The organism is Paraburkholderia sp. GW821-FHT02A12 (assembly GCF_059422005.1).
Genome location: NZ_JBWKWA010000001.1, coordinates 4,139,334 through 4,193,470 on the forward strand (window position 1 = coordinate 4,139,334; position 54,137 = coordinate 4,193,470).

Genomic DNA, 54,137 nt, shown 5'->3' on the forward strand with positions numbered 1-54,137 from the left:
CGCCGACGGCACCGATTGCAGCGAGCCATAAGTGATCCGGAGCGGGTCGATCAGCAGCGTGCTGCCGGCGGGCAGCGCGGCGAGCGCATCCGCCGCCTGCGCATACGGCTCGACGCTGATGCCGTCACGCGCGAGAGCGTCGGCCAGCGCTTGCGGCACCTTGCCGTCGGCGACGAAGAGCGACGCCTGCTCCAGACCGATCAGCGCATGCGCGACGAACACCGGGTTGTAGCTGACGTCGGCGCCACGCAGATTCAGCAGCCACGCGAGGTCGTCGAGCGTGGAGATGAAGTGCCATTGCGCGCCCTTCTCCGCCATTGCGCGGCGAATCTGCGCGAGCTTATCCGAACGGGCGAGGCCCGCGTGCGGCGCCGCGTGCTCGAACACGGCGGCGGCCGGCAACGACGGACGCTGCGGCCAGATCGCGTCGAACAGATCGACGTCGGTGCGCAGCTTCACGCCGCGCGCGGTGAGCGCCTGGGTCAAGGCGCGCGCCGCCGCCACGCCGAGCACCGCGCCGTCGACGCCGACCGTGCCGCCCGTCGCAACGTTCTGCGCAAGCCAGTCGAAATGCGGCGCGGTCTGCTGGCCGCCGGTCATCTTCATCAACTGCACGCCGGTGCCGACGAGTTGCACGTTGGCCTGTTCCCAATAGCGGCTGTCGGTCCAGACGCCCGCGAAATCGGCGGTCACGATCAACGTACCGGCCGAGCCGGTGAAACCCGACAACCACTGCCGGCCCTGCCAGCGGCCAGGCAGATATTCGGACAGATGCGGATCCGCGGACGGCACGAGGTAGGCGGCCACGCCTTCGCGCGCCATTGCGCGGCGCAATGTGGCGAGCCGTTCGGGAATGGAAGAGGTTTCGGGGAGTCGGGCATTCATCGGAGTCACCTGCAAATATTCATCGACGGGAAAGCAAGCCGACCGTCACGGCAACGGCGATCAACGCAATGGCGGTGCACACCGGCCATTCGAGCGTATCACCATCGTGAAAGAGACCCACCACGTTGCCGGCCATCCGGGCGACAGCCGCGCCCAGCACGCCCGCCAGCAACGCCAGCCACCATTGCGCGCGGCTCGAGCGGCGCAGCGGATGCAGCCACCAGCCCGTGAGGCCGATCACCGCGCCGAGCACTACGATTCCGGGCCATCCCATCAGCGATCGGCCTCACGCATTTTCAGAATCGTCTCATGGCCGCACGGCACCTGGGCAGTTAGCATTTTTGTCTCTTTCACTATATAGGTCTGCACGGCGCTTTCCGCATAGCGGTCGAGTTTAGGGGGCGGGGTGATGTTAGGCAAGCTGTAAGCCTTACGAAGAAGCCTAGCGCCGGTGCGTGGCCTGCTGACAAGGCGTCATGCGAATCGCCCTTATCGAGCCGGACTTGCGTCACGCTGAACTGGTTGGCCGGCTGATCTTTGCCGGCGGCCATGCCTGCCAGCACTTCGCCGCCAGCGCGCCGTTCCTGAGCTGCGCCGCCGACGAATTCTTCGATCTTCTCCTCACCGAAAGCTGGGCCGGCGATCGCTCCGCCGAAGACGTGATTCCACGCGTCCGTTCCATTCTGCCGAGCCTGCCGGTGATCGTCCTGATCTCGGAGCCGCGCGAAAGCCAGATCGTCGCCGCGCTGCACGCCGGCGCGGACGACTGCCTGACCAAGCCGGTTCGCGGACCGGAAATGCTGGCGCGAGTCGACGCGCTGCTGCGCCGTGCAGGCCTGCGGCGCCCGCAGAACCGGCGGCGCAATGTCATCGGCGGCTATGCGTTCGACGCCGCACAGTTCTCCGTCACGTTCCGTGGCCAGACTGTGACACTGACGCCAAAGGAATATCGCTTTGCGCTGCTGCTGTTTGCCAATCTGTCGCGGCCGGTATCGCGCGCGCATATTCTCGAAACCGTGTGGACGCGTCGCCGTGACGAAAAGTCGCGCACCGTCGACACTCATGCCTCGCGCGTGCGGACCAAATTGCAACTGCGCCTCGAGCACGGCTATTGCCTGACGCCGCTCTACGGCTACGGCTACCAGCTCGACGCAGTCCCGCCGGAAGACGTTGTGGAGGCCGGTGAGGCGAGCAGAATGAAAGAATCGTGAAAACGCTATAATATTGGGCTAAACCATAGCTCCCCATATGCAGCTTCTAACGATCGGAATCAATCACCACACTGCGCCTGTCGCCTTGCGCGAACGCGTGGCGTTTCCGCTCGAACAGATCAAGCCTGCATTGGACACCTTCAAGAGCGCCTGGCTCGGCCGCACCGCCCGTACGGCGCCGGAGGCGGCGATCCTGTCCACCTGCAACCGCACCGAACTCTACTGCGCGACCGACGACCAGGCCGCGCGCGAAGCCGCGATCCAGTGGTTCTCGAAGTACCACAACCTGCCGGTCAACGAACTCGCGCCGCACGTGTATGCGCTGCCGCAGTCGGAAGCCGTGCGCCACGCGTTCCGCGTCGCGTCGGGGCTGGATTCGATGGTGCTCGGCGAGACGCAAATCGTCGGACAAATGAAGGATGCGGTGCGCACCGCATCCGAAGCGGGCGCGCTCGGCACGTATCTGAACCAGTTGTTCCAGCGCACCTTCGCCGTCGCGAAGGAAGTGCGCAGCACGACCGAAATCGGCGCGCAGTCGGTTTCCATGGCGGCGGCCGCCGTGCGGCTCGCCCAGCGTATTTTCGACAAGGTTTCGAACCAGCGCGTGCTGTTCATCGGCGCGGGCGAAATGATCGAGCTGTGCGCAACCCACTTCGCCGCCCAGCAGCCGCGCGAACTGGTGGTCGCGAACCGCACCGCCGAGCGCGGCACGCGCCTCGCCGAACGCTTCAACGGGCGCGCCATTCCGCTGTCGGAACTGCCCACGCGGATGCACGAGTTCGACATCATCGTGTCGTGCACCGCTTCGACCTTGCCGATCATCGGTCTGGGCGCCATGGAACGGGCGGTGAAAGCACGCCGTCACCGGCCGATTTTCATGGTCGATCTGGCTGTGCCGCGCGACATCGAACCTGAAGTCGGCCAGCTCGAAGACGTGTTCCTCTACACCGTCGACGACCTCGGCGCGATCGTCCGCGAAGGCAATGCTTCGCGGCAAGCCGCGGTCGCGCAAGCCGAAGCGATCATCGATACGCGCGTGCAGAATTTCATGCAATGGCTCGACGCGCGCAGCATCGTGCCAGTGATCCGTCATATGCACACGCAGGCCGACGTGCTGCGCCGCGCCGAAGTCGAACGCGCGCAGAAAATGCTCGCGCGCGGCGACGATCCGGCCGCGGTGCTCGAGGCGCTGTCGCAATCGCTCACCAACAAGCTGATCCACGGGCCGACGCACGCGTTGAATCGCGCGAGCAGCGAAAACCGTGACACGCTCATCGAACTGATGAGCGGCTTCTACAAACACTCCGGCTCTTCGGAGCGTTAGCGGCGCAGCCACTGCCGCGCCGTCCGCGCCACGCGAAGTGGCCCGCGACGTGCTTCTGTTCAGGGCATCTGCCCACTTCCCTAGTCGTCGTCCTTTCCGGAGCCCGCTCCGAAACCCGTCCGATGAAAACGAGCATGCAACGCAAGCTCGACCAGCTCACTACCCGGCTGGCCGAACTGAATGACCTGTTGAGCCGCGCGGACATCACCGCGAATCTCGACCAATACCGCAAGCTCACGCGCGAACACGCCGAGCTCGGGCCGGTCGTCGAACACTACGCGCTGTGGCGCCAGGCAATGAACGACGCGGCGACCGCGCAGGACCTGCTGGCGGACACGTCGATGCGCGACTTCGCCGAAGATGAAATCCGCGCGGCGCGCGAGCGGATGGACAGGCTCGGCGCGGAATTGCAAAAAATGCTGCTGCCGAAAGACCCGAACGACGACCGCAACATCTTCCTCGAAATCCGCGCCGGCACCGGCGGCGACGAATCCGCGCTGTTCGCGGGCGACTTGCTGCGCATGTATCTGCGCTTTGCCGAACGCAATCGCTGGCAGGTGGAGATGATGTCGGCGAGCGAATCGGATCTCGGCGGCTATAAGGAAGTGATCGTGCGGATCGCCGGCGAAGCGGCCTATTCGAAACTCAAGTTCGAGTCCGGCGGCCATCGCGTGCAACGCGTGCCGGCGACCGAAACGCAGGGCCGCATTCATACCTCGGCGTGCACGGTCGCGGTGATGCCGGAAGCGGACGAAATCGGCGAAGTCGAGATCAATCCGGCTGATCTGCGGATCGACACATTCCGCGCGTCCGGCGCGGGCGGGCAGCACATCAACAAGACCGATTCGGCCGTGCGTGTCACGCACTTGCCGACCGGGATCGTCGTCGAATGTCAGGACGACCGTTCGCAGCACAAGAACAAGGATCGCGCGCTGAAGGTGCTGGCCGCGCGCATCAAGGACAAGCAGGCGCACGAGCAGCAGGCGAAGGAAGCGGCCACGCGCAAGAACCTGATCGGCTCGGGCGATCGCTCGGAACGGATTCGCACGTACAACTTCCCGCAAGGGCGTCTGACGGATCACCGGATCAACCTCACGCTGTATCGGCTCGACGCGATCATGGACGGCGATCTCGACGAATTGATCGCGGCGCTCGTCAGCGAACATCAGGCGGAGTTGCTGGCTTCGCTGGGCGACGCGGACTAAGCGCGGATGAGTCCGGATACGCCCGCCGCGCTGTTGCGCGCCTCGCCCCTGCCGCCGCTCGAAGCGCGCATTCTGCTGACGCACGTGCTTGGCTGGCGGCGCACCGAATTGATTACGCGCAGCGACGATGCACTGGACGCGGCTGCGGTCGCCCTCTACCAGGCGCTGGAAGCGCGGCGCGTAGCCGGCGAGCCGGTGGCGCAACTGGTCGGAGCGCGGGAGTTTTTCGGGCTCGACTTCGACGTCACGCCGGACGTGCTGATACCGCGTCCCGAAACCGAACTGCTGGTCGAAACCGCATTGGCGGCGATGGAAGGGATCTCGCGGCCGCGTGTGCTCGATCTCGGCACCGGTACCGGCGCGATCGCAGTGGCGATTGCGTCGACGCGGCCGGACGCGCGGGTCTGGGCACTGGACCGTTCCGCCGAAGCGCTAGGGGTCGCCACACGCAATGCCACGCGTCTGCTCGACGCCCGGCGTCCGGGCGGCGCTTTGGTGCTCACGCAAAGCAATTGGTACGAGGCGCTCGACGCCACGCTGCGCTTCGACGTCATCATCAGTAATCCGCCTTATATAGCGAGCGGCGACCCGCACCTGTCCGAAGGCGATCTGCGCTTCGAACCGCGCGGCGCGCTCACCGACGAAGCCGACGGTCTCAGCGCGATCCGCGCGATCGTAGCCGGCGCGCCAACACGTTTGAGCGCCGACGGCGTATTGTGGATCGAACACGGTTACGATCAGGCAGAAGCCGTCCGCGCGCTGCTTTCGGCACAAGGATTCGCAGAAGTACGCTCGGAGCAGGATCTCGCCGGCATCGAACGGATCAGCGGCGGGCGGTTGCCCGGTTGAGCTTGCCGGCCTCATGGACACGAAGACGAAGGCCGTGAAGCCAACGCAGCCCTCGGCCGGTCTTACCGAAATCCGCTATCATTTCAGCCTATCCCCTACACATACCGAAACCGCAAGGTCAGTCATGGATACGCAACAACGCATCAAGCAAATCGTCGACGAAAACAATGTCGTGCTCTTCATGAAGGGCACCGCCCAGTTCCCGATGTGCGGCTTTTCCGGCCGCGCCATCCAGATCCTGAAGGCGTGCGGCGTCGGTGAAATCAAAACCGTCAACGTTCTCGAAGACGACGAAGTCCGCCAGGGCATCAAGCAGTTCTCGAACTGGCCGACCATTCCGCAGCTCTACGTGAAGGGCGAGTTCATCGGCGGTTCGGACATCATGATGGAGATGTACGAATCGGGCGAACTGCAGCAGCTGTTTGCCGCGGCCTGAACGGCCGCCGTCCGAACGTCTGCTTCACGCACCTCCACGCGATAAGGCGCCGCAAGCCATGGAAACACACGCTGCGGCGCCACGTCGGCTGATCGTCGCGATCACCGGCGCGACCGGCGCCATCTACGGCATCCGGTTGCTCGAGACGTTGCGCAAACTGGGCGGCGTCGAGAGCCACCTGCTGATTTCGAGCGCCGGCTGGCTCAATATCCAGCACGAACTCCAGCTGAGCAAAGAAGACGTGCATCCGCTCGCGGATGTTGTCCATTCGGTCCGCGACGTCGGCGCGAGCATCGCGTCCGGTTCGTTTGCGACCGACGGCATGGTGGTCGCCCCTTGCTCGATGAAAACGCTGGCCAGCGTCGCGCACGGCCTTTCCGACAATCTGATCACCCGCGCCGCCGATGTCACGCTGAAAGAACGCCGCCGCCTCGTACTTCTGGTACGCGAAACGCCGTTCAACCTTGCGCATCTGCGCAACATGACTGCGGTCACCGAAATGGGCGGCGTGATCTTTCCGCCGTTGCCTGCCTTCTACAACCAGCCGGCTTCGATCGACGAAATGGTCGATCACACAGTGGCTCGCGTGCTGGATCTGTTCGCGCTCGGCCCGGCGCTGTCGCCGGCGTGGCGGGGATTGCGCGGCGCTCAGGAATAGTTGCCGCCTCCCATGCGCTGGCGCCATACGGTGTCGCGTCATGCCGCGTTGCGTCGATTAATAACAGTCACGACACAATCAATTCTCTTTTCACCCGTTTATCAAACGCCGGTGCGGACCTATATTGGTAGCAACCCAACCTCTGCGCCGCGCTCACGCGGCGGTGTTGCTGCCATGAACCGATTACCGTCGCTTTTCCTCTCCCACGGCGCGCCCACGCTGCCGATCGACCCGTCGCTGCCGTCCGCCGAATTCGGCGCGCTGTCGGCGCAATTGCCGCGTCCGGAGGCCGTACTCATGCTGTCGGCCCACTGGGGGACGGCGCAGCCGGTGGCGAGCACGTCCACCGCGCCTGAGACCATCCACGATTTCTACGGTTTTCCGCGTCAGCTGTACGAGATTCAGTACCCGGCTCCGGGCGCGCCCGACGTGGCGCGCCGCGCCGCTGTGCTGCTCGGCGAGCACGGCATTCTCGCCGGTGCCGAGCCGCACGGACTCGACCACGGCGCATGGGTGCCGATGCTGCTGATGTTTCCGCACGCCGACGTGCCGGTCGCGCAGTTGTCGATCCAGCCGCACATGGACGCCGCGCACCATTTCCGCGTCGGGCGAGCGCTACGCTCGCTGAAGGACGACGGCGTGATGGTGATCGGCTCGGGCCAGATCACGCACAACCTGCGCGCCGCCGACTTTTCCGCGCGGCCGGAAGACGCCGATCCGCGCGTCGCCGAATTCACCGATTGGTTCGAGGCCAGGCTCGCCGCGCACGACGTCGACGCATTGCTCGACTACCGCCGCCAGGCGCCGCACGCGGTGCTGATGCATCCGACCGACGAGCATCTGCTGCCGGTATTCGCGGCGCTCGGCGCGGCCGACGACGATTATTCGCTGGCAATCCAGTCGCTCGGGACCTACCAGCGATCGTTGGCCATGACGAACTATGTGTTCGGCACCGCCTGACTGAAATAAGGGCGCAACAACAACGCACCAACGACGCAACAACGAAAAAGCCCGCCTGAGCAACTCAGGCGGGCTTTTTTCGTCATGCCCTGCCGGACCGCGATCCGGCGGGCAGGATCAGCGCGGCAACTTAATGCACGCTCATGCTTTCGAGCACTTCGTCGTGCTGCTCACGCTCGTCCAGATACTCCGAGCGATAGCCGGTATTCACGCCCCAGTAGTAGAACACCAGCGAGAATGCGATCACCACCAGCATGTCCCAGCCGTACGGCAGGATGCCGTGGCCGCCGAACTCCTTGCTGCCGATCAGCGACAGGAGCGCCATCACCGGCAGATAGGCCACCAGCCACCAGGCTGCCTTCAGATCGCGGTTCCAGCCGCTGAAGCCGGATTTCGCCTGGAAGTAGAAGTACACCGGCAGCGCAACGACCATCAGCAGAATGATTTCGCCGGTCAGCGGCCACTTCGCCCAGTACAGGATCAGCGACGCGCAGACGAACGCGAACGGCGCGATCACCTTCATGCCCGGAATGTGCAGCGGACGCTCCAGATCCGTAGCCGAGCGGCGCAGCGCCATCAGGCTGATCGGGCCGGTCAGGTACGAAATCACGGTCGCGACCGAAATCACCGCCGCCAGCGAACTCCAGCCGCGGAAGAAGAACAGGAAAATGAACGACACCAGCAGGTTGAACCACATAGCCTGACGCGGCACGCCGTAGAACGGGTGCACGTTGCCGAACATCTTCGGCATCGTATTGTTGCGCTCCATCGCGTAGATCATGCGCGAGGTGGTCGCCATATAGGTCGTGCCGGTGCCGCTCGGACTCACGAACGCGTCGACGTACAGCAGGATCGCCAGCCAGTTCAGGTTCAGCGCGATCGCCAGTTCGGCAAACGGCGATGCGAAGTTGAAGTGGCCCCAGCCTTTCAGCACGTCGCTCGGGTTCACCGCGCCGATGTACGCAACCTGCAGCAGCACGTAGATCACCAACGCCAGCAGGATCGAACCGATCACCGCGAACGGCACGCTTTTGGCCGGATTGCGCGCTTCACCGGCGAGGTTGATCGGGCTCTGGAAACCGTTGAACGCGAACACAATGCCGCTCGTCGCCACCGCCGTCAGCACAGCCGACCAGCCGTACGGCGCGAAAGTGCTCACTTCGCCGAAGTTTTCCTTGTGGAAGCCCGTCAGCATCAGGCCGGCGATCGTCGCACCCGGAATGAGGAACTTGAAGATCGTAATCGCCGAATTGGCGCGCGCGAACAGCTTGACGCCCCAATAGTTCAGCAGGAAGTAAATGATCACCAATGCGGCGGACAGCAAGAGCCCATTGGTTGTTAGCTCTCCGTTCACGAATAGCGCGTGCGCCCAGGGATACGGCCACGTGCTCATATATTGAATGGATGCTTCTGCCTCGATCGGAATCACCGAAACAATGGCGATCCAGTTGGCCCACGCGCTGATGAAGCCAACCAGCGCGCCGTGCGAATAGCGCGCATAGCGCACCATGCCGCCGGACTCCGGGAACATCGCGCCGAGTTCGGCATAGGTCAACGCAATCGCGAGAATCACGACCGCACCGATTACCCATGCGCAAATGGCAGCCGGCCCAGCAATTTTTGCAGCCTTCCACGCGCCGAACAGCCAGCCCGAGCCGATGATCGAACCCAGGCCGGTCAGCAGCAGCGCGAACGGCCCGATGTTCCGTTGTATAGAACTTTTCACGTCTTCTCCTGTGTCGACCGGAGTTAGTGCTTTAGCGCTTACTCCGGTCCCATGCAAGTTGCAGCCAGAACCATGTCGGCACCGCGTGACATCGCTTGTGGCGCTGGATACGAGGTGACGCTCATGCATGCGCGACCGGTGCAACCGGTGCGCGGCGCGTAGTTTAACGGTTGCACCCTGCCGCTGCAGCAGAACTAAGGGTTCTCCCTAGCAAAATTTTGAGATGAATAGCAAGGTTTGTAAGCGACTTTTGCTCTCATCTGCCAAAATTTTGTAAAGATGTGGGGAGACTGTTGACCTTCTCTCGAAATCGCCGTATAACGTTCGGGCAGGATTTCAAGCGGCGAGTGAATTGGTCTTTCGTAGTTCGCCCATCAACGGTACTCCGGTTGGTCCCATTACCCCCTTCCTTGATTTTCATGCACCCATTGGGCTTCGGCCTTATTCACCATCTTTAGGAACAAGTAATATGGAAACCGGTACCGTCAAGTGGTTCAATGACGCAAAGGGCTTTGGCTTCATCACGCCGGACGGCGGCGGCGAAGATCTGTTCGCGCATTTCTCGGAAATCCGTACGGAAGGCTTCAAGACGCTGCAAGAAAACCAAAAGGTCACGTTTGAAGTGAAGACGGGCCCGAAGGGCAAGCAAGCTGCTAACATCAAGCCGGTGTAAGCAAGCACGCTTCCTTCTGGACGCAAAAAACCCCGCCTCGGCGGGGTTTTTTTATATCTGTTTCTATTAGGTAGACAGATTATCTTCGCGATATGCGACTGGTTATCCGAACACTCGCCGTGCGTGAATCCCAAGGCCTGTTGCAACGCTGGCGAGACGATCGCCGAATACCGCTTTCGCATCCGGAAAAGCCGCCGCCAATGCGCCGGACAGAAACGCCAGACCGGTCGAGCCGCCAGTGAAGTAAATCGCACTGACGTCGCGCGTGGCTACGCCGGCTGCCTGCACGGTGTCGCGCGCCGCCTGCACGATGCGCTGCGTCTCGTCCTGACCGGCCTTGATGAGCTGAGCTTCGTCGAACGCGAGGCGCAAGTCGTCTTCCACCTGATCGAGATCGATCACGGTCTCGCCGCCCGCCGCCACGCCGATCTTCGCCTCTTCCGCGTGCGCCGCCAGCGCATGCCCCAGGCGGCGCTCCACGACCCGCATCAGCCGGTCGTGATGCTTGACCTCGGTGAACAGATGCCGCATCAGCGCCAGCTCGCTGATGCGCTTCGGCGCGTAGACGGTATTGATCAGGTGCCAGGTCGCTAGATCGAAGTAGATCCGGTTCGGAATCTCGCGGCCTTCCGGATCGAGCGCCTGATAACCGAGTTCGCGCAGGATCGTCACGAGCTCGACGCGGCGGTCGAAGTCGGTGCCCGCGACATGCACGCCGTGATGGGCCAGCACGTCGTCTTTACGCTCGACGCGCTTCATCCGCTCCGGCCCGACCCGCACCAGTGAAAAGTCCGACGTACCGCCGCCGATGTCGGCCACCAGCACGAGGCCCTCTTCCGTCAGATGCGATTCGTAGTCGAACGCCGCGGCGATCGGCTCATACTGGAAGTGAATTTCGCGCAGGCCGACCGAGCGCGCCGCCGCTTCCAGCTGCTGCTGCGCCAGTTGGTCGGCGCGCGGATCGTCGTCGACGAAAAACACCGGGCGGCCCAGCACGGCGCGGTTAATCGGACCGCCCGCGCTGGCTTCAGCCGAGCGCTTCAGATGGTCGACGAAAATCGCGATCACGTCGGTGTACTTGATCGCCGAGCCGTCGCCCAGATCGGTCGAATTCTCGGCGAGCGGCGAGCCGAGAATGCTTTTCATCGAGCGCATCAGGCGGCCGTCGAAACCGTCGATGTAGGCCTCCAGCGCCGCGCGCCCGAATTCGCGGGTGTTTTCGTCGGTGTTGAAAAAGACCGCGGTCGGCAGCGTCGTGTAGGCGCCTTCGACCGGCGCAAGCCGCAGCGCAGCGCCGTCAGGCACGGCGACGGCCGAATTGGAAGTACCGAAGTCAATCGCGCAATAGTTCATGGCAGGAATCGCCGCTCACGGCTGGCGCGGACAGAAAGGAGAGCGGCTTTGTATCACGAAAGCCCAATTAGCATCAACCGACGCAGCGGGAACGGCCGCAATCATGACCAGGACCACTCTGCGGAACGAAAATTGCTCGTTCGGACAGGATACGCCGCCAATTTTCGAGAATCAGGAGACTTATAGCAATGAGCGCGCCGCCTTCCGCCTCTGTCCACGAAAAAACCTCCGCTGTCATCGAAACCGATCTCCCGTCGCGGCTCGACCGCTTGCCGTGGGGACGCTTCCATTCGCTGATCGTCGTGGCGCTGGGCGTGACCTGGCTGCTCGACGGCCTTGAAGTGACGTTGGCGGGCGCCGTGGCAAGTGCGTTGAAGTCTAGCCCGTCGTTGCACTTCACCAACGCCGAAGTGGGCCTCGCCGGCAGCGCGTACATTGCCGGCGCGGTGCTCGGCGCGCTCGGCTTCGGCTGGCTGACCGACCGCCTCGGCCGGCGCAAGCTGTTCTTCATCACGCTGACGCTTTATCTGGCCGCTACCGCGGTCACCGCGCTGTCGTGGAATCTCGCCAGCTTTCTGCTGTTTCGCTTTCTGACCGGGGCGGGCATCGGCGGCGAATACACTGCGATCAATTCGACGATCCAGGAATTCACCCCGGCGCGTGTGCGCGGCTGGACCGATCTGGGCATCAACGGCACGTTCTGGATCGGCGCGGGACTGGGCGCGGCGGGTTCGCTGGTACTGCTCGATCCGCATCTGCTGCCTGCCGACTGGGGCTGGCGCGCCTGCTTCTTTATCGGCGCGGTGCTGGCGCTGGCGATCCTGCCGATGCGCATGTGGGTGCCGGAAAGCCCGCGCTGGCTGCTCACGCACGGTGGCGAACACCACGCGCGCTCGATCGTCGAGGGCATCGAAACGCGTTTTCGCGACGGTGGCCACCAACTCGTGGACGACGGATTGACGGGGCTGCGCCTGCGCACGCGCGGGCATACGCCGCTACGCGAGGTGTTCGACACGCTGTTCAACCGGCATCGGCGCCGCGCGCTGGTCGGACTGTCGCTGATGACCGCGCAGGCGTTCTTCTACAACGCGATATTTTTCACCTACGCGCTGGTGCTCACCGATTTCTATCAGGTGCCGGGCGAGCGCATCGGCTGGTATCTGTTGCCGTTCGCGCTCGGCAACTTCCTCGGGCCGCTGGTGCTGGGCCGGCTCTTCGACGTGATCGGGCGGCGCAAGATGATCGCGGCCACCTACGCACTCTCCGCGATCCTGCTGACGCTGAGCGGCTATCTATTCGAACAGCAGTTACTGACCGTCGTCACGCAGACAATCGCGTGGATGGTGATCTTCTTTTTCGCGTCGGCCGCGGCCAGTTCTGCGTATCTGACGGTCAGCGAGTCCTTTCCGCTCGAAATCCGCGCCCTCGCGATCGCGGTGTTCTACGCGTTCGGCACGGCGCTCGGCGGCATCGCCGGCCCCGCCTTCTTTGGCCGGCTGATCGACACGCATCAGCGCAGCGAGGTGTATTTGGGCTATCTGGTCGGCTCGGGGCTGATGCTGGCGGCAGCGGTGATCGCCGCGATCTGGGGCGTCGATGCCGAGCGCAAATCGCTGGAGCATGTCGCCACGCCGCTTTCGGCCGTCACGGACGACATCGAATAAAAAAACGCGCGGTAAGCGCCGCGCGTTTCTCGGTACTGCGGTTGCGGGACGCTCAGAACGCCTTCTTCCAGCCGCCGCTATAAGCGATGTCGGCGAGCGGCAGACGCTGACGCACCGACTTCTCGCGTTCGCGCAACACCGGATCGAGTTTGTCGACGTCGCCATAATGGCCGAGCGAAATGATCGCAATCACCTCGACGTCGTCTGGCAACTTGAATGCCGCGCGAAACGCCTTCGCATCGAAGCCGCTCATCTGATGCGCGGCAAGACCGAGAGCGTGCGCCTGCAATACCAGCGACATCGCCGCCGCACCCGCATCGTACGACGCGCTACGGTTCACTTCTCCCTTGCTGGTCAGCGTGTGCGTGGTGACGGCGATCAGCACCGGCGCCGGCGCATTCCAACCCTGGTTGAACGGCACCAGCGTGGCGAACGCCTGCTTGAACGCCACTTCATCGGCACTGCGGTCGAATACGAGGAAACGCCACGGTTGCACGTTATACGACGACGGCGCCCAGCGTGCCGCTTCGAGAACCGCTTGCAGATGCTCACGGCTCACCAGCTCGCTCGAATACGCACGCGGGCTCCAGCGGCCTGCAATCAGCTCGTGAATGGCAACTGCGGTAGGGGCGGGTTTCTTGGTCATGCGCTTCTCTCAGTCGAAATTCATGATCGACGGGCGGCTTGCCCGGGCCACATAGCATAACCGGGCTTCGCCGCGCGCGCTCCATCAAGTGCGCAGTTAGATTTCACGTAGAGCGCGATGAAAAACGGCCCCGTGCGGGGCCGTTGGCGTTCCAGCGATTTGCTTTGATGCGCGGCGTCAGATCGCCTGCGGCTCCGGCACCCGCGCTGGCCGGTTGATGCGCAGCACGATCACGGCGGCGACCAGACACAAGCCGCCCGAAATCATCGACGCCACTGTATAGGTGCCGAGACTCGCGCGCAGCATGCCCGCGCCGAGCGCCGCGAACGCCGCGCCCAGCTGGTGACCGGCGACCACCCAGCCGAACACGACCGGGGCCGAATCCTTACCGTAGACGTCGGTGGCGAGACGCACGGTAGGCGGCACGGTGGCGATCCAGTCGAGCCCGTAGAACACCGCGAAGAGCGGCAGACCGAAAAAATCGATGCCGAACGCGTGCGGCAGATACATCAACGACAAGCCGCGCAGGCCGTAGTACCAGAACAGCAGCACGCGGCTATTGAAGCGGTCCGACAGCCAGCCCGACAATGTCGTGCCGAACAGGTCGAAGATGCCCATCGCGGCGAGCAGCGATGCGCCCTGCACTTCGGTCATCCCGTAGTCGCCGCACATGGCGATCAGATGCGTGCCGACGTAGCCGTTGGTGCTCGCGCCGCAAATGAAGAAGCTGAAGAACAGCAGCCAGAAATCGCGCGTCTTGCTGGCCATGGCAAGCGTGCCGAACGCAATGGCCAACGGATTCTGCTTCGTGACGGTGGCGGCAGCCGGCGCGTCATGCGGTTCGCCATACGGACGCAGCTTCATGTCGGCTGGGCGCTCCGGCAGCAGGAACACGACAAGCGGCAGCACGACAGCCGCCGCGAGGGCGACGACCCAGACGACCTGGCGCCAGCCGTAGTGCTGGGCGATGGCCGCAAGCATCGGCAGGAACACCAGTTGGCCGGTCGCCGAACTGGCCGTGAGAATGCCCATGACAAGACCACGGCGCGTGGTGAACCAGCGCGTGACGACCGTCGCCGACAGCGACAACGCCGCCACACCCGTCGAGCCGCCGACCATCACGCCCCAGATCAGCACCATCTGCCACGGATGCGTCATCAGCGACGACAGCGCGACACCCGCCGCCATCGTGCCGAGCGCGGCGAGCAGCGTCGGACGCACGCCGAAGCGCTGCATGGCCGCGGCCGCGAACGGCCCCATCAGGCCGTAAAGTGCGATGTTCACGGAAATCGCGAGCGAAATCGTCGCGCGGCTCCAGCCGAATTGATGCTCGAGCGGTACCATCATCACACTCGGCGTCGCTCGCGTGCCGGCCGCCGCGAGCAACACCAGAAACACCACCGCCACGGTCAACCAGCCGTAGTGGAAACGCCCGCCAATCAGTCTCGCTGCCCAGTTCATTGGTTCTCCAATCGACGCGTATCCCGCAGGCCGCGCCGTTTCGCATTGTTACGATTTCGGTAAAGGACTTGTGACAGACCGGTCACAATGGGTGTTGCGATATTAGTTACTGGTCGGTAACATGTCAAGGCGTCAATTCAATTCAGGTGGCACTCCATGTCCGACAGCGAAACCCCCAAGCCAGTTGGTGCACGGCGTGCGCGCGGCACGCAAACCGCCGGGCCGCAGGCACAGCAGCACTTGCTACGCGCCGCGGACGAGCTGTTCTATCGCGAGGGCGTGCGAACGGTGGGCGTCGACGCTGTGGTCGAGCGAGCGGGTGTGAACAAGATGAGTTTGTACCGCCAGTTTTCGTCGAAGGATGAACTGGTGCTGGCTTATCTGGAACGCAAGGACCAGCAGTTTTTCGGTTACGTCGAGAAGAGCTTTGCGAAGCATCCCGGCGAGCCGGCAAAGCAGCTCCAGCAGTATTTCGACGACCTGGCGGTGCGCGCGTCGCTGGACGACTACCGGGGCTGCCCGTTCGTGAATGTGTCGGTGGAGTTTCCAGACGCCTCGCATCCGGCACGCCAGTTCGTGTTTCGCAATAAGGAGCGGCTGATGGCGCGGCTCACGGAATTGACGACGGCTGCGGGCGCGGATGATCCGGTGGCCTTGGCGAACGCGCTCGGTTTGATAATCGAAGGCGTGTACGCCGCCAGCCAGACTTACGGGCCGGGCTGCGGGCCGATTCTCGCCGCGCCGAAGGTGGCGGCGCAGTTGATCGCCGCTTCATGCGGTTCGGCGCCTGCGGCTTGAACTTTTGAGCCACGGTGGGCCCGCTTTGGCCCGGCATTGGCCCGGCATTAGCTAGGTAATGACCACGTAATGACCCGGTAAGATAACGTTTTCTCTTCCGTTTCCGCCCTGCCATGCCGCTGTCTACCGAATCTCGTGATGCTGTTGTTGCTGCCACTCGTCATTGGCTGACACGGGCGGTGATTGGGCTCAATTTGTGCCCTTTTGCCAAGGCCGTGCATGTGAAGGGGCAGATTCGCTATGCCGTTAGTGAAGCTGTAGATATGGAAGAGGTTTTGATCGACCTCGAAAGCGAGCTTCAGGCGCTGGTGGCGGCCGATCCCGAGGCAGTGGACACCACTTTATTGATTTTTCCGCAGGCGCTCGGGGATTTTCTCGAATATAACGATTGCCTGTTTTTTGCTGACAGGATGCTCAAGCAGCTTCGACTTGAAGGGGTTTTGCAGATCGCAAGTTTTCACCCTCATTATCAGTTTGAAGGCAGCGAGCCGAATGATATTGAAAATTATACCAATCGGGCGCCGTATCCTATTTTGCATCTGCTTCGGGAAGATAGCATTGAACGGGCTGTTCGGGCTTTTCCTGATGCCGAAGATATTTATGAGCGGAATCAGGAGACCCTCAGAAAACTTGGCCTTGCAGGCTGGAATGAATTGATGGAACGCGGTGGGGAGTGATTGGTTTTCCCCCACATCAACTCAAGGAAAGGCGAACGCCGAAGGGGCACAAGAAATAGCTCCTGCCGGGAAATAATCCTTATACAAAAAACCTTTCCTTCAACGCCCCAATCCCAAGCGTCTCCATCACTTCATTAAGCCGTTCAGCAGGCCGCCGCCTCGGTAAATCCTTATACTGAGCAATAATGAGTTCATTCTTCATGGAATGCTCCCACCCGACGAGCTCGGTAACACTCACCTGATACCCATGAGCTTCCAGCTGTAAGCACCGCAAAACATTAGTAATCTGGCTCCCAAACTCCCGGGTATGCAAGGGATGCCGCCAGATCTCCGTCAAGGCATTCCCAAGCGATTTACTCTTGTTCTGCCGTAAAACGCCAGCCACTTCAGCCTGGCAACAAGGCACCACAACAATAAATTTGGCGCGCTTTTCCAAAGCAAACCGAATCGCGTCGTCAGTAGCTGTATTACACGCATGCAGCGCCGTCACGATATCGATCTCAGCGGGCAACCGCTCCGAAGTAATCGAATCAGCTACCGACAGGTTCAGGAACGACATCCCCGTGAAGCCAAGCCGGGCGGCCAGCTCCTCGGATCTCGTCACCAGATCCTCGCGCGTCTCAATGCCGTATATGTGCGAAGCCCCACCAGCGGCGCCCTGAAACTCCTTGAAGAAAAGGTCATACAGGATAAAACCTAGATAGGACTTGCCTGCGCCGTGGTCGACGAGCGTCACGGCGCCCTGCTTGTCTTTGATCTCTTTGAGCAGCGGCTCGATGAACTGGAACAGGTGGTAGACCTGCTTCAGCTTGCGGCGGCTGTCCTGATTCATCTTGCCGTCGCGCGTCAGGATATGAAGCTCCTTCAACAGTTCGACGGATTGGTTCGGACGGATTTCGTGGGTTTTGCTGGACATCGTGGGAACCGCCATCGATTGCAACGCGAACGTGCGACAGATGACGGAAAAAGTGAAAAATTGCTGCCAGTTTACCCAAAGCGCAGCCCGCTCACCTATGTCGCCGCGTAGACCGTACGAAAAACACCGCAACCTGGAACACTTCCTGCTCAACAGATCGTATGCGGAACGTCTCCAAAGCGGCGCAACACACCATGCGTGCCGGCTCGCCTGGCGGCCCAGGCCGGAACACGCATAACAACAGGCTGCCGGGCGTGGCGTCGATCACGCGAACCGAATGCATGGGGAGGACAGACCCGGAACACGGGCCGAACGTTACGTAACCGGCAGCGCGCCGCGATCTCAAACGGAAGCGCGCTCGGATAATAGAAGAGGCGGCAATGGATACGATACCCAACGGAAACGCCGAGCAGAAGTTTCAGGAAATGCTGGCCAAGCTCACTGCCACGCCCGCGTGGTCGGAGAAACAGCAACTCGAACTGGAGATGGCGCGCGATATCTCCACCGAAATGCTGCGTCTCGCCGAAGTCATGCGCGACGGCAGCGTCGACATGGAAACCTGCCTGACGATGCTCAAATACGCGAAAGTGCTCGACTTCGTCATGACGACGCTCGCTTCGCGCCGCGACATCAAACCGCAAACGCTGCGGGTCATTTTCAAGCTGGCCGGCCTCAAAGTGGACGAGGCTTACCCCGGCTGAATCCGCCACGCCGCGACGAAAGCGGGCGCTGCGCTGCCCGCTTTCGCCAGCCTGCATCCGGGTCCAGTTCTATCTGTGCTCGCAGAAAAACAGATCACCTGTGCGGCGCGTCGACCGGTGGCGTGCCTTCATGAAACAACGTCTTGAGCTGGGCGCGCAGTTCCGGCGAATCCGTATGTTTGTGAACCGTGACGGCGTGTTGCACAGCTGCGTCGAGCAATTCGTTGTCGGTGTCGGCGGACATGGCAACCGTACAATTCGTTTCGCTCGGGAATTCACGGCAGTCGATGTATTTGCGGGTCATGACAGTCTCCTTCATCTAAACAATAGCCCGCACGCAAACCATGTCGCGAGGCCACGATGCGGCGGCGGCAGCGTGGAGCGGCATGCAGGCATTGGGCAGATCTGGCGTGGGAAAGACGCGAACGGCGTCCGATAGAAGGTGTTTGAAAAGTATAGTTCGTGCATGCGAATTGGATAGAAACGCGCGCGAGTCCGGCGAATGCCGAAACGCCCGAATTCAGACATTTTCAGCCAGCCTGGCAGGCCGCCCGTTTGCCCGGACGTGCCAGCGGTGTGAAAATAGCGCCCTTCGCGCCGCCGGATCACCGCATCCGGCAAACGCGCCGCCTCTCCGCTCATCTGCAGGACCGCATGTCACCCTCCTTCGATTCCGCTCGCGTCGCCGTGATTGGCGGCGGCCCCGCCGGTCTGATGGCCGCCGAGGCACTGGCACAGCATGGCGTGCAGGTTGACGTCTACGACGCGATGCCGTCGGTTGGCCGCAAGTTCCTGATGGCGGGCAAAGGCGGCATGAACATCACGCACTCCGAGGCGCTCGAGCCGTTTCTCGACCGTTACGGCGCGCGCCGCCCGCAGATCGCGCCGCTACTCGAGGCCTTCGGGCCCGACGCGTTGCGTGCCTGGTTGCACAGGCTCGGCGTCGAGACCTTTGTCGGCAGTTCAGGCCGGGTTTTTCCGACCGATATGAAAGCAGCGCCGATGCTGCGTGCATGGCTGCATCGGTTGAGAGAAACCGGGGTGCGCTTTCATATGCGCCACAAGTGGCTCGGCTGGAGCGAACAGAGCAATCAGGCAGGCAGCCACGCCGCCCGCCACATCCTGCGCTTCGCGACGCCCGAAGGCGAACAAACTCTGGCTTGCGATGCCGTTGTCTTCGCGCTCGGCGGCGCAAGCTGGCCACGGCTCGGATCGGACGCCGCCTGGGTGCCGCTGATGAGTGCGCGCGAGGTGCCGGTGGCGCCCTTGCGCCCCGCGAACTGCGGCTTCGATGCCGGCTGGAGCCCCTATCTGCGCGAGCGCTTCGCGGGCCAGCCGCTGAAGCCGGTGGCCATCACGGTCACGGATATAGACAAAAAAGTCCACAATCGACAAGGTGAAATACTTTTGACCGAAACAGGCCTCGAAGGGAGCCTGATTTACGCATTGTCGGCAGCAATCCGGGAGCGGATTCTGGCCGACGGCGATGTCACGATCGCGCTGGATCTGGCGCCAGGCTTGACTTTGGAGCGTGTCATCGCGGAAGTCACGCGACCGCGCGGCTCGCGCTCGATGTCGAGTCATCTGCACGGCAGAATCGGCATTGGAGGCGTAAAACTCGCCTTGCTGCACGAGATTCTGTCGAAGGAAGCCTTCGCTGATACGAACCAGCTGGCTCATGCAATCAAGGCGCTGCCGGTGCGGCTCACGCGCGCGCGGCCGATCGAAGAAGCGATCAGCAGCGCCGGCGGGATTCCGTTCGAAGCGCTCGACGCGCATCTGATGATCGAGCGTCTGCCCGGCGCGTTCTGCGCGGGCGAGATGCTCGACTGGGAGGCGCCGACCGGCGGCTACCTGCTGACGGCCTGCTTCGCTAGCGGCCTGGTGGCGGGGCGCGGCGCACTGGCGTATCTCGAAGCACGCGGGGGGTCCGTGTAACACGCCGCGTTGTTTGCGGTTTGCGGTTTGCGGTTTGCGGTTTGCGGTTTGCGGTTTGCGGTTTGCGGTTTGCGGTTTGCGGTTTGCGGTTTGCGGTTTGCGGTTGGGGCGGCGCGGACGCCGCTCCGCGCCCCTCGTCTAGCGTGCCTTCAGCCGCCACAACGATGTCACTTCAGCCGCACGCGCGGTATGCAGCGCATCGGTTTCATCGGTCGATTTCGGATGCCGCGGACAAATATCCTCGCGGCCGGCCACCGTCAGCCCCGCCTTGTCGATCGCGGCGAGCAGCCATTCGCGTGTGCGCAGACCCAGATGCTCCGCGAAATCCGACATGATCAGCCAGCCTTCGCCGCCAGGCGACAGATGCTCCGCCAGACCGTTCAGGAAACCCAGCAACATGCGGCTGTCCGGATCGTAGACTGCATATTCGATCGGCGACGCGGGCCGCGCCGGCACCCACGGCGGATTGCAGATCACGAGCGGCGCGCGGCCTTCCGGAAACAGATTTGCCTGCACGACATCGACCTGCTGGTCGTAACCGAGACGCGTCAGGTTTTCGCGCGCACAAGCGAGCGCTCGCGGATCCTGATCCGTCGCGATGATTTTCTTCATGCCGCGTTTGGCGAGCAACGCGGCCAGCACGCCGGTGCCGGTGCCGATATCGAACGCCTTGTTCAGCGACGGCAACGGCGTGCCTGCGACCAGATCAACATATTCACCGCGCACCGGTGAAAACACGCCGTAGTGCGGATGAATGCGCTCGCCCAGCGCGGGAATGTCGACCCCCTTCTTGCGCCACTCGTGCGCGCCAATCAACCCGAGCAATTCGCGCAGCGACACGACCGACGGTTCATCGGCCGGTGGCCCATAGGTTTCGATGCAGGCCTGCTGCACGTCCGGCGCGCGGCGCAGCGGAATCGTGTACGCGGCGTCGAGCGGGATCAGGATCATGCCGAGCGTGCGGGCGCGTTGCGACTGCGCCTGACGATGCAGGTTGAACGCGTCGATCGGCGTTTCGCCCTGCTTGCGCGGCTTGCGTTCCAGCCGGCGCGTCACCGCTTGCAGCAGTTGGCGGGCGTTCTGAAAGTCGCCGTTCCAGAGCAGCGCGGTGCCTTCGCACGCGAGGCGGTAGGCGGAGTCGGCGGTGGTGCGGTCATCGGCAAGGACGACGCGCTTGGGCGGCGGCACCGCGGCCTCGGAGCGCCAACGCGCGGTGCGGGGGCCGTCGGCTTCGGGCCAGGTGATGGTTGCGGGGCTGGTCATGATGAGGTGGGAAGTGTTTTGCGGGAGTGACGCAGTGAAACCTCGCGTCGTCGGGGGCGTTGCCCGCCGGAGTGATCTTCTTGCGATGCCGACTGACGCCCGAATAGTACCTCTGTCGCCAAGGTTCGCGCTGCGGTATTCGTTCGTGGATGCCGCTGGAGACGCCGATGCTATTGGCCTTTCCGGCGTTCAAAGGGCGCTTCGTAGACTAAAAAGTCCAATATCGACAAGGTGAAAGAGATCTGAGCAAAACCGGCGTTTTTTGCCTCTGCGGAGTCTGGCCGGCTGCCCTGTCCCGAACTACGCTGCGGCCGCGGAGTGCATGGCCAGCAAGTCGCGCGCGGCGTTCCAGGCATCCGTTGCGGCGGTTTCCCGGCCGGAGATTTGCACCGCGAGCGTGGCGCCGTCGAGCAGCATCACGATCACCGGCGCCAATACTTTTGCCTGCTCGGCAGACACGATGTCGGCGGCCAGTTCCTCGATGAACTGCGTCAGCTCAGCCTTTTGTTCGACGGTAATGCCGTGGATGCAGCTGCCTTTGTCGGCGAATTCTGAAGCGGCGTGCACGAACATGCAGCCGGTGAACATCGCGCTTCTGAACCAGTCTTGATGCCATTCGAAGACACGTTCGAGACGGCCCAGCGGCGTATCCGCCTCGGCGACGAATGCCTTGAGCGACACCGCGCATTGCTCCTGACGCTGCCGCAGCACTGCAATGACGAGATCGGTTTTGGACGGGAAATGCCGGTACATGGTCATTTTCGCGACGCCCGATTCGGCAATGATCCAGTCCACGCCGACGGCATGGTAACCATGCTTGCTGAACAGAATCGTTGCGGTATCGAGAATCTGCTGACGCTTGTCGGACACGGCGGCCTTGTTTGTTGAATATCTGGGAAACGATTATACAAGCGCGCCCATTCGCTATTTGCAACAAGCGGTTTCAGTGGTAAGCGCTGTACAGGCAGGATGTTCTATATGGGTGTGGTGACGTGTGACTGGACTCGCAGCGTCGACGGAGGGCGCGGCTGGGCTCTTGATTGCGAACGAGTTCACCTCCTGTCTCTCGTCTACTACCTCGCGCACGCGGCCGAATAGCACGCCAAATCTATTCGACTGAGTCTCGGACATGAATCTCGTTCAATGCAAACAATTGCGCCGCAGTATAGGACTTCGTGTCGTTATTAGTAATCGATGCCGCTTGCCAGAACAAAAGCACGTTCGTTCACGCAAATCGCACAGTTACTTTCCAGCAAGACAATAGACAGACCCGTATAGCTCCGGTATAGTCGCTTCAGCTACGGGGATACACCGTTGCATGAAAGAACCTGAGAGAGTGGCACCGGCGCAATCACAGCTTCTAAAGCGTCAATTAAAAAAACCAACATTTCAGTTGCGGACGTATATCGCGTCCGCAACTCGTATTTTCCAGAATCGGCTCGTAGTTAGCTTAGTCAGCCGCATCCCAATCAAAACCATTAACGCCGCATTGCGCCGCATTATTGCTCGTGCGCTGAACGCGTCTAAACGCCGCTCAAAATAAAAAACGGGTTTCTGAAAATCTTCAGAAACCCGTTTCGTACTACTGGTGCCGGCTGCAGGACTCGAACCCGCCACCTCATGATTACAAGTCAAGCGCTCTACCTGATGAGCTAAGCCGGCATGAGGCCGTGATTTTACTTCATTTCACTATCTTAAGGCGAGCCCTTCCGCCACCTTTTGAACCATCGTCGTCAGGTTGCGGTCCGTCGGCGGCGCCATCCGCTTTAGCGGACGCCGTATCCGCCGCCGGCGACACAACGACCGCGCGCGGCACAGCCCCGCTCGGCGCGGCCGGCGACTCGATTTCGTCCGCCAGTTCCGCATCGGCGCCCGAATCCTGCGCCTCGCCGCCTGCCGACTCGACAGGGAACGCCATACCTTGCCCGTTTTCGCGCGCGTAGATCGCAAGAATATTGGCGACCGGCACTTCGATCTTGTGCGACTTTCCGGAGAAACGCGCGCTGAACTCGATCCATTCGTTGCCCATCTGCAACTGGCTGGTCGCCTCGAAGCTGATGTTCAACACGATTTCGTTGTCGCGCACGAACTGGCGCGGCACTCGCGTCTGATTGTCGACCCGCACCGCGATGTGCGGCGTGTAGCCGTTATCCGTACACCACTCGTAGAGCGCGCGCAACAGATAAGGCTTGGTGGAAGTCTCTTGCATCAACAGTCCTCTTACTGGGTGCGGGCGCGCGCAAAATCATACGCGCGCCGCCTCACCCCAAAGCCAAACTCAACGACGCATCACCTTTTCCGAAGGCGTCAGCGCTTCGATATAAGCCGGGCGGCTGAAAATGCGCTCGGCGTACTTCATCAGCGGTGCAGCGTTCTTCGACAGCTCGATACCGTAGTGATCCAGACGCCACAGCAGCGGCGCGATCGCCACGTCGAGCATCGAGAACTCTTCGCCGAGCATGTACTTGTTCTTCAGGAAGATCGGCGCGAGCTGCGTCAGGCGATCGCGGATCGCAAGGCGTGCCTTTTCGTGATTCTTCTCGGCGGCCTTGCCCTTTTCGTTTTCAAGCGTGCCGACGTGGACGAACAGTTCCTTTTCGAAGTTGAGCAGGAACAGTCGGGCGCGGGCGCGCTGAACCGGATCGGCCGGCATCAGTTGCGGGTGCGGGAAGCGCTCGTCGATGTACTCGTTGATGATGTTCGATTCGTACAGAATCAGGTCCCGTTCGACGAGAATCGGCACTTGACCATACGGATTCATCACCGCGATGTCTTCCGGCTTGTTAAACAGGTCGACGTCGCGGATCTCGAAGTCCATGCCCTTTTCGAACAACACCAGCCGGCAACGCTGGGAGAACGGGCAAGTTGTGCCGGAATACAGAACCATCATGTTTACGTTTCCTCAAAAAGCTGAAGGGCCAGCGCGCGGAAAAACCGTTCAGCAGGTTTTTCCTGACGCCGGCCCCACGCCGATGACGGCGTGATTATTTGATATGTTTCCAGTACGCGGCGTTCAATCGCCAGGCGAAAAAGCTCAGAATGCCGAGGAACAGCAGCACCCACACGCCAAGCTGTTTGCGGGTTTTCTGCGTCGGTTCGGACATCCATGACAGGTACGACACAAGGTCGGCCACAGCAGAATCATAATCTACCGGCGACATCGTCCCCGGCGTGACCTGTTGGTAGCCCACAAATTTGTGCACCGTTTCGCCTGTTTTTTCGTCGGTTGCGTCACCGAACTTCGCGGTACGTTGCCCCTGAAGCTGCCACAGCACGTGAGGCATGCTCACGTTTTCGTACACCAGATTGTTCCAGCCGGTCGGCCGCGTATCGTCGCGATAAAAGCTGCGCAGATACGTGTACAGCCAGTCTTTGCCGCGCGCTCGCGCTTCCACCGACAAATCCGGCGGACTCGCGCCGAACCACGCTTTCGCGTCTTCCGGGCGCATCGCCACGGTCATGGTATTGCCGACCTTGTCGGTGGTGAACAGCAGGTTCGACTGGATTGCGCCCGGCGTAATGCCGAGATCGGTCAGCCGGTTGTAGCGCATCAGGTTCGCGCTGTGGCAATTCAGGCAGTAGTTTACAAACAATTGCGCGCCGTGCTGCAAAGAAGCGAAATTCTCTGCGTTATCGGGCGCGCGGTCGAGAGGGAAATTCTCGTCCGCGCGCGCCGGGCCTGCGGCCAGCGCGAGCAGTGTCGCGCCGATCAGCGCACACGTCGAAAGCAGTTTTTTCATTTCGTGTTCTCCTGGCACGCGATTAGTGAGGCTTGAACCGCACCCGTTCGGGTGGCTGCTTGAACGTGCCAAGCCGCGTCCAGAACGGCATACCGAGGAAAAACGCGAAGTAGATCAACGCGCACACCTGCGCAATCAACGTCGAAGCCGGCGACGGCGGTTTAGTGCCGAGGAAGCCCAACGTCAGGAAAGCGAGCACGAAGATTCCGTAGAACACCTTGTGAAAAAACGGCCGGTAGCGAATCGACTTCACCGGCGAGCGATCGAGCCACGGCAGGAAGAACAGCGAGATCACCGCGCCGCCCATCACCACCACGCCCCAGAACTTCGATTCGGTGAACGCCATCGCCAGAAGGACCAGCACCGCGAGCACCGGCAAGCCGAGCTTCCACTTGCCCCGGGCGCGCACCAGCGCGACCAGGCCGAGCAGCGCGATGATGATCATCAGGACGATCTTGAACGGATCGGTGGTGGCGCGCAACATCGCATAAAATGCCGTGAAGTACCACACTGGCGCAATTTCCTGCGGCGTTTGCAGCGGATTGGCGGGAATGAAGTTGTTCGCTTCGAGGAAATACCCGCCCATCTCCGGCGCGAAAAAGATGATTACGGCGAAGACCAGCAAGAACACGCTGACGCCCATGAAATCGTGCACGGAGTAGTACGGATGAAACGGAATGCCGTCGATCGGAATGCCGTTCGCGTCCTTCTTCGCCTTGATCTCGATGCCGTCCGGATTGTTCGACCCCACCTCATGCAGCGCCACCACGTGAGCGATCACCAGCCCGATCAGCACCAGCGGAATCGCGATCACGTGAAACGCGAAGAAGCGGTTCAGCGTGACGTCCGAAACGACGTAATCGCCGCGAATCCACAGCGACAGATCCGGGCCGATGAACGGAATTGCCGAGAACAGGTTCACGATCACCTGCGCGCCCCAGAACGACATCTGGCCCCACGGCAGCAGGTAGCCGAAGAACGCCTCGGCCATCAGGCACAAAAAGATCGCGCAGCCGAAAATCCACACCAGTTCGCGCGGCTTGCGATACGAGCCGTACATCAGCCCGCGGAACATGTGCAGATACACGACCACGAAAAACATCGACGCGCCCGTGGAATGCATATAGCGAATCAGCCAGCCCCACGGCACCTCGCGCATGATGTACTCGACCGACGAGAACGCGAGCGTCGCGTCGGGCTTGTAGTCCATCGTGAGGAAGATGCCGGTGACGATCTGGTTGACCAGCACCAGCAGCGCCAGCGAGCCGAAGAAGTACCAGAAGTTGAAGTTCTTCGGCGCGTAGTACTCGGAGACGTGCTTCTTCCACGTCGACGTCATCGGAAAGCGCCGATCGATCCAGCCGGCCAGTCCGGTCGTCTCCACTTCGTGTTCGATCGCCATTTACGCTTCTCCTTTCTCGTCCTTGCCGATCACGAGGGTATTCGCCGAGGTGAACATGTAAGGCGGGACGTCCAGATTCTGCGGCGCAGGTTTGTTCTTGAAGACGCGGCCTGCCATGTCGTAGGTCGAGCCGTGGCACGGGCACAGAAAGCCGCCAGGCCAGTCGTCGGGAAGATTGGGCTGCGCGCCCTCCTGGAAGCGCGGCGTTGGCGTACAGCCCAGATGGGTGCACACGGCGACGGCGACGAAAAGGTTCTTGTGATCGGTCCGCGAACGGAATTCGTTGTCGCAGTACTCCGGCAACGGCATCGAAAAAGCATTCTTGGTGTGGGGATCCGCTACTTCGTTATCGGCTTTCTGGACATCGGCGAGCATCTTGTCGGTGCGGTTGATGATCCATACCGGCTTGCCGCGCCAGGCGACGGTCATCATGTCGCCGGGCTTGAGGTTACTGATGTCGACTTCGACCGGGGCGCCTGCCGCCTTGGCCTTTTCAGATGGTGCAAACGAACTAACAAAGGGTACGACAGTGGCAACGCCTCCAATGCCACCTGCTACGGTCGTCGCTATCAGCCAGGTACGGCGGCTGCCGTCGACGCGTTCATCTTCCTTGTCTCGCATCACACGCCCCACTTCTGAGTTGGATTTTTCCTTCACGTCGCTTCTACCGCCGCTAGTTTGCGCGAATGGAGTCGCCATTTACAAGGGCCGATTGCCAAAAACCGTGCGAAGCCATTGATATCTCAGGGTTTCTCCGTACGGATCGCAAACTTTTTTGCACCTCCTTTTAAGTGCTCCCTTCGTTATTCGTACCTTTTTCTTCTCTAATGCGGATTTCCAATTCAAACGGGATTAGGGATATCGATAAACAGGTGTTCGATATCGAACGACTCGGACAGATGCTTGCCGACCGCCTGCACGCCGAAACGCTCGGTGGCGTGATGGCCGGCCGCGAGGAACGCGACGCCGCTTTCCGCCGACGTGTGCATGACCGACTCCGACACTTCGCCGGTCAGATAGACGTCGGCGCCCGCGTCGATGGCGGCGTCGAACATGCCTTGCGCGGCGCCGGTGCACCAGCCGACGCGGCGCAGTTCGCGATCGGCGTCGCCGAACACGAGCGGCGTGCGGCCGAGCGTGTGCTCCACTTGCGCGGTGAAGTGCGCGAGCGTGATCGGCATCGGAAACGTGGCGAGCCAGCCGAGGTCGTTCTCGCCGAAGCGCGCGTCGCTGATCCAGCCCATCTTCGCGCCGATCTGCGCGTTATTGCCGAACTCGGGATGGTCGTCGAGCGGCAGGTGGTAGGCGAACAGGTTCAGGTCGTTGGCGAGCAGCAGCTTCAGGCGCGTGTATTTGCGGCCGGTGATCTGCGGCGCCTCGTTGCGCCAGAAGTAGCCGTGATGGACCAGCACGGCGTCCGCGCCCCAGTCCAGCGCGGCCTCCAGGAAGGCCACCGAAGCGGTCACGCCGGTCGCGAGCTTGTTGATCTTGCGCCGCCCTTCGACCTGCAGTCCATTGGGGCAATAGTCCTTGAAGCGCGCGGTTTCAAGGAGATTGTTCAAGTACAATTCAAGTTCGATCCGATCCATATAAACCTCTAGTCTTCAGATGCTTAGACGCTTTTGGCTGTTCTTTGCCCAAGCGGTGACCGTGCTGTTGGCGCTGATGTTCATCATCGCGACCCTCAAACCGCAGTGGCTCCAGCGTCAAGGGCAATTCGGCAAGCAACTTGCCGAACCGATCGTCGCGCTGCGGGAAGTGGCGCCGGGCATCGGCAGCGGCCCTGCACAGGCGTCTTATGCAGACGCCGCGCAAAAGGCCATGCCCGCCGTCGTCAACGTGTTCTCGAGCAAGGATGGCTCCCTGCCGCCGGATCCGCGCGCGAAAGATCCGCTGTTCCGCTACTTCTTCGGCGACAAGAACAAAGGCAAGCAGCAGGAGCAACCCGCAGCGAATCTCGGCTCGGGTGTGATAGTGAGTTCGGAAGGTTACATTCTAACGAACCAGCACGTAGTGGACGGCGCGGATCAGATCGAAATCGCCCTGGCCGATGGTCGCACCACCAATGCGAAGGTGATCGGCGTCGATCCGGAAACGGATCTGGCCGTGCTCAAGGTCAACATGACCAATCTGCCCACCATCACGCTCGGCCGCATGGACCAGACGCGCGTGGGCGACGTGGTGCTGGCGATCGGCAATCCGTTCGGCGTCGGCCAGACGGTGACGATGGGCATCGTCAGCGCGCTCGGGCGCAATCACCTCGGCATCAACACCTTCGAAAACTTCATTCAGACCGATGCGGCCATCAACCCGGGCAACTCGGGCGGCGCATTGGTCGACGTGAACGGCAATCTGCTCGGCATCAATACGGCGATCTATTCGCGCTCGGGCGGCTCGCTCGGCATCGGCTTCGCGATCCCCGTGTCGACGGCGCGCAGCGTGCTGGAGAGCATCATCACCACCGGTTCGGTGACGCGCGGCTGGATCGGCGTCGAGCCGCAGGACGTGACGCCGGAGATCGCCGAATCGTTCGGGCTGGAGCAGAAATCGGGGGCGATCGTCGCGGGCGTATTGAAGAACGGCCCCGCCGACCGCGCCGGCATCAGGCCCGGCGACATCCTGATGAGCGTGAATGGCCAGGACATCACCGACACTACACGTCTGTTGAATGTCATCGCGCAGATCAAGCCGGGCACGGCCGCGAAGGTTCATCTGGTGCGCAAGAGCCGTGAAATGGATCTGGACGTGACGATCGGCAAGCGCCCGCCGCCGCCGAAGCAACCGGCGGACAACAGCGGCGGCGATCAGCAGGACGACGACGGCGGTTAACACACGAGCGGGCAGCGCGAGCCGCAAGCGCACAGGCCGCACCGGCAAACCCCCAGACGGACATGGCAGCACTGCGGCCGTAAGACAAAAAAGGGCGGTCCATTGCGGACTGCCCTTTTGTTTGCAAAAACTGCGGTTTGCCGTGCTTCCGGCCAGCGCGTGAAACGCTACGTCAATTCGGCGGACTCGCGTCTTCGGCCGCCACCGGCTGCTTGCCGACAATCAACCGCGCCGCGATGATGCCCGCCTCGTACAGCACAATCAGCGGAATCGCCAGAATCAGCTGCGAGAACACATCTGGCGGCGTCACCACAGCCGACACCACAAACGCGCCGACGATCACGTACGGACGAATTTCCTTGAGCTTCTTGATGGTCAGCAAGTTCATGCGAACCAGCAGCACGACCACGATCGGCACCTCGAAGGTCACGCCAAACGCAATGAACATGGTCAGCACGAAACTCAGGTAATTGTTGATATCGGTGGTCATCTCCGCGCCGAGCGGCGCATTGTAGTGCGCCATCACGCGAAAGATGGTCGGAAACACCACGAAGTACGCGAACGCCATGCCGCACAGGAACAGCGTGTAGCTGCTGCCCACCAGCGGACCGACCAGCTTCTTCTCATGCTGATAAAGACCCGGCGCGACGAACGCCCAGATCTGGTACAGCACGATCGGCAGCGCGATCACGAAGGCGACCAGCATGGTCACCTTCATCGGCACGAAGAACGAACCGGTGACATCGGTGACGATCATCTTGCCGTCCTTCGGCAGGTTCATCATCAACGGTCGCGCGAGTAGCCGGAAGATGTCCGGCGCCCAGTACACGAGTCCGACAAACACCACGATGACGGCGAGGCCCGCTCGGATGATGCGGTCGCGTAGTTCAACGAGGTGGGAAATGAAGGTCTCTTCAGTGCCTTCGTCCTGGGTATGCTGGGGGTCGCTCACACCGGCCCTCGGTTAGAGATTGTCGTTCTGATCATCAGAAGAACCGCGTCGGACGACGCAACGTGGCCGGCGTATGACGGGCCACGCGCGCCGCGCCCGATTGCACGCGCGTGCGGCGCGTCGTGGCGCGCTTGTACCAGGTGGGCATGGCGGTCTGCTTGACGCGCCAGTTCTTGCGTTTGGGCGCTGCGGCCGGCGTGCTGGTTTGCCACGACGACGTGCCCACGTCACCTTCGAGCGCGCCACCGGCAATGCTCGGTGTCACCGACGTGCCTGAATTCCAGGCATCGTTCAACTCGGTTTCGTGCTTGCGCAGATTGTCGTGAACGGCGGTTTCGACATTGCTCGCCGCCGATTCGAACTCGCTCTTCATCCGGCGCAGTTCGTCGAGTTCGATTTCGCGCGTGACTTCGGCCTTGACGTCGTTGATATACCGCTGCGCGCGGCCAAACAGCGCGCCGGCAGTGCGAGCGACGCGTGGCAGGCGCTCAGGCCCGAGGACGACTAGCGCGACGACGCCGATCAGCGCCATCTTGGTTAGACCGAGGTCCAGCATGAAGTGGAATGTCCGTCAGTAACGCGGTGGGCCGCGGCTTAGCGGTAATCGCCGGAACGCGGCGTCTTTTCCTTCGCGTCCACATCCACGGCGCCGTTGCGTGGCAGTTCGCGCTGCTGTTGCGCGTCAGCCGGCGTTTCGGCTTCCTTCATGCCTTCCTTGAAGCCCTTCACTGCGCCACCCAGATCGGTACCGATATTGCGCAGCTTCTTCGTGCCGAACACCAGAGCGACGATCAACAACACGATCAGCCAATGCCAAATACTCAACGAACCCATGACTACTCTCCTTAACCCCGACGCCGCCTATGGATGCGGCACAACTCTTATGCCTTGCGGCGTGAATCGAAGCGCGCACGCTTCATCTATACGTTACCGCAGACCCTTCCGATTCAACCAGCGGCACAGTGAATGTAATTGTGACCAGACGATCGCGTCGGCGTCGTTACAGTGCGGCAAAAACAACGCTGCGCTATTGTCCATGGCCAAAACTCGCCGTGCAGCCGGCAGCCATGTGTTATTCGTCAGCCCATCCGATGCCACGGACGCGGTCCCGCCAGAATGTGCGCGTGCAGGTGATACACCTCTTGCCCGCCGCCGGGACCGGTATTGATCACCGTGCGAAAACCGGTGTCGCCACCGGTATAAGCCACGCCCAACTGGTCGGCCAAACGCGCCACTAAGACAAGCATTCTACCAAGCAGCGATGCGTCGCTTTCGGCGCAGTTCGACAGCGTCGCGATGTGCTTGCGCGGAATCACCAGCACATGCGTTTCGGCCGCCGGACGGATGTCGCGGAAGGCAACAAACTCTTCGTCTTCGTGGACTTTGGTCGACGGAATCTCGCCGGCGGCGATCTTGCAGAAAAGGCAATTAGGGTCGTGACTCATCGTGTTCCTGACGCGGTATGGCCGCGGTATGACTAAAGCGCGAAGCGTTCGGCGCGGTTCCGCGGTTTTCTTTTCCGGCCCAGTAGCCAGCAGACGACACTCAGAACCAGCCGCGCGGATCCGCGAGCGGCTTGTTATCGTACAGATACAGCCAGCCCTTGATAATACGGTACAACATCCAGATGCTGACGGCCCACAGAACCGGGAAGCCGATCAGGACGAAAACCAGCGCGCCGCCGATCAGATAGCCGACCAGGCCCATCCAGAACGAGCGGATCTGCCACTCGAAGTGTGCTTCGTACGGTGTGCCGGCCACATCTTGCCGCTTCACGTAGTTGATGATGACCGCGATCAGAATCGAAATCCCGCCCGTCAGCCAATGGACCGCATACAGCGCGTACAGCACATGGGTGAGCGTGCGCAGACTGCGCTCGCGGTCGGAGTCGATCGCGTTGCGATACGCCGGCGGCTGGTAACTGTTGTGCGACTGTTCCATGCTTGCGTCCTCCTGAGGATGCGGTCGGATGTGTTCAGTGCAATGTGGGCGCCGGCGTTCGCTACTTCAAGACATTATGTGGCAATCAGTCGCCGTTCTGCTCGCGTTCGCGGCTCTTGCGCAGCGCCTTTTCCTCGATGCCCGAGGTGCCTTCGCGACGCTCGAGTTCGGCGAGCACGTCCGCCGGGCTCAGATCGAAATGCGACAGCATCACGAGGCAGTGAAACCACAAGTCGGCCACTTCGCCGACCAGCGCGTTCGGCGCGCCGCCGTGGCGCGCGTCCTTGGCCGCCAGCACGACTTCGGTGGCTTCCTCGCCGATCTTCTTCAGCACCGCGTCATCGCCCTTGTGGAACAGGCGCGACACGTACGAGATATCAGGATCGCCGCCCTTGCGGCTGTCGATGATCGAGGCGAGCCGCAGCAGCGTGTCGCTAGTAGGTTGCGTGGATTGCGTCATTTGTAGATGTGTTCGGGGTCTTTCAACACGGGCTCGACGGCGACCCAGTCGCCATCGTCGGCCGTGCCTTCGAATTTCTGGAAAAAGCACGAGTGGCGGCCGGTGTGGCACGCGATGCCCGACACCTGCTCGACCTTCAGCAGCACGACGTCTTCATCGCAATCGAGCCGCACTTCGTGCACATGCTGCACGTGGCCGGACTCCTCGCCCTTGAACCACAGACGCTGGCGCGAGCGCGAGAAATACACCGCGCGGCCGGTTTCGACGGTTTTCGCCAATGCCTCGCGGTTCATCCACGCGAACATCAGCACGTCGTTCGTCGACGCTTCCTGCGCGATCACCGGCACGAGGCCGTTCGCGTCCCATTTGACCTTGTCGAGCCAGTCCACTTCCGAGGGATTCAGCACGTCACAACCTCACCGAAATGCCTTGATCGGCCATGAAGCGCTTGGCCTCGCCCACGGTGTGTTCGCCGTAGTGGAAGATGCTGGCGGCCAGCACCGCGTCCGCGTGGCCGTTCTTGATGCCGTCGGCCAGATGCTGCAATGAACCGACGCCGCCCGAGGCGATCACCGGAATCGGCACCGCGTCCGACACCGCGCGCGTGAGCGCCAGATCGAAACCGCTCTTGGTGCCGTCACGGTCCATGCTGGTCAGCAGGATTTCGCCGGCGCCGAGTTCGGCCATCTTGCGCGCCCATTCGACGGCGTCCAGCCCGGTCGCCTTGCGCCCGCCATGCGTGAAAACTTCCCAGCGCGGCGGCTCGCCGTCCGCGGACACGCGCTTCGCGTCGATCGCAACAACGATGCATTGCGAGCCGTATTTGTCGGTGGCGTCTTTCACGAGCTGCGGATTCGCGACCGCCGACGAGTTCATGCTGATCTTGTCCGCGCCCGCATTCAGCAGGCGCCGCACGTCTTCGACGGCGCGCACGCCGCCGCCGACCGTCAGCGGAATGAACACCTGCGAGGCGACCGCCTCGATGATCGGCAGGATCAGATCGCGCTGGTCGGAAGTGGCAGTGATGTCGAGGAAGGTGAGCTCGTCGGCGCCCTGATCGTCGTAGCGGCGCGCGATTTCGACGGGGTCGCCCGCATCGCGCAGCTCGACGAAGTTGACGCCCTTGACCACGCGTCCAGCCGTGACGTCGAGACAGGGGATGATGCGTTTAGCTAGAGCCATGATCTTGCAATTCTGCCAATACCGCTGATGAGGCCGCTCGTTCGGGAGCGGCACAGTGCCGGCGCGGCTCGCCGCGTCGGGCCGCCAGTGTGTCGAACACGCACGGCATGACGCGCTTTCAGGACGCGCCGCTATGTCCGATCGAGTCCGCTTGAGCGGATTGCGCCGTTCAGGCGTCGTCCGATTCGCGCAGCCGGTCCGCGAGGGTCTGCGCAGCCGCGAAGTCCAGATCGCCCGAGTAAATTGCCCGGCCGCAGATCACGCCTTCGATGCCTTCGTCCTCGACTTCGCACAACGATTCGATGTCCGCGAGGTTCGACAGGCCGCCGCTCGCGATCACCGGAATCTTCACCGCGCGCGCGAGACGCACCGTTGCTTCGATGTTGATGCCCTGCAGCATGCCGTCGCGGCCGATATCGGTGTAGATGATCGATTCGCAGCCGTAATCCTCGAATTTGCGCGCCAGATCGGCCACTTCATGGCCGGTCAGCTTGCTCCAGCCGTCGGTGGCGACTTTGCCGTCTTTCGCATCCAGCCCGACGATGATATGGCCGCCGAACGCGGTGCATGCGTCCTGCAGGAAACCCGGATTCTTCACCGCCGCCGTGCCGATGATCACGTACGACAAACCGTCGTCGAGATAGCGCTCGATCGTGTTCAGGTCGCGGATACCGCCGCCCAGCTGGACGGGAATCTCGCCCCCCACTTCCTCGATGATCGCGCGGATCGCGTCTTCGTTCTTCGGCTTGCCGGCGAATGCGCCATTCAGGTCGACGAGGTGCAGACGCCGGGCGCCGCGGTCGACCCAATGCCGGGCCATCGCCGCCGGTTCCTCGGAGAATATCGTCGCCTGGTCCATATCGCCTTGTTTGAGGCGTACACACTGACCATCTTTCAGGTCGATGGCGGGAATCAGCAGCATAGCAATCGGGTGTTGTCAGGGAGGTGGTTGAAGGTTGGCGGCAGCGGCTGGTGAGCCAGTTCGCCGCAACGCCGTTCCGCTAGTTTAGTACAACTCTTTCGGCATCCTTGCTGGGCGCGATGGAGCTGAGAAATCGTCTTGCCGAGGCTGTGGCGCGCGGCAGCCGCCCCGCTCGTAGCGGAACGGCGCACGGCAACAGGATGAGGAAAGGCGCTCACGGGTTCCAGTGCACGAAGTTGCGATACACGCGCAGGCCCGCTTCGGCGCTCTTTTCCGGGTGAAATTGGGTCGCGAAGATGTTATCCCGCGCCACCGCCGAGGTAAAGGGCACACCGTACACAGTTTCGCCCGCAGTATGGGCGGCGTTGTCCGGCACCACGTAATAGCTGTGCACGAAATAGAAGAACGCGTTGTCCGCGATGCCGTCCCACAGCGGATGCGGCTGCGTCTGACGCACGCGGTTCCAGCCCATCTGCGGAACCTTGAAGCGCGAGCCGTCGTCCTGCAGCTGGCCTTCGAGGTCGAAGCGCAGCACCTTGCCGGGCAGAAGGCCCAAGCCAGGCGTGCCGCCCTCGGCGCTCCAGTCGAACAGCATCTGCTCGCCCACGCACACACCCATCAGCGGCTTGCTGCGCGACGCCTCGAGCACCGCGTCCTGCAGGCCGGATTCGGCGAGGCAGCGCATGCAGTCGGGCATCGCGCCCTGACCGGGCAGCACCACGCGGTCGGCCGCGCGGATCGCCTCAGGCTGATCGACGATCGCCACGTCCGCTTCCGGCGCAGCCTTGCGCAGCGCCTGAGCCACCGAACGCAGGTTGCCCATTCCGTAATCCACAATCGCTATCGAAGTTTTCATTTCAAGTTAGGCAGCAATGCCTTCAATCCATCGACGATGAATTCCACCGCCAGCGCCGATAACATCAAACCCATGAGCCGCGTGCCGATGTTGATACCCGTGCGACCCACCCAGCGGGCAATCGGCTCGGCAAGACGCAGCGAAAAAAAGCAGATCGCCGCCAGCACCGCGCCGATCGCGATCAGGCTGAGCCGGTTATACCAATGCGCCGAGCCGGCCGCATAGATGATCGTCGTGCTGATCGCGCCCGGGCCGGTCAGGAGCGGAATCGCCAGCGGCACGACCGCGACGTTGTCCTTCTGCTCGGCTTCGTGGCGCTCTTCCGGCGTCGAACGGCTGTTGCCGATCTGCGCGTTCAGCATGTTGATCGCCATCAGCAGCATGATGATCCCGCCGCCCACTTCGAGCGAGCCGACCGAAATGCCGAAGAAGCTGATGATCTGCTGCCCGAGCAGCGTGGTCACCGCGATCACGCAGAACACCGAAATCGCCGCGATGCGGATGGTCCTGCGCCGCTCGAGCTCGCCCTGCTGCGCCGTCAGGCTCATGAAGAACGGGATGGCGCCGATCGGATTGATCAGCGCCAGCAGCGAAATAAACGACTTCAGAATGTCCATCGCATACCGGGCGCGCGCGAGCGCAGCCGGTCCAGGTTCCGAGGCAGGTAAATGAGCGCTTAAAGGCTGCCCTTGGTCGACGGAATCTGCCCCGCCGCGCGTTCGTCCAGTTCGACGGCCATACGCAACGCACGTCCGAACGCCTTGAACACCGTTTCCATCTGGTGATGGGCGTTCAGGCCGCGCAGATTGTCGATATGCAGCGTCACGCCGGCGTGATTCACGAAACCGCGGAAAAATTCGATGGAGAGATCGACGTCGAACGTGCCGATGCGCGCGCGCGTGAACGGCACATGGAATTCGAGGCCCGGACGGCCGGAGAAGTCGATCACGACGCGCGACAGCGCTTCGTCGAGCGGCACGTAGGAATGACCGTAGCGGCGAATCCCCTTGCGGTCGCCGATGGCTTTCGCGACTGCCTGCCCGAGCGTGATGCCGGTGTCTTCGACCGTGTGGTGGTCGTCGATATGCAGGTCGCCATGCGCTTCGATGTCGAGATCGATCAAGCCATGCCGCGCGATCTGGTCGAGCATGTGGTCGAGGAACGGCACGCCGGTGGCCAGCTTCTGCTGACCGGTGCCGTCCAGATTGATCTTCACACGGATCTGCGTTTCGCTGGTGTTGCGAACGACTTCCGCAAGGCGCATGGTAATTCCTCGAATCTAGCTAGAAAGCGATAGTAGTGTGGGATGGAAAAACGGCGGGCCGCGCGCGCCATGCCGAAGCACTCACGCAGCCCTTTAAGGCCGTTCAATGCAGCACGAGTTTTAGTGCGGCGACCAACTGGGCGTTTTCGTCAGGGGAGCCAACGGTCAAACGCACGCAATTGGCCAGCAATGGATGCATTTTACTCACGTTTTTGATCAGAACCCGCGCTGCCAGCAGCGTTTCGAACATAACGGACGCATCGGGCACCCGCACCAGCAGGAAGTTGCCGGCGCTCGGGAACACTTCGGCGCCCGGCAATTGGGCCACGGCCTGCGCGAGTTTCGTGCGTTCTTCGCGCAGTTGCGCGGCCTGGGTGTCGAGCACGTCGACGTGGTCGAGCAGGAAATCGGCGGCGGCCTGCGTCAGCACGTTGGTGTTGTACGGCGGGCGCACCTTGTCGAATTCGGTCAGCCACGCGGGCTTGCCGACCAGGTAACCGAGGCGGATTCCGGCCAGACCGAGCTTGGATACCGTGCGCATCACGACGACGTTGTCGAACGCGTCGGCGCGCGGCAGCCAGCTTTGCTGCGCGAACGGCTGATAAGCCTCGTCAATCACCACGAGGCTCTTGCTCGCCGCGGCGATGATGCGCTCCATGTCGGCGTCGTCATAGAGCGTGCCGGTCGGATTGTTCGGGTAGGCCAGGTAGACGATGGCCGGCTCGTGCTCGGCGATCGCGGCCAACATGGCTTCCGTGTCGAGCGTGAAGTCGGCCTTCAGCGGCACGCCGATGAACTCCAGATTCGCCAGCTTCGCCGACATCTGGTACATCACGAAACCCGGCATCGGCGCGAGCACCTTGGCGCCCGGCTTGGCGCACGCGATCGACACCATGCTGATGATCTCGTCCGAGCCGTTGCCGAGCAGCACGTCACAGCCGGCCGGCACGCCCATCACGCGCTTGATCTTCTCGATCAGCGCTTCCGGACGCGGCGCCGGATAACGGTTCAGCGCGACGCCGGCCAGATGCTCGCCCAGGTGCGCGGCCAGCACCGGCGGCAGCGGAAACGGATTTTCCATCGCGTCGAGCTTGATATAGCCCGTCGCGTCCGGAACCGGGTAGCTCGTCATCGCGAGCACGTCGCGGCGGATGATGTCTTGAGGTGTCGTCATAAGTCAGCGGACCGGGCCGCAAGGGAGAAGCCGGCCTGGCATCGGCGGCGCGCCGGCCGCTCCAGGTTGGTCTGTATTGTCGTTATTCAACGGAAAACCGCGCGAAATCCGTCGGCGAAGTTCGCGGGCATCGGCCCGATGCCCGCCTGCTCCATCATCGAATTGTCCGCATTCGGCCGCTTTCAGGCCCGCCTTCAGCCGTTTTGCCGCATCCGGTATTCGGCGCTGCGGGCATGCGCCTGCAGGCCTTCGCCGTAGGCGAGTTCGGCGGCGATCTCGCCGAGCGTCTGCGCGCCGTCCGCGCTGACTTCGATCACGCTGGAGCGCTTGAAGAAATCATAGACGCCCAGCGGCGACGAAAACCGTGCGGTACGCGACGTAGGCAGCACGTGATTCGGCCCCGCGCAATAGTCGCCGAGGCTTTCGCTGGTGTAGCGGCCGAGGAAGATCGCGCCGGCGTGGCGGATCAGCTTGCCCCATTGATGCGGCTCCAGCGCGGAGATTTCGAGGTGCTCCGGCGCGATGTCGTTGGCGATCGCGCAGGCTTCGGCCATGTCGCGCACCTTGATCAGCGCGCCGCGGCCTTCGAGCGACGCGCGGATCACGTCCCGGCGCGGCATGGTGGGCAGCAGCTCGTCGATCGCATCTTGCACGCGGCCGATAAACGCGTCGTCCGGGCACAGCAGGATGGATTGCGCGAGTTCGTCGTGCTCGGCTTGCGAGAACAGGTCCATCGCGACCCAGCGCGGATCCGTGGTGCCGTCGCACAACACGAGAATTTCCGACGGCCCGGCGATCATGTCGATGCCGACCGTGCCGAACACGCGGCGCTTGGCGGACGCGACGTACGCGTTGCCGGGGCCGCAGATCTTGTCGACGGGCGGGATGGTTTCGGTGCCGTACGCGAGAGCGCCCACCGCCTGCGCGCCGCCGATCGTGAACACGCGATCCACGCCGCCCAGCAAGGCAGCCGCCAGCACCAGCGGATTCTTCACGCCGTCCGGCGTGGGCACGACCATGATGATTTCGCGCACGCCGGCCACCCGCGCCGGAATCGCGTTCATCAGCACCGACGACGGATACGCCGCCTTGCCGCCCGGCACGTAAATACCCGCGCGATCCAGCGGCGTAACCTTCTGGCCGAGCACGGTGCCGTCGGCTTCCGTGTACTGCCAGCTATGGCTGCCGCACTCGATCTTCTGCTTCTCGTGATAACCGCGCACGCGCGCCGCCGCCGCTTCGAGCGCCGCGCGACGCTTCGGCTCCAGGCCTTCGAGCGCCGCTTCGAGTTCCGACATCGGCAGCTCGAGCGCCGCGACGCTCGTCGCGCCGACGCGGTCGAAGCGGTTCGTGTACTCGAGCACCGCGGCATCGCCGCGCGCCTTCACGTCGTTCAGAATCTGCGCGACCGAGCGCTCGATTGCTTCGTCCTCGCTCGCCTCGAACGCGAGCACCGCATGCAGCGACTTCTGGAAGCCGGAAGCAGTGGAATCGAGTTTGCGAATCTTGATAGACATACGGGTATCCGTTTCGGTAAGGCGCGCTTGACAGCGTGGTCAAACTGCTCAGGCCGCTGCAGCGCCGGGCTTCGACGCGCGTTCGAACGCGTCGAGGATCGGCCGCAGCGCGGCGCGCTTGAGCTTCAGCGCCGCCTGGTTCACAACGAGGCGCGACGAAATCTGCATGATCTCCTCCACCTCGACAAGATTGTTGGCGCGCAAGGTATTGCCCGAACTCACCAGGTCGACGATCGCATCGGCGAGGCCGACCAGCGGCGCCAGCTCCATCGAGCCGTACAGCTTGATCAGGTCGACGTGAACGCCCTTGGCGGCGAAATGCTCGCGTGCGGTTTCGACGTATTTGGTGGCCACCCGCAGCCGGGCGCCCTGACGCACGGCGCTCGCATAGTCAAACCCCGCCGCCACCGCGACCGACATCCGGCAACGCGCGATATCCAGATCGACCGGCTGATACAACCCGCTGCCGCCGTGTTCGAGCAGCACGTCCTTGCCGGCCACGCCGAAATCGGCTGCGCCGTACTCGACGTAAGTCGGGACGTCAGTGGCGCGCACGATGATCACGCGCAGGTTCGCGTCCGTGGTGGGCAGAATCAGCTTGCGCGAGGTTTCCGGGTCTTCAGCCACTTCGATGCCGGCTGCGGCGAGCAGCGGCAGCGTCTCTTCGAAGATACGCCCTTTCGACAAAGCCAACGTGAGCGGCACGCACACCGCGGGCGACGACGTTTGCGGCATCGAGCTCATGCCTCGCTCCCGGAAATGCGGCGCACTTTCGCGCCGATTGCGGTGAGCTTGGTTTCCATCCGGTCATAACCACGATCCAGGTGATAGATGCGGTCGATCAGCGTTTCGCCTTCGGCACGCAGCGCGGCAATCACGAGACTCGCCGACGCACGCAGATCGGTGGCCATCACCTTCGCGCCCGAGAGTTTGTCGACGCCGGTTACGAGCGCGGTGTTGCCGTCGACCGTGATGTTGGCACCGAGGCGGTTCAACTCCTGCACGTGCATGAAGCGGTTTTCGAAAATCGTTTCCACCACCTGCGACGTACCTTCGGCGAGCGTGTTCAGCGCCATGAACTGCGCCTGCATGTCGGTCGGGAACGCCGGGTACTCGGAGGTGCGGAACGTGACCGCGCTCGGACGCTTGTCCATGCGCACGCGCATCCAGTCCTCGCCTTCCTCGATCGTCACGCCCGCTTCGCGCAGCTTGTCCGTCACGGCTTCGAGAATCAGCGGACGCACTTTGCGCAACGTCACGTCGCCACCGGCGGCGGCCACCGCGCACAGGAACGTGCCGGCTTCGATACGATCCGGAATCACCGTGTGCTTTGCACCATGCAGCTTGTCGACGCCCTGGATCACCAGACGGTCCGTGCCGATGCCTTCGATCTTTGCCCCCATCTCGACCAGCAGATGCGCGAGGTCGCCGACTTCCGGTTCGCGCGCGGCGTTCTCGATCACCGTTTCGCCTTCGGCCAGCACGGCGGCCATCAGCAGGTTTTCGGTGCCGGTCACCGTGATCATGTCGGTCACGATGCGCGCGCCCTTCAGACGCTTCGCGCGCGCTTCGATGAAGCCGTGTTCGATCGTGATTTCGGCACCCATCGCCTGCAGACCCTTGATGTGCTGATCGACCGGACGCGCGCCGATTGCGCAGCCGCCCGGCAGCGACACCCTGGCGTGGCCGAAGCGCGCGACCAGCGGGCCGAGCACCAGGATCGACGCACGCATCGTCTTCACCAGTTCGTACGGCGCGACGAGGTTATCGACCTTCGACGCGTCCAGCGCCACGCGCCCCGCGCCGCTCTCGATACGCACGCCCATCTGGCCGAGCAGCTTGAGCATCGTGCGCACGTCCTGCAAGTCGGGCACGTTTTCCAGATGCACCGGTTCCGCGCTGAGCAGACCCGCGCAAAGGATCGGCAACGCCGCGTTCTTCGCACCTGAGACGACGACTTCACCCGAAAGCGGGTAGCCACCTTCAATGACGAGTTTATCCATGCCTGTCAGTTCCTGATGGACCCGGCCTTCAGCCGGGCCTGCTTTGCTTGTGTTCGGCGCGCCGCTACCGGCCTCGCGCCCTTCTTGAGTAATTCGCACTAAATTTCCAGATTACGCGTTCTGCCATTCGGCGGGCGTCAGCGTCTTCATGCTGAGCGCGTGGATTTCTTCGCGCATGCGGTCGCCGAGCGCCGCATACACGAGTTGATGGCGCGCGATCAGACGCTTGCCTTCGAAGCTCGGCGAAACGATGGTCGCAAAGAAATGCTGGCCGTCGCCTTCGACTTCGAGATGCTGGCAAGCGAGCCCAGCCGCGATGTATTGCTTGACCTGTTCGGGAGTCGGCAACATGAGAGAAGCTCCTGATCAGTGGCGCAGTTTGTAGCCGGACGCGAGCATGCGCATCGCGATCACAGCCAGCACCACGAAGAAACCGGCAACGATCGCGAGGCTCGAGAGCGGATCGACATCCGACATCCCGAAGAAACCGTAGCGAAAGCCGTCGATCATGTAGAAAAAGGGATTGAGCCGCGACACTTCGCGCCACACCGGCGGCAGCGTATGCGTGGAGTAGAACACGCCCGAAAGGAACGTGAGCGGCATGATCAGAAAGTTTTGAAACGCGGCGAGCTGGTCGAACTTTTCGGCCCAGATGCCGGCGATCAACCCGAGTGTGCCGAGGATCGCCGCGCCGAAAATCGCGAACAGAATGATGTAGAGCGGCGCGCTGAAGCTGACCGGCACGAACCAGATCGTCACGATGAACACGCCGAAGCCCACCGCCAAACCGCGCGCGACGGCCGCCAGCACATACGCGCCGAACATCTCGTAGTGCGACAGCGGCGGCAGCAGCACGAACACGAGATTGCCGGTGATCTTCGACTGGATCAGCGACGACGAGCTATTCGCAAACGCATTCTGCAACACGCTCATCATCACGAGGCCCGGAATCAGGAAGCTCGTGTATTCGACGCCCGGATAGACATGCACATGATCGCGCAGCGCGTGGCCGAAAATCGTCAGATACAGCAGCGCCGTGATGATCGGCGCCAGTACGGTCTGGAACGACACCTTCCAGAAACGCAGGATTTCCTTGTAAAACAGCGTGCCGAATCCACTATAGCCGCTCATGCAAGCCCCTCGATCACTTCCGGACCGTTCATCACCTGAACGAACACATCTTCGAGGTCGGCCTTGCGGACCTCGATTTCCTCGAATGTACAGCCCGCCGCGCGGCACTGCGCGAGAATCCGCTCGACGTCGTCGTAGCTCGCCAGACGCAGCAGATGCTGGCGGCCATTGCCGTTGCCCGCGCCGCTCTCCACTTCGAGCGGGCGCAGCTCGGCGGGCAGCACGCCTTGCGCGAAGCGCACGAACAGCTGCATGCCGGCAAAGCGTTGCAGCAGCGCGCTGGTGCGCTCGAGCGCGACCACTTCGCCGCGCCGCAGCATCGCGATACGGTCGCACAGCGATTCAGCCTCTTCCAGATAGTGCGTGGTCAGCACGATCGTGTGACCTTCGCGATTCAGGCGCGAGATGAATTTCCACAGCGTTTGACGCAATTCGACGTCGACGCCCGCGGTCGGCTCGTCGAGCACGATCACCGGCGGCCGGTGCACCAGCGCCTGCGCGACCAGCACGCGGCGCTTCATGCCGCCCGACAGCGCGCGCATGTTGGCGTCGGCTTTTTCGGTGAGGTCGAGATTGGCCATGATCTCGTCGATCCACGCGTCGTTGTTGCGCAGCCCGTAATAGCCGGACTGAATGCGCAAGGTTTCCCGCACGGTGAAGAACGGATCGAACACGAGCTCCTGCGGCACCACGCCGAGCGCGCGGCGCGCCAGGCGAAAATCGTCGACGACGTCGTGGCCGCGCACCGCGATGCTGCCTTCGTCGGCGCGCGCAAGACCGGCGAGGATGCTGATGAGCGTCGTTTTGCCCGCGCCGTTCGGACCGAGCAGTCCGAAAAACTCGCCTTCTTCCACCGTGAGGCTGACGCCCTTGAGCGCCTGCAAGTCCTTGTAGCGCTTCTTGACGTTACGAATTTCTATGGCTGACATGACTGTGGGCCGCGTGCATCGCGGCGCCTAAAGGAGCCCTGACGGGGGCGCAAAGGGCTGGAAGGAACGAAATTGGGGCCGGTTATATGCCCCGAAAAACGTTTGATTATAGGGCAAAAATCGACAGCCCCGGCTCAGCCCGGGGCATTGGGAGTGACGCTATTGACGTGCCAATGAGGAGTCAACGCGGCGTTAATGCAGCGTCAACGTCGCGCCGGCAGCAACCATCTTGCATGGGACCAGAGTAAGCGCTAAAGCGCTAACTCCGGTCGACAGCGTTGCATGGGACCGGAGTAAGCGCTAAAGCGCTAACTCCGGTCGACACAGCAGGGTATCGACGCCGTAGGCTTGCGCGAGGCTGGCGAGACCAGCCGGCAGATTGACGATCTCGAACCTGGCGCCACGTGCCTGAGCGGCACGCTGCCATGCGAGCAGGACAGCCAGCGCGGACGAATCGAACTGCGCGAGCGGCGCGCAATCGACACCGTTCGCGCCAGCCGCGATCCGCTGCAAACCCGCCGCGAGCGCAGCGGGCGCGCTCGCGTGGGTCAGCGTCGCGCCGCTGTCGAAACAGTTGGCGACGGGGCTCAGCACCTCGCTCACGACTGCTTGCCCGCGGCCAGTTGCTGATTGCGCTGCGTGAGGAACTGGATCAGTCCGTCCACGCCCTTCTGCTGGATCTGCTCGTTGAACTGTTGCTGATACGCCTGGATCAGCCACGCGCCGAGCACGTTGATGTCATACACGCGCCAGCCGTTCGGCGTCTTGTACAGACGGTAGTCGAGTTCGATCGGCGAGCCGTTGTTCATCACCACCGAGCGCACCACCGTATCGGTGTCGTCCGGGTTCATGCGGAACGGCTTGTACTGGATCTGCTGGTCGCGCACTTGTGCCAGCGCGCCCGAGTACGTACGGATCAGCAGCATCTTGAACTGCTCGACCACGGCGTTCTGCTGCTCCGGCGTAGCGGTGCGCCAGTTGCGGCCCATCGCCAGTTGTGTGGTGCGGCGGAAGTCGGTGTACGGCAGGATCTTTTCGTTGACGAGGTGCGTGATGTGCGTAATGTCGCCTTGCTGGATCGATTTGTCGGCGTGTATCGCATCGATCACCTGCTGGGTGACGGTCTTGACCAGCGTATCGGGCGAATTCGAGTCGACGGTTTGTGCCGATGCACCGGCACTTCCGAACGAGAACAACGCAACGAAGAACGGAATCAGGAAGAATTTTTTCATTTCGAGCCTTGCCTTAAAAATAGTGCAACCGTTTGAACCGACATTAACACGCGAGTTCAGCAACAATCCATGCGCAAACTGCGAGAGTCGTATCGAGGTGTTACGGCTGCCAATTAACGCAATTTGAATGACGGAAAGGTGAAACGCGTCGGCGGGACCAGTTGGCCGGCCGGAATCTGCGTTGTTTCCGGGCCGCCGTTCAAATCGAGCGGCGGCGTTTCCGCAGTGCCGGACGCGGCTTCCGGCGCGGCCGCATTACCGGTTGCGCCCGTGGCCGCACCGGCTGCCGAAGCCGCTTGCGGCGCCGTGGCCGCGGCCGGGCCGGACGCCGCCTTCGCTGCGCCGGCCGGGGCCGCAGCCGCGCCGCCGTCGACGTCTTCATACTTCGGCAGCGCCGCTTCATCGCCGTAGTTCGGCAGCGCCTGCGATTGCTTGCCGTCCAACAGCAAATACTGACGGCGTTGCAGATACGCGTTACGCACGAACGAGTACTTGTCGAGCGCGGCGCCTTCCAGCACCTCGCCCGCGTTGAGCAGGTTCGCGCGCGTATTGATCACGTTCAGGCCATACAGCGCCCAGCTCAAACCCGGCGGATCGATGTAGCTGAGCGGGTTCACATAATAATTGCCGATCGAGCCGACCGCGTCGCGCACCGTGCTCGGCCCGAACAGCGGCAGCACGAGGTATGGCCCCGCCGGCACGCCGTAGTGGCCGAGCGTCAGACCGAGGTCGTTGTCGTGCTTGGGCAGCTTGGCGAGCGTCGCCACGTCGAACAGGCCGCCGACACCGAACACCGTGTTGATCACGATCCGCATGATGTCTTCGACGCCATCGGTGATCTTCAATTGCAGCAGGTTGTTGGCCGCGATGTAGACGTCGCCGATGTTCGAGAAGAAGTTGGTGACGCTGTCGCGCACCGGCTGCGGCGTGATAAACACGTAGCCCTTCGCGACCGGCTTCAGCGCGTACTGGTCGAGCTTGTCGTTGACGGTGAAGATCGTGCGGTTCAAGCCTTCCAGCGGGTCGCCCTTGGTCGGCGTCTGCACGGTCGTGCAGCCGGCGAGCGTGGCGGCCGCCACCGCCAGCGTCGCGACCTGGAAGGCGCGCACGCCTTTGCTGCGTAGGGTCTGCATTCTTCTTGTTCTCCTTATTGACCGGCCGCACCGGAGGCGGCGGGCAGGGTCGGTGCCGGAGCCGCCGGCGCTGCGGCAGGTGCAGCAGTGGATGCGCCGGATTTGGACGCGCCCGAATCTGCCGCCTTGCTGTACAAAAACTGTCCGATCAGGTTTTCCAGCACGATCGCCGATTGCGTCATGGAGATCGTGTCGCCCGCTTTGAGCATCTCGCTGTCGCCGCCGGGTTCGAGCCCGATGTATTGCTCGCCGAGCAGTCCCGACGTCAGGATCTTCGCCGACGTATCTTTCGGAAACTGATATTGCTTGTCGACATCGATCGTGACGAGGGCCTGATACGCATTGCTGTCAAAGCCGATCGACGCCACCCGGCCAACCGTCACGCCCGCGCTTTTCACCGGCGCGCGCGCCTTCAGCCCGCCGATATTGTCGAACTTGAGCTTGACCGGGTACGTTGCCTGAAACGACAACGAGCTCATGTTGCCGGCCTTCAGCGCGAGAAACAGCAACGCCACGAAACCCAACACCACAAACAGGCCGACCCAGAAGTCGAGAACAGTCTTTTTCATCGTCATCCCAAAGTGAATCCGCTACGCCACCCGCACTCCCGCCGCGCGCAACCAGTGACGCGCCCGCCGACGGCGAACGTACGACGCAGTCTTAACTGAACATCAATGCAGTTAGCAGAAAATCGAGGCCGAGTACCGCAAGCGACGCGTACACGACAGTCTTGGTCGTGGCACGCGACACGCCTTCCGGCGTCGGCTTGGCTTCGTAGCCTTGAAACAGCGCCACGAACGTCACCGCGAGGCCGAACACCACGCTCTTGACGACCCCGGCGCCGACGTCGCGCCAGACATCGACGCCGCCTTGCATCTGCGACCAGAACGCGCCGGCATCGACGCCGATCAGCAGCACGCCCACCACATAACCGCCCAGCACGCCGACCGCGCTGAAAATCGCGGCCAGAACCGGCATTGAAATAATGCCCGCCCACATGCGCGGTGCGACCACGACCTTGACCGGGTCCACCGCCATCATTTCCATCGCGGTGAGCTGCTCGCCCGCCTTCATCAAGCCGATCTCGGCGGTGAGCGACGTGCCGGCGCGTCCCGCGAACAGCAGCGCGGTCACCACCGGCCCGAGTTCGCGCACCAGCGACAGCGCGACCAGCAGCCCGAGCGCCTGTTCGGAGCCGTAGCGGTTCAGCGTGTAATAGCCCTGCAAGCCGAGCACGAAGCCGACGAACAGGCCCGACACCGCGATGATCACCAGCGAATAATTGCCGACGAAGTGGATCTGCTTTGTGACAAGGCGCGGACGCCGCAGCAAGGGGAAAAACTCGAGCACCAGCCGGAAGAAAAAGCGCGTGGCGTAGCCGGCCGTTCCCAGCCCGTCGAGCACCGAGCGGCCGAGTGAGCTGATCATGACTGGCCTCCGCCGATGCCGAAATCCGCCGCGAGCGGCGTCTGGCTGGGATAGTGGAATTTGAACGGGCCGTCCGGCGCGCCGTCGATGAACTGGCGCACCGTAGGATCGGTCGACGCACGCAGTTCAGCCGGCGAGCCTTCGGCGAGAACGCCGCCGTTGGCGAGGAAATACACGTAATCGGCGATCGCAAACGACTCGGGCACGTCGTGCGTGACCAGGATCGACGTTGCGCCAAGTGCCTGATTCAGCGTGCGAATCAGATTCGCGGTGATGCCGAGCGAGATCGGATCGAGGCCGGCGAACGGCTCGTCGTACATCATCAGTTCGGGATCGAGGGCAATCGCGCGAGCCAACGCCACGCGCCGCGCCATACCGCCGGAAATCTCCGACGGCAGCAGATCGCGCGCGCCGCGCAAGCCTACTGCGTTGAGCTTCATCAACACGAGGTCGCGGATCAGTTCTTCGGGGATCTCGGTATGCTCACGCAGCGCGAAAGCAACGTTGCCGAACACCGACATGTCGGTAAACAGCGCGCCGAACTGGAACAGCATGCCCATCTTGCGGCGCAGCGCGTAGAGACCTTCCCGCGTTTGCTGGCCGACGTCCTGGCCGTGAAACAGCACCTGGCCGCGCTGGGCGCGCACCAGACCGCCGATCAGGCGCAGCACCGTGGTCTTGCCGCAACCCGAGCCGCCCATGACCGCGACCACCTGGCCGCGCTTGAAGCGCAGATTCAGGTTCGACAGGACGAGCCGGTCGCCATAGCCGAAGTCGACGTCGCGCAGCTCGAGTAAGGTCTCGGGAGAGGAAGACACGAAACTGACAGTCCTTTTACACGGAAGGCCGAATTATAGGGCCATCATGCAAAAGCTGCCGTGAGGTGCCCTGTCCCTTTACTCAAGTTGACGATTATTGCGTAAACGCGTGTTGCAGCGCAGAAACGGCGGCAGCGGGATCCGCCGCTTCCGTCACCGCCCGCACCACCGCTGCGCAGCCCACGCCGGTTGCCAGCACGTCCGGCAGCACTTGCAGATCGATTCCGCCGATTGCCACCAGTGGCACGACGCCGTCGAGCAGCCGCACGTAACGCGCGAGGCGCCGCAGGCCCTGCGGCGCGGTGGGCATGACCTTGGTGGTGGTGGGGAACACCGCGCCCAGTGCAATATAGCTTGGCCGGAAATGCAGCGCGGTCAGAATCTCGTAGAAACCGTGAGTGGACAAACCGAGCCGGACGCCTGCGGAGGCCAGCGCCTCGAGATCAGCCGTATGCACGTCTTCCTGGCCAAGGTGGACGCCATAGGCGCCCGCTTCCAGCGCGGCTTGCCAGTGATCGTTGATGAAAACCTGGGCGCCGTGCTCGCGGCCGACGGCGACGCAACGGGCGATTTCGCGCTTCAGCTCATCGGCGGGTTCGGCCGATTTGCGGCGCAGCTGAACGGTTTTCACGCCGAAGCCCATTACCCGTTCGACCCATTCCGCGGTCGGCAGCACCGGATACAGACCCAGCCGGTCCGGGCAGCGCGCGAAGGCTTGCGCCGGCGCGTCCGGCAAACCGGCGATACGCGGAAAGCGCGCGAGGTCGGCCGGAAAGGCGTCGTCGGCGCGGGTTTCGTCGCCGTCGCGCCAGGCCAGAGCCAGCACCAGCGCGTCGTGCGGATCGAAACCGCAGTCCAGGAACGTGGCCAGCGCGGCGATCCAGTCTTCCGCCAGATGGCCCTCCAGCCGGTATTTCTCGCCGCCCAGATGCAGCGTCGCGCGGTTCTCGGCGGCTTCGATCACGCCCGCCCCCTGCACCAGCCAGCGCGCCACCTGTTCGCCATGCTGCTGCGCGTCAGCGACGATGATCAGATCGCCGCCGTTCGGCTCGTCCGGCGCGGTCAGGCAGATGCGCCACGGCGCATGCGTCGGCGGCCAGTCGCCCAGACGGGCGCGGATGCGCTCGGCGGCTTCGGTGAGTTCGTCGGCGGGCGGCCAGAAGAGGTCGCGGTCTTGCAAAGCCAAAGTCTGCGTCATGCGGCGCTCCCGTCTTGATGCCAGAACGGCATGCCGACCACCGGCGTGCTCGCGTGCGCGCTTTCGCGCTCGGCCATCGGCCCTGCCAGAAAGGCCTGGCGGCCCGCTTCGACGCCCAGTGCGAAGGCGCGCGCCATCGCGTCAGGATGCGTTGCCTGCGATACCGCCGTATTCAGCAGCACACCGTCGAAACCCCACTCCATCACCTGCGCGGCATGCGACGGCACGCCGAGCCCCGCGTCGACGATCAGCGGCACATCCGGCAGCCGCTCGCGCAGCACGCGCAGGCCGTACGGGTTGATCACGCCCTTGCCGGTGCCGATCGGCGCGCCCCACGGCATCAGCGCTTCGCAGCCCGCATCCAGCAGACGGCGGCCGATCACCAGATCCTCGGTGCAATACGGCAAGACCTTGAAGCCGTCCTTGACGAGCTGCGCGGCCGCTTCGATCAGGCCGACCGGATCGGGCTGCAACGTGTAGTCGTCGCCGATCAGTTCGAGCTTGATCCACTCGGTTTCGAAAATTTCGCGCGCCATGTGCGCAGTCGTCACCGCCTCGCCGACGGTCAGGCAGCCGGCCGTATTCGGCAGCAGCGGCACGCCGTGGCGCTTGAGCAGATCGAAGAAGCCGGCTTCGGCGCCGCCCTCGTTCATCTGCCGGCGCAGCGCGACGGTCACCATGCCGGGGTGCGCGGCGTCGATCGAATCGGACAGCGATTGCAGCGACGGATAGCGCGAGGTGCCGAGCAGCACGCGGCTCGCGAAGGTTTCGCCGTACAGCGTGAGCGCGTCGGCGGACTGGGGGGAGGTCATTTGCATAATCCTTGTCTCCGGCCATGCGCGGCGGCGCTCAGCCGCCTGCCACGGGTTGCACGACATCGAGCTTGTCGCCGGGCTGCAGCGCGCGCGCCACATGCTGGGTGCGCGCGACGAAATCGCCGTTCAGCGCGACCGCGAACGGCGGACGCGCGCCGTACGCGGCGAGCGCATCGGCGACGGTCGCGCCTTCGGGCAGCGACAACGGCTTCTGGTTGATATGAATGTCCATGGTGTGCGATTACGGTTCAATCGATGGCGGCAGCGGTCTCGCGTGCGCGTGCAAGAAAACGCGCAACGCTCATGCTGGCTCCCGCGTGGAATCCAGTTGAAACAGCTCGCTCCAGCGCGCCGCGCGTTGCCAGTCGGCGAAGGCGTCGGCATCGCCGATGCGGCCGTCGAGCAGCGCCGCGGCGAAGCGCACCGCTTCGTCGGCGACTTCGGGCACGATCATGTAGCCGTGCCGGTACAGGCCGTTCACGCGCAAGGTCTGCGCGCCGTCCCACAGCAAGGCCGGACGGTGGTCCGGCAAAGTCGGGCGGCACTGCGAATTCAGTTCGAGGATGCGTGCCTCGCCGAAGCCGGGATGCACGGAAAATGCCGCGCTCAGCAGTTCGAGCGCCGAGCGCACGCTGACCGGCGACATGTCCTCGCCTTCCACCTCGGTCGCGCCGATCACGTAGAGATCGTCCTGCTTCGGCGCGATATAGAGCGGATAGCGCGGATGCAGCAGGCGCACCGGGCGCGTCAGGTTGATACCGGGCGCATGCACGCGCGCGACTTCACCGCGAATGCCGCGCAATGTGGGCAGAACCGCCTTCGCGCCAAGACCGCGGCAATCGATCGTGACGCGCGCGGGCGGCAGCGCATGATCGTCGACGGGCGTGTTCCAGTGCGTTTCGACGCCGCGCCCGGCGAGGCCCGCTGCCAACGCGGATAACACCTGACGGTTATCCAGCTGCCCCTCGCGCGGCAGCAGCCAGCCCTGATTGAAGCGGCCCGCCAACGCCGGTTCAGCGGCGCCGACCTGTGCGCCGGCGAGCGTCACGAAGCCGCCGTCGAGCAGCTCGGCGGGCGCATTCGCGCGCACCCGGCGTTCGAACAACGGCGCTTCGGTGCGGTCGGCGTGATGCCATACGACCAGCGTGCCGTTGCGCTGGAAAAAAACTGGTTCGGGCAACTCGGCCAGCACGCGCGGCCAGGTTTCGAGCGAACTCGCGCCCAGCCGCGTAATCAGCGACTCGGCGCTGGCGGCCTCGGCAAGCGGCGCGAGCATCGCAGCGGCGACCCACGCGGCGGCCTGCGAACCGGTGGCGTCGCCACGCTCATAGAGCGCCACGCGATGCCCCTCACCGGCCAGGCGCCACGCAACGAGGCGCCCGCACAGGCCGCCGCCGAGTACCGCGAAGTCGGGTTGTGCAGGACGGCTCATCGTGCGCGCTCCCGATTACAGCGACGGCAAGCAAGGCTAAAGCAGAACGGCACGCAAACGCTCGCGTGGCGAAGAGCAAAACTCATGTCTGAAGAATAGGCGGTCATCGAGTCCTTTCCGTACGGCAACAAGCGCACGTACCCAGGACGAAACCGGCGGGTAAGGCCGGCCGGACAACACGCGCGTCTCAATGACGGACGCCGCCCGGCGGGGAATGGAAGACTGGCTGCTTCCGGAAACTTCCCGCGCCGGTATTACCCGGATCGGGTGCAAAGGGTCTCTCTCAGCCTCGCCGCCGCTGCATGGACATCCATGCAACTCGTGCGCGAAGCACCCCTGTTTCGTCGAAGGTCATTAGACCATAAAAGGCTCAGCGCCCGCAAACCAGCGGGACGTGCGATCGCCCGCGGTTGATTCGGCACCATCTATCGATTCATCAATACGACCGCACACGCCGCTCTGGCACAATGCCGGGATCGGATGCCGCAGGAGCCTGGCGTCGGCGGCACGCCCTGGCAGACCGCTCAGTCAGGCGGTCAGCCAGCCGCTGTCGGCCGCTCAGATGGCAGCTCAATCAGTTGCCTGGTCGGCCGCGCGAAGGCGGCATCGAGGCGGCTCCCCAAGGCGGAAATTAATTTCCGCTTAAGGGGGTCGAGCCAGAATCGAACGCTCACCCGGGCGTGCGTTCGTCGAGCACGACGCCCGGGCATGCACCGCAAACCCGCCGTGGGTCAGCCCGATACGGGTCCGCTCCACATGGGCCGGCCTGAGATGGGCCAGCCCGCAATGGGCCAGCACTACCATCAGGATGCTCATGACAATGAATACCTCTGCCAGCCCCGCGCTGCCGCCGGACGAAAAAGTCTCCGCCTGGAGCCTGATCAAGCCTTACTGGGTCTCCGAAGAACGAAAAACGGCGTGGGGGCTGCTCGTCGCGATCATCGTGATGAATCTGCTCGTCGTGTGGATCAACGTGCGCCTGAATCGCTGGAGCGCCGACTTCTACAACGCGCTGCAAACCAAGAACGTGCACGATTTCCCGCACCTGCTGATGGTGTTCTCGGGGCTCGCGTTCGGCTTCATCATCCTCGCGGTGTACGGCCGCTATCTGCGCCAGATGCTCGGCTTCCGCTGGCGCCAGTGGCTGACCACGCGCTATCTGAACGAATGGCTGCATGACAGCGCCTTCTACCGGATCGAACGCGACCGTCTTGCCGACAACCCCGACCAGCGGATCAGCGACGACCTGCAATCGTTCGCCACCAGCACGCTGACGCTGACGCTCGATCTGCTGTCCACCGTCGTCACGCTGGTGTCGTTCATCACGATCCTGTGGTCGCTGGCCGGCGCGCTGACCGTCTCGCTCGGCGGCATGCCGATTCAGATTCCGGGCTACATGGTGTGGGCCGCGGCGCTCTACGCGGTGGCCGGTTCGCTGATTATCCAGAAGGTCGGCCATCCGCTCGTGTCGATCAATTACCAGGCGCAGAAGGTCGAGGCGGATTTCCGCTTCGGCCTGATCCGTCTGCGTGAAAACGCCGAGCAGATCGCTTTCTACAACGGCATGGAAACCGAGAAGACGAACGCGAACACGCTGTTCGGCCGCATCCGCGGCAACTGGTGGCAGGTGATGAAGTACACCAAGCGGCTCACCTTCGTGCTGAGCTTCTATGGCCAGATCGCGATCATCTTTCCGTTGGTGGTCGCCGCGCCGCGCTACTTCGCGGGAGCCTTCACGTTCGGCGTGCTGATGCAGATTTCGAGCGCATTTGGCACCGTCAGCGATTCGTTTTCGTGGTTCATCAACAGTTACGGCACCCTGGTCGAATGGCGCGCTACCGTGAACCGGTTGCGTGAATTCAAGCGCGTCGTGCACGCGCCGCGCCTGAAGGAATCAGTGTCGCCGGCTACCGCGCATGGCGGCATCAACCTGCATTTCGTCGACGACGACAAGCTCTCCACCGACGGCCTCAAACTCGCGCTGCCGAACGGCAACCCGCTGTCGCGCATTCGCGATATCGCGATTCAGCCGGGCTCGCGCTGGCTGGTGCGCGGTCCGTCCGGCTCGGGCAAGAGCACGCTGATGCGCGCGCTCGCGGGCCTCTGGCCGTTCGGCGACGGCTCGATCGACGCGCCGGTCAACGCGCGCATGATGTTCATCCCGCAAGTCAGCTACATGCCGATCGGCACGCTGAAAGCGGCGCTCACCTACCCGTCCCCTGCCGATACCTATACCGACGACGAATGCCGTGAAGCGCTGCGCGTCTGTCATCTGTCGGAGTACGCAGACCGCTTGCAGGAATCGGGACACTGGACGCGGATTCTGTCGCCGGGCGAGCAACAACGTTTGGCCGCTGCGCGCGTGCTGCTGCACAAGCCCGACTACCTGTTCCTCGACGAAGCGACCAGTGCGCTCGACGCAGAAAACGAAGCGC

The 54,137-nt window shown here is 62.9% G+C and carries 61 protein-coding genes, 1 tRNA gene and 1 riboswitch (2 of these 63 cut by a window edge); of the genes, 15 read left to right on the forward strand and 47 right to left on the reverse strand.

The features are described from left to right. The 3 genes in view from AC07WT_RS19020 to AC07WT_RS19030 are tightly spaced (at most 19 nt apart) and all read right to left on the reverse strand, a layout consistent with a single transcriptional unit that may run on beyond the window. On the reverse strand, nt 1–885 hold the 5' portion of the coding sequence (locus AC07WT_RS19020) for an aminopeptidase P family protein (RefSeq protein ID WP_494948109.1). Its footprint begins 930 nt before the window's first position; only the first 885 of its 1,815 coding nucleotides appear in the window; the start codon lies at nt 883–885; its stop codon lies beyond the left edge, outside the window. Between the two features lie 19 nt (nt 886–904). Further along, the gene (locus AC07WT_RS19025; protein WP_494948110.1) at nt 905–1,159 is read right to left on the reverse strand and encodes a hypothetical protein; all 255 of its coding nucleotides are present in this window, start codon (nt 1,157–1,159) and stop codon (nt 905–907) included. Next, on the reverse strand, nt 1,159–1,305 hold the full coding sequence (locus tag AC07WT_RS19030) for a hypothetical protein (protein ID WP_494948111.1): 147 nt from the start codon (nt 1,303–1,305) through the stop codon (nt 1,159–1,161). Before AC07WT_RS19030 ends, AC07WT_RS19025 begins: the two co-directional genes overlap by 1 nt. A gap of 56 nt (nt 1,306–1,361) precedes the next feature. Here AC07WT_RS19030 and AC07WT_RS19035 point away from each other — a divergent pair, with 56 nt between their 5' ends. The 7 genes from AC07WT_RS19035 (at nt 1,362) to AC07WT_RS19065 (ending at nt 7,528) form a co-directional block, all read left to right on the forward strand. Continuing rightward, the gene (locus AC07WT_RS19035; RefSeq protein ID WP_494948112.1) at nt 1,362–2,096 is read left to right on the forward strand and encodes a response regulator transcription factor; all 735 of its coding nucleotides are present in this window, start codon (nt 1,362–1,364) and stop codon (nt 2,094–2,096) included. A gap of 37 nt (nt 2,097–2,133) precedes the next feature. Next, on the forward strand, nt 2,134–3,420 hold the full coding sequence (hemA, locus tag AC07WT_RS19040) for a glutamyl-tRNA reductase (RefSeq protein ID WP_494948113.1): 1,287 nt from the start codon (nt 2,134–2,136) through the stop codon (nt 3,418–3,420). Nucleotides 3,421–3,542: 122 nt separating this feature from the next. Then, nucleotides 3,543–4,625: a peptide chain release factor 1 gene (gene prfA / locus AC07WT_RS19045; RefSeq protein ID WP_494948114.1), complete on the forward strand. Its 1,083-nt coding sequence runs from the start codon at nt 3,543–3,545 to the stop codon at nt 4,623–4,625. A gap of 6 nt (nt 4,626–4,631) precedes the next feature. Beyond that, nucleotides 4,632–5,474 carry a peptide chain release factor N(5)-glutamine methyltransferase gene (prmC, locus tag AC07WT_RS19050; protein WP_494948115.1) on the forward strand — a complete coding sequence of 281 codons (843 nt, stop codon included), beginning with the start codon at nt 4,632–4,634 and terminating at the stop codon, nt 5,472–5,474. A gap of 124 nt (nt 5,475–5,598) precedes the next feature. Further along, entirely contained in the window at nt 5,599–5,910 is a 312-nt protein-coding gene (gene grxD / locus AC07WT_RS19055) for a Grx4 family monothiol glutaredoxin (protein WP_175151192.1), read from the forward strand. 58 nt (nt 5,911–5,968) lie between these two features. Beyond that, entirely contained in the window at nt 5,969–6,568 is a 600-nt protein-coding gene (locus tag AC07WT_RS19060; RefSeq protein ID WP_492592227.1) for a UbiX family flavin prenyltransferase, read from the forward strand. A gap of 174 nt (nt 6,569–6,742) precedes the next feature. Next, complete coding sequence (locus AC07WT_RS19065) at nt 6,743–7,528, forward strand: DODA-type extradiol aromatic ring-opening family dioxygenase (RefSeq protein WP_494948116.1); 786 nt, start codon at nt 6,743–6,745, stop codon at nt 7,526–7,528. 130 nt (nt 7,529–7,658) lie between these two features. Here AC07WT_RS19065 and AC07WT_RS19070 read toward each other — a convergent pair whose 3' ends face one another. Beyond that, a complete protein-coding gene (locus AC07WT_RS19070) occupies nt 7,659–9,254 on the reverse strand; it encodes an APC family permease (RefSeq protein WP_494948117.1) in 1,596 nt (531 codons plus the stop codon). 469 nt (nt 9,255–9,723) lie between these two features. Between AC07WT_RS19070 and AC07WT_RS19075 the strand changes: the two genes are divergently transcribed. Beyond that, nucleotides 9,724–9,927: a cold-shock protein gene (locus AC07WT_RS19075; protein WP_007180251.1), complete on the forward strand. Its 204-nt coding sequence runs from the start codon at nt 9,724–9,726 to the stop codon at nt 9,925–9,927. A gap of 102 nt (nt 9,928–10,029) precedes the next feature. Here the strand turns inward: AC07WT_RS19075 and AC07WT_RS19080 are convergent, their stop codons facing one another. Next, on the reverse strand, nt 10,030–11,280 hold the full coding sequence (locus AC07WT_RS19080) for an Hsp70 family protein (protein ID WP_494948118.1): 1,251 nt from the start codon (nt 11,278–11,280) through the stop codon (nt 10,030–10,032). A gap of 188 nt (nt 11,281–11,468) precedes the next feature. On the opposite strand from AC07WT_RS19080, the gene AC07WT_RS19085 reads away from it, so the two are divergent. Next, nucleotides 11,469–12,944: an MFS transporter gene (locus tag AC07WT_RS19085; protein ID WP_494948119.1), complete on the forward strand. Its 1,476-nt coding sequence runs from the start codon at nt 11,469–11,471 to the stop codon at nt 12,942–12,944. 52 nt (nt 12,945–12,996) lie between these two features. Here AC07WT_RS19085 and AC07WT_RS19090 read toward each other — a convergent pair whose 3' ends face one another. Then, nucleotides 12,997–13,590, reverse strand: coding sequence for a nitroreductase family protein (locus tag AC07WT_RS19090; protein ID WP_492592222.1), 594 nt, complete (start codon nt 13,588–13,590; stop codon nt 12,997–12,999). A 177-nt stretch (nt 13,591–13,767) separates the two neighbouring features. Further along, on the reverse strand, nt 13,768–15,051 hold the full coding sequence (locus AC07WT_RS19095; RefSeq protein ID WP_494948120.1) for an MFS transporter: 1,284 nt from the start codon (nt 15,049–15,051) through the stop codon (nt 13,768–13,770). Nucleotides 15,052–15,207: 156 nt separating this feature from the next. Between AC07WT_RS19095 and AC07WT_RS19100 the strand changes: the two genes are divergently transcribed. Both AC07WT_RS19100 and AC07WT_RS19105 read left to right on the forward strand, forming a co-directional pair. Next, on the forward strand, nt 15,208–15,849 hold the full coding sequence (locus AC07WT_RS19100) for a TetR/AcrR family transcriptional regulator (protein ID WP_494948121.1): 642 nt from the start codon (nt 15,208–15,210) through the stop codon (nt 15,847–15,849). 113 nt (nt 15,850–15,962) lie between these two features. Beyond that, a complete protein-coding gene (locus tag AC07WT_RS19105) occupies nt 15,963–16,526 on the forward strand; it encodes a DUF1415 domain-containing protein (RefSeq protein WP_492592219.1) in 564 nt (187 codons plus the stop codon). Nucleotides 16,527–16,605: 79 nt separating this feature from the next. On the opposite strand, the gene AC07WT_RS19110 is transcribed toward AC07WT_RS19105, so the two are convergent. Continuing rightward, nucleotides 16,606–17,442, reverse strand: a complete 837-nt coding sequence (locus AC07WT_RS19110) for a class I SAM-dependent methyltransferase (RefSeq protein WP_494948122.1) — start codon at nt 17,440–17,442, stop codon at nt 16,606–16,608. 380 nt (nt 17,443–17,822) lie between these two features. On the opposite strand from AC07WT_RS19110, the gene AC07WT_RS19115 reads away from it, so the two are divergent. Beyond that, nucleotides 17,823–18,143 carry a DNA-binding protein gene (locus AC07WT_RS19115; protein ID WP_492592218.1) on the forward strand — a complete coding sequence of 107 codons (321 nt, stop codon included), beginning with the start codon at nt 17,823–17,825 and terminating at the stop codon, nt 18,141–18,143. Nucleotides 18,144–18,237: 94 nt separating this feature from the next. On the opposite strand, the gene AC07WT_RS19120 is transcribed toward AC07WT_RS19115, so the two are convergent. Then, nucleotides 18,238–18,447: a DUF1059 domain-containing protein gene (locus AC07WT_RS19120; RefSeq protein ID WP_494948123.1), complete on the reverse strand. Its 210-nt coding sequence runs from the start codon at nt 18,445–18,447 to the stop codon at nt 18,238–18,240. 350 nt (nt 18,448–18,797) lie between these two features. Between AC07WT_RS19120 and AC07WT_RS19125 the strand changes: the two genes are divergently transcribed. Next, entirely contained in the window at nt 18,798–20,081 is a 1,284-nt protein-coding gene (locus AC07WT_RS19125; protein WP_492592216.1) for a TIGR03862 family flavoprotein, read from the forward strand. 138 nt (nt 20,082–20,219) lie between these two features. Here AC07WT_RS19125 and AC07WT_RS19130 read toward each other — a convergent pair whose 3' ends face one another. From AC07WT_RS19130 to AC07WT_RS19170, 9 genes are all read right to left on the reverse strand, one after another. Beyond that, nucleotides 20,220–21,344 carry a methyltransferase gene (locus AC07WT_RS19130; RefSeq protein WP_494948124.1) on the reverse strand — a complete coding sequence of 375 codons (1,125 nt, stop codon included), beginning with the start codon at nt 21,342–21,344 and terminating at the stop codon, nt 20,220–20,222. Nucleotides 21,345–21,644: 300 nt separating this feature from the next. After that, nucleotides 21,645–22,214 (reverse strand): TetR/AcrR family transcriptional regulator, encoded by a 570-nt coding sequence (locus tag AC07WT_RS19135; RefSeq protein ID WP_494948125.1) that lies wholly within the window; start codon nt 22,212–22,214, stop codon nt 21,645–21,647. A 716-nt stretch (nt 22,215–22,930) separates the two neighbouring features. Beyond that, nucleotides 22,931–23,006: transfer RNA gene (locus tag AC07WT_RS19140), tRNA-Thr, on the reverse strand. Between the two features lie 19 nt (nt 23,007–23,025). Continuing rightward, nucleotides 23,026–23,553: a ClpXP protease specificity-enhancing factor gene (locus AC07WT_RS19145; RefSeq protein ID WP_494948126.1), complete on the reverse strand. Its 528-nt coding sequence runs from the start codon at nt 23,551–23,553 to the stop codon at nt 23,026–23,028. A 69-nt stretch (nt 23,554–23,622) separates the two neighbouring features. Next, nucleotides 23,623–24,234 carry a glutathione S-transferase N-terminal domain-containing protein gene (locus AC07WT_RS19150; RefSeq protein ID WP_006052302.1) on the reverse strand — a complete coding sequence of 204 codons (612 nt, stop codon included), beginning with the start codon at nt 24,232–24,234 and terminating at the stop codon, nt 23,623–23,625. A gap of 94 nt (nt 24,235–24,328) precedes the next feature. Further along, complete coding sequence (locus AC07WT_RS19155) at nt 24,329–25,084, reverse strand: cytochrome c1 (RefSeq protein ID WP_492592212.1); 756 nt, start codon at nt 25,082–25,084, stop codon at nt 24,329–24,331. Nucleotides 25,085–25,106: 22 nt separating this feature from the next. After that, on the reverse strand, nt 25,107–26,486 hold the full coding sequence (locus AC07WT_RS19160) for a cytochrome b (protein ID WP_494948127.1): 1,380 nt from the start codon (nt 26,484–26,486) through the stop codon (nt 25,107–25,109). Then, a complete protein-coding gene (petA, locus tag AC07WT_RS19165; protein ID WP_492592267.1) occupies nt 26,487–27,107 on the reverse strand; it encodes a ubiquinol-cytochrome c reductase iron-sulfur subunit in 621 nt (206 codons plus the stop codon). A gap of 221 nt (nt 27,108–27,328) precedes the next feature. Beyond that, on the reverse strand, nt 27,329–28,075 hold the full coding sequence (locus tag AC07WT_RS19170; RefSeq protein WP_492592210.1) for a Nif3-like dinuclear metal center hexameric protein: 747 nt from the start codon (nt 28,073–28,075) through the stop codon (nt 27,329–27,331). A gap of 19 nt (nt 28,076–28,094) precedes the next feature. Here AC07WT_RS19170 and AC07WT_RS19175 point away from each other — a divergent pair, with 19 nt between their 5' ends. Next, nucleotides 28,095–29,315: a Do family serine endopeptidase gene (locus AC07WT_RS19175; protein ID WP_492592209.1), complete on the forward strand. Its 1,221-nt coding sequence runs from the start codon at nt 28,095–28,097 to the stop codon at nt 29,313–29,315. Nucleotides 29,316–29,487: 172 nt separating this feature from the next. On the opposite strand, the gene tatC is transcribed toward AC07WT_RS19175, so the two are convergent. The 29 genes from tatC to AC07WT_RS19320 form a co-directional block, all read right to left on the reverse strand. Next, nucleotides 29,488–30,267 (reverse strand): twin-arginine translocase subunit TatC, encoded by a 780-nt coding sequence (gene tatC / locus AC07WT_RS19180; RefSeq protein ID WP_492592208.1) that lies wholly within the window; start codon nt 30,265–30,267, stop codon nt 29,488–29,490. Nucleotides 30,268–30,301: 34 nt separating this feature from the next. After that, on the reverse strand, nt 30,302–30,823 hold the full coding sequence (tatB, locus tag AC07WT_RS19185; RefSeq protein WP_492592207.1) for a Sec-independent protein translocase protein TatB: 522 nt from the start codon (nt 30,821–30,823) through the stop codon (nt 30,302–30,304). Between the two features lie 38 nt (nt 30,824–30,861). After that, on the reverse strand, nt 30,862–31,101 hold the full coding sequence (gene tatA / locus AC07WT_RS19190; RefSeq protein ID WP_341314152.1) for a Sec-independent protein translocase subunit TatA: 240 nt from the start codon (nt 31,099–31,101) through the stop codon (nt 30,862–30,864). 245 nt (nt 31,102–31,346) lie between these two features. Then, the gene (locus AC07WT_RS19195; protein ID WP_115106621.1) at nt 31,347–31,712 is read right to left on the reverse strand and encodes a histidine triad nucleotide-binding protein; all 366 of its coding nucleotides are present in this window, start codon (nt 31,710–31,712) and stop codon (nt 31,347–31,349) included. Between the two features lie 100 nt (nt 31,713–31,812). Then, on the reverse strand, nt 31,813–32,208 hold the full coding sequence (locus tag AC07WT_RS19200) for a DUF4870 family protein (protein ID WP_494948128.1): 396 nt from the start codon (nt 32,206–32,208) through the stop codon (nt 31,813–31,815). Nucleotides 32,209–32,293: 85 nt separating this feature from the next. Continuing rightward, nucleotides 32,294–32,668, reverse strand: coding sequence for a phosphoribosyl-ATP diphosphatase (locus tag AC07WT_RS19205; RefSeq protein ID WP_492592205.1), 375 nt, complete (start codon nt 32,666–32,668; stop codon nt 32,294–32,296). Further along, nucleotides 32,665–33,075 (reverse strand): phosphoribosyl-AMP cyclohydrolase, encoded by a 411-nt coding sequence (hisI, locus tag AC07WT_RS19210; protein ID WP_492592204.1) that lies wholly within the window; start codon nt 33,073–33,075, stop codon nt 32,665–32,667. The genes AC07WT_RS19205 and hisI overlap by 4 nt, the downstream gene beginning before the upstream one ends. 1 nt (nt 33,076) lies before the next feature. Next, entirely contained in the window at nt 33,077–33,850 is a 774-nt protein-coding gene (gene hisF, locus AC07WT_RS19215) for an imidazole glycerol phosphate synthase subunit HisF (protein WP_494948129.1), read from the reverse strand. Between the two features lie 169 nt (nt 33,851–34,019). Further along, nucleotides 34,020–34,772 (reverse strand): 1-(5-phosphoribosyl)-5-[(5-phosphoribosylamino)methylideneamino]imidazole-4-carboxamide isomerase, encoded by a 753-nt coding sequence (hisA, locus tag AC07WT_RS19220; RefSeq protein ID WP_042329166.1) that lies wholly within the window; start codon nt 34,770–34,772, stop codon nt 34,020–34,022. Nucleotides 34,773–34,986: 214 nt separating this feature from the next. Next, complete coding sequence (hisH, locus tag AC07WT_RS19225; protein ID WP_494948130.1) at nt 34,987–35,628, reverse strand: imidazole glycerol phosphate synthase subunit HisH; 642 nt, start codon at nt 35,626–35,628, stop codon at nt 34,987–34,989. Beyond that, nucleotides 35,625–36,245 (reverse strand): MarC family protein, encoded by a 621-nt coding sequence (locus AC07WT_RS19230; protein WP_494948131.1) that lies wholly within the window; start codon nt 36,243–36,245, stop codon nt 35,625–35,627. The genes hisH and AC07WT_RS19230 overlap by 4 nt, the downstream gene beginning before the upstream one ends. A 59-nt stretch (nt 36,246–36,304) precedes the next feature. Next, nucleotides 36,305–36,892 (reverse strand): imidazoleglycerol-phosphate dehydratase HisB, encoded by a 588-nt coding sequence (gene hisB, locus AC07WT_RS19235; protein ID WP_115106637.1) that lies wholly within the window; start codon nt 36,890–36,892, stop codon nt 36,305–36,307. Nucleotides 36,893–36,995: 103 nt separating this feature from the next. After that, nucleotides 36,996–38,066, reverse strand: a complete 1,071-nt coding sequence (gene hisC / locus AC07WT_RS19240) for a histidinol-phosphate transaminase (protein ID WP_494948132.1) — start codon at nt 38,064–38,066, stop codon at nt 36,996–36,998. A 194-nt stretch (nt 38,067–38,260) separates the two neighbouring features. After that, on the reverse strand, nt 38,261–39,583 hold the full coding sequence (hisD, locus tag AC07WT_RS19245; RefSeq protein ID WP_494948133.1) for a histidinol dehydrogenase: 1,323 nt from the start codon (nt 39,581–39,583) through the stop codon (nt 38,261–38,263). Between the two features lie 48 nt (nt 39,584–39,631). Next, a complete protein-coding gene (gene hisG, locus AC07WT_RS19250) occupies nt 39,632–40,327 on the reverse strand; it encodes an ATP phosphoribosyltransferase (protein ID WP_494948134.1) in 696 nt (231 codons plus the stop codon). Continuing rightward, nucleotides 40,324–41,586 carry a UDP-N-acetylglucosamine 1-carboxyvinyltransferase gene (gene murA, locus AC07WT_RS19255; RefSeq protein WP_492592197.1) on the reverse strand — a complete coding sequence of 421 codons (1,263 nt, stop codon included), beginning with the start codon at nt 41,584–41,586 and terminating at the stop codon, nt 40,324–40,326. The genes hisG and murA overlap by 4 nt, the downstream gene beginning before the upstream one ends. Before the next feature lie 111 nt (nt 41,587–41,697). Next, nucleotides 41,698–41,937 (reverse strand): BolA family protein, encoded by a 240-nt coding sequence (locus tag AC07WT_RS19260; RefSeq protein WP_028199637.1) that lies wholly within the window; start codon nt 41,935–41,937, stop codon nt 41,698–41,700. A 15-nt stretch (nt 41,938–41,952) separates the two neighbouring features. Then, entirely contained in the window at nt 41,953–42,717 is a 765-nt protein-coding gene (locus tag AC07WT_RS19265) for an ABC transporter permease (protein ID WP_494948135.1), read from the reverse strand. Then, the gene (locus AC07WT_RS19270) at nt 42,714–43,646 is read right to left on the reverse strand and encodes an ABC transporter ATP-binding protein (protein WP_492592195.1); all 933 of its coding nucleotides are present in this window, start codon (nt 43,644–43,646) and stop codon (nt 42,714–42,716) included. The genes AC07WT_RS19265 and AC07WT_RS19270 overlap by 4 nt, the downstream gene beginning before the upstream one ends. Before the next feature lie 300 nt (nt 43,647–43,946). Next, nucleotides 43,947–44,249, reverse strand: a complete 303-nt coding sequence (locus tag AC07WT_RS19275) for an STAS domain-containing protein (protein WP_492592194.1) — start codon at nt 44,247–44,249, stop codon at nt 43,947–43,949. Further along, entirely contained in the window at nt 44,246–44,878 is a 633-nt protein-coding gene (locus AC07WT_RS19280; RefSeq protein ID WP_492592193.1) for an MlaC/ttg2D family ABC transporter substrate-binding protein, read from the reverse strand. The genes AC07WT_RS19275 and AC07WT_RS19280 overlap by 4 nt, the downstream gene beginning before the upstream one ends. Nucleotides 44,879–44,991: 113 nt before the next feature. Further along, the gene (locus AC07WT_RS19285; RefSeq protein ID WP_494948136.1) at nt 44,992–46,011 is read right to left on the reverse strand and encodes an MlaA family lipoprotein; all 1,020 of its coding nucleotides are present in this window, start codon (nt 46,009–46,011) and stop codon (nt 44,992–44,994) included. Nucleotides 46,012–46,025: 14 nt separating this feature from the next. Further along, nucleotides 46,026–46,580, reverse strand: a complete 555-nt coding sequence (gene mlaD, locus AC07WT_RS19290) for an outer membrane lipid asymmetry maintenance protein MlaD (RefSeq protein ID WP_494948137.1) — start codon at nt 46,578–46,580, stop codon at nt 46,026–46,028. A 91-nt stretch (nt 46,581–46,671) separates the two neighbouring features. Then, nucleotides 46,672–47,439 carry a lipid asymmetry maintenance ABC transporter permease subunit MlaE gene (mlaE, locus tag AC07WT_RS19295; RefSeq protein ID WP_492592190.1) on the reverse strand — a complete coding sequence of 256 codons (768 nt, stop codon included), beginning with the start codon at nt 47,437–47,439 and terminating at the stop codon, nt 46,672–46,674. Next, nucleotides 47,436–48,257 (reverse strand): ABC transporter ATP-binding protein, encoded by an 822-nt coding sequence (locus AC07WT_RS19300; protein WP_494948138.1) that lies wholly within the window; start codon nt 48,255–48,257, stop codon nt 47,436–47,438. Before AC07WT_RS19300 ends, mlaE begins: the two co-directional genes overlap by 4 nt. 94 nt (nt 48,258–48,351) lie before the next feature. After that, on the reverse strand, nt 48,352–49,455 hold the full coding sequence (thiE, locus tag AC07WT_RS19305; RefSeq protein WP_494948139.1) for a thiamine phosphate synthase: 1,104 nt from the start codon (nt 49,453–49,455) through the stop codon (nt 48,352–48,354). Beyond that, nucleotides 49,452–50,267, reverse strand: a complete 816-nt coding sequence (locus tag AC07WT_RS19310) for a thiazole synthase (protein WP_492592187.1) — start codon at nt 50,265–50,267, stop codon at nt 49,452–49,454. The genes thiE and AC07WT_RS19310 overlap by 4 nt, the downstream gene beginning before the upstream one ends. A gap of 37 nt (nt 50,268–50,304) precedes the next feature. Beyond that, entirely contained in the window at nt 50,305–50,502 is a 198-nt protein-coding gene (thiS, locus tag AC07WT_RS19315; RefSeq protein ID WP_492592186.1) for a sulfur carrier protein ThiS, read from the reverse strand. A gap of 69 nt (nt 50,503–50,571) precedes the next feature. After that, complete coding sequence (locus tag AC07WT_RS19320; RefSeq protein ID WP_494948140.1) at nt 50,572–51,702, reverse strand: FAD-dependent oxidoreductase; 1,131 nt, start codon at nt 51,700–51,702, stop codon at nt 50,572–50,574. 223 nt (nt 51,703–51,925) lie between these two features. Beyond that, nucleotides 51,926–52,050, reverse strand: a riboswitch (TPP riboswitch). Nucleotides 52,051–52,516: 466 nt separating this feature from the next. Between AC07WT_RS19320 and AC07WT_RS19325 the strand changes: the two genes are divergently transcribed. Further along, a protein-coding gene (locus AC07WT_RS19325; protein ID WP_492592184.1) for an ABC transporter ATP-binding protein/permease crosses the window boundary here: on the forward strand, nt 52,517–54,137 show its 5' portion. It continues 131 nt past the right edge of the window; only the first 1,621 of its 1,752 coding nucleotides appear in the window; its start codon is at nt 52,517–52,519; its stop codon lies beyond the right edge, outside the window.

What these genes read in the sequence shown, in the direction of transcription:
- AC07WT_RS19025 (WP_494948110.1), bottom strand. Translation starts at nt 1,159, where the DNA reads ATGGGATGGCCCGGAATCGTAGTGCTCGGCGCGGTGATCGGCCTCACG.
- AC07WT_RS19035 (WP_494948112.1), top strand. Translation starts at nt 1,362, where the DNA reads ATGCGAATCGCCCTTATCGAGCCGGACTTGCGTCACGCTGAACTGGTT.
- hemA (WP_494948113.1), top strand. Translation starts at nt 2,134, where the DNA reads ATGCAGCTTCTAACGATCGGAATCAATCACCACACTGCGCCTGTCGCC.
- prfA (WP_494948114.1), top strand. Translation starts at nt 3,543, where the DNA reads ATGAAAACGAGCATGCAACGCAAGCTCGACCAGCTCACTACCCGGCTG.
- prmC (WP_494948115.1), top strand. Translation starts at nt 4,632, where the DNA reads ATGAGTCCGGATACGCCCGCCGCGCTGTTGCGCGCCTCGCCCCTGCCG.
- grxD (WP_175151192.1), top strand. Translation starts at nt 5,599, where the DNA reads ATGGATACGCAACAACGCATCAAGCAAATCGTCGACGAAAACAATGTC.
- AC07WT_RS19060 (WP_492592227.1), top strand. Translation starts at nt 5,969, where the DNA reads ATGGAAACACACGCTGCGGCGCCACGTCGGCTGATCGTCGCGATCACC.
- AC07WT_RS19065 (WP_494948116.1), top strand. Translation starts at nt 6,743, where the DNA reads ATGAACCGATTACCGTCGCTTTTCCTCTCCCACGGCGCGCCCACGCTG.
- AC07WT_RS19075 (WP_007180251.1), top strand. Translation starts at nt 9,724, where the DNA reads ATGGAAACCGGTACCGTCAAGTGGTTCAATGACGCAAAGGGCTTTGGC.
- AC07WT_RS19080 (WP_494948118.1), bottom strand. Translation starts at nt 11,280, where the DNA reads ATGAACTATTGCGCGATTGACTTCGGTACTTCCAATTCGGCCGTCGCC.
- AC07WT_RS19085 (WP_494948119.1), top strand. Translation starts at nt 11,469, where the DNA reads ATGAGCGCGCCGCCTTCCGCCTCTGTCCACGAAAAAACCTCCGCTGTC.
- AC07WT_RS19090 (WP_492592222.1), bottom strand. Translation starts at nt 13,590, where the DNA reads ATGACCAAGAAACCCGCCCCTACCGCAGTTGCCATTCACGAGCTGATT.
- AC07WT_RS19095 (WP_494948120.1), bottom strand. Translation starts at nt 15,051, where the DNA reads ATGAACTGGGCAGCGAGACTGATTGGCGGGCGTTTCCACTACGGCTGG.
- AC07WT_RS19100 (WP_494948121.1), top strand. Translation starts at nt 15,208, where the DNA reads ATGTCCGACAGCGAAACCCCCAAGCCAGTTGGTGCACGGCGTGCGCGC.
- AC07WT_RS19105 (WP_492592219.1), top strand. Translation starts at nt 15,963, where the DNA reads ATGCCGCTGTCTACCGAATCTCGTGATGCTGTTGTTGCTGCCACTCGT.
- AC07WT_RS19110 (WP_494948122.1), bottom strand. Translation starts at nt 17,442, where the DNA reads ATGTCCAGCAAAACCCACGAAATCCGTCCGAACCAATCCGTCGAACTG.
- AC07WT_RS19115 (WP_492592218.1), top strand. Translation starts at nt 17,823, where the DNA reads ATGGATACGATACCCAACGGAAACGCCGAGCAGAAGTTTCAGGAAATG.
- AC07WT_RS19120 (WP_494948123.1), bottom strand. Translation starts at nt 18,447, where the DNA reads ATGACCCGCAAATACATCGACTGCCGTGAATTCCCGAGCGAAACGAAT.
- AC07WT_RS19125 (WP_492592216.1), top strand. Translation starts at nt 18,798, where the DNA reads ATGTCACCCTCCTTCGATTCCGCTCGCGTCGCCGTGATTGGCGGCGGC.
- AC07WT_RS19130 (WP_494948124.1), bottom strand. Translation starts at nt 21,344, where the DNA reads ATGACCAGCCCCGCAACCATCACCTGGCCCGAAGCCGACGGCCCCCGC.
- AC07WT_RS19145 (WP_494948126.1), bottom strand. Translation starts at nt 23,553, where the DNA reads ATGCAAGAGACTTCCACCAAGCCTTATCTGTTGCGCGCGCTCTACGAG.
- AC07WT_RS19150 (WP_006052302.1), bottom strand. Translation starts at nt 24,234, where the DNA reads ATGATGGTTCTGTATTCCGGCACAACTTGCCCGTTCTCCCAGCGTTGC.
- AC07WT_RS19155 (WP_492592212.1), bottom strand. Translation starts at nt 25,084, where the DNA reads ATGAAAAAACTGCTTTCGACGTGTGCGCTGATCGGCGCGACACTGCTC.
- AC07WT_RS19160 (WP_494948127.1), bottom strand. Translation starts at nt 26,486, where the DNA reads ATGGCGATCGAACACGAAGTGGAGACGACCGGACTGGCCGGCTGGATC.
- petA (WP_492592267.1), bottom strand. Translation starts at nt 27,107, where the DNA reads ATGCGAGACAAGGAAGATGAACGCGTCGACGGCAGCCGCCGTACCTGG.
- AC07WT_RS19170 (WP_492592210.1), bottom strand. Translation starts at nt 28,075, where the DNA reads ATGGATCGGATCGAACTTGAATTGTACTTGAACAATCTCCTTGAAACC.
- AC07WT_RS19175 (WP_492592209.1), top strand. Translation starts at nt 28,095, where the DNA reads ATGCTTAGACGCTTTTGGCTGTTCTTTGCCCAAGCGGTGACCGTGCTG.
- tatB (WP_492592207.1), bottom strand. Translation starts at nt 30,823, where the DNA reads ATGCTGGACCTCGGTCTAACCAAGATGGCGCTGATCGGCGTCGTCGCG.
- tatA (WP_341314152.1), bottom strand. Translation starts at nt 31,101, where the DNA reads ATGGGTTCGTTGAGTATTTGGCATTGGCTGATCGTGTTGTTGATCGTC.
- AC07WT_RS19195 (WP_115106621.1), bottom strand. Translation starts at nt 31,712, where the DNA reads ATGAGTCACGACCCTAATTGCCTTTTCTGCAAGATCGCCGCCGGCGAG.
- AC07WT_RS19200 (WP_494948128.1), bottom strand. Translation starts at nt 32,208, where the DNA reads ATGGAACAGTCGCACAACAGTTACCAGCCGCCGGCGTATCGCAACGCG.
- AC07WT_RS19205 (WP_492592205.1), bottom strand. Translation starts at nt 32,668, where the DNA reads ATGACGCAATCCACGCAACCTACTAGCGACACGCTGCTGCGGCTCGCC.
- hisF (WP_494948129.1), bottom strand. Translation starts at nt 33,850, where the DNA reads ATGGCTCTAGCTAAACGCATCATCCCCTGTCTCGACGTCACGGCTGGA.
- hisA (WP_042329166.1), bottom strand. Translation starts at nt 34,772, where the DNA reads ATGCTGCTGATTCCCGCCATCGACCTGAAAGATGGTCAGTGTGTACGC.
- hisH (WP_494948130.1), bottom strand. Translation starts at nt 35,628, where the DNA reads ATGAAAACTTCGATAGCGATTGTGGATTACGGAATGGGCAACCTGCGT.
- AC07WT_RS19230 (WP_494948131.1), bottom strand. Translation starts at nt 36,245, where the DNA reads ATGGACATTCTGAAGTCGTTTATTTCGCTGCTGGCGCTGATCAATCCG.
- hisB (WP_115106637.1), bottom strand. Translation starts at nt 36,892, where the DNA reads ATGCGCCTTGCGGAAGTCGTTCGCAACACCAGCGAAACGCAGATCCGT.
- hisC (WP_494948132.1), bottom strand. Translation starts at nt 38,066, where the DNA reads ATGACGACACCTCAAGACATCATCCGCCGCGACGTGCTCGCGATGACG.
- hisD (WP_494948133.1), bottom strand. Translation starts at nt 39,583, where the DNA reads ATGTCTATCAAGATTCGCAAACTCGATTCCACTGCTTCCGGCTTCCAG.
- hisG (WP_494948134.1), bottom strand. Translation starts at nt 40,327, where the DNA reads ATGAGCTCGATGCCGCAAACGTCGTCGCCCGCGGTGTGCGTGCCGCTC.
- murA (WP_492592197.1), bottom strand. Translation starts at nt 41,586, where the DNA reads ATGGATAAACTCGTCATTGAAGGTGGCTACCCGCTTTCGGGTGAAGTC.
- AC07WT_RS19260 (WP_028199637.1), bottom strand. Translation starts at nt 41,937, where the DNA reads ATGTTGCCGACTCCCGAACAGGTCAAGCAATACATCGCGGCTGGGCTC.
- AC07WT_RS19265 (WP_494948135.1), bottom strand. Translation starts at nt 42,717, where the DNA reads ATGAGCGGCTATAGTGGATTCGGCACGCTGTTTTACAAGGAAATCCTG.
- AC07WT_RS19270 (WP_492592195.1), bottom strand. Translation starts at nt 43,646, where the DNA reads ATGTCAGCCATAGAAATTCGTAACGTCAAGAAGCGCTACAAGGACTTG.
- AC07WT_RS19280 (WP_492592193.1), bottom strand. Translation starts at nt 44,878, where the DNA reads ATGAAAAAATTCTTCCTGATTCCGTTCTTCGTTGCGTTGTTCTCGTTC.
- AC07WT_RS19285 (WP_494948136.1), bottom strand. Translation starts at nt 46,011, where the DNA reads ATGCAGACCCTACGCAGCAAAGGCGTGCGCGCCTTCCAGGTCGCGACG.
- mlaD (WP_494948137.1), bottom strand. Translation starts at nt 46,580, where the DNA reads ATGAAAAAGACTGTTCTCGACTTCTGGGTCGGCCTGTTTGTGGTGTTG.
- mlaE (WP_492592190.1), bottom strand. Translation starts at nt 47,439, where the DNA reads ATGATCAGCTCACTCGGCCGCTCGGTGCTCGACGGGCTGGGAACGGCC.
- thiE (WP_494948139.1), bottom strand. Translation starts at nt 49,455, where the DNA reads ATGACGCAGACTTTGGCTTTGCAAGACCGCGACCTCTTCTGGCCGCCC.
- AC07WT_RS19310 (WP_492592187.1), bottom strand. Translation starts at nt 50,267, where the DNA reads ATGACCTCCCCCCAGTCCGCCGACGCGCTCACGCTGTACGGCGAAACC.
- thiS (WP_492592186.1), bottom strand. Translation starts at nt 50,502, where the DNA reads ATGGACATTCATATCAACCAGAAGCCGTTGTCGCTGCCCGAAGGCGCG.
- AC07WT_RS19320 (WP_494948140.1), bottom strand. Translation starts at nt 51,702, where the DNA reads ATGAGCCGTCCTGCACAACCCGACTTCGCGGTACTCGGCGGCGGCCTG.